Raw genomic sequence first — 42,235 nt, 5'->3', positions numbered from 1 at the left:
AAATCATACTATGCCAGCAGTTCTCGGATCATCTTTGAATTAAATGTAACAGAGTCCACATGGTTCACTTCAATCTGATACAATGCATTTGCGGCAATGTGCTCTGCCGCCTGTTCCAGATCACGGATTCCGCTGGTATTCTTATGTATCAAAAGCACCTCATCCAGAGCACCTTCTGTAAGTACGCATTCTCCTTCCCGCATTCCAATTCTCTTCAGAACTTTTGGAAGCGCATATTTGGAAAATATGACTTTTTTCTCTTCCATTGTATAATCCGGAATTTCGATCACCGCAAAACGTGACATCAGAGGCGCGCTGATCTGATCCTTCTCGTTGGCAGTCGCAATCGGATAGACTCCGACCGTCGGGATCATACATTCGATATAATTATCGGTAAATCCAAGATTATCAAGTAACGTCAGTAATACATCTGCCGGATTGCCATTGCCCTTTCCGGATGCAGCCTTGTCCAGCTCATTGATGATAAATACCAGATTGGATTCCCCTGCCATAGAAAATGCATCCATGATGATTCCCGGCTTTGCATTGGCATAGATACGGGAGCTTCCAGTCAGCTGCTCCGGATCATTGATGGAACTCATATCCAGCGTGGTCCATGGAAGTTTTAAGATACGGGCTACCGCATAAGCAATCTGGGATTTTCCGGTTCCGGCAGGTCCGATCAGAAGCAGACCATACGCCGGCAGGGTATGGGTACGGTTGATCTGAATGATCGTCTCGATGATTCTCTGCTTTACCCGTTCCATACCATACAGTTCCTCATCCAGAATCCGACGGGCTTCCTCCGGATCAATCGCCTCAAAATAGTGATTTTTCCACTGAATATTCATCATCATGGAAAGGGCTCTCTGTGCATGTCGGCGTTCTTCCGGGGATACCTCATTGGAGCGTGCCACTGCCAGGTTCCGCCTCGCCCAGAGCCTGATATTATCCGGCAGCGTTCTTCCTGCACAATTCATGAAGTCCGTAATACTCTGAATGCTGGTAAGCTTCATGCTGTCGCCGGTCTCTTCTGTGTCTTCATCTGAAGTCTCTTCTTCTGCCGGCGCATTGCTGGAGAGCAGACGTTCAATCATAAACTGTAAGAATCCGTCTTCTGCCGAAAGCTTCTCTCCGCCTCCGAAAGCCATCTCACGAATCTTATAGACCGCATATCCATCCTCGCGATTGGCCCCGGAAAGTCTCACATTAATATGGTTCTCTCCCAGCCATTTCAACAAACTGACAAATCTGGCATCCAGCTTAAGAATGTCCGCACTGACCGTTCCGTTCTCTTCCTTGAATTCAAATGCAGTCCGCTTCACCGGATTGGTAAACATTCCGCCGGAGTGATGTTCAAAGTTCTTTCCTTTGTTGTCCAGAACGAGGATCGGCTGTTCCGGAGACGTCATCGACTCATCTGTATAAAAAACAGTATACGTACATTCTGGTTCCTTTTTATTATCGGGTGTACTGTTAAAATCAAAAACTGTCATAATCTGCTCCTCTCCTGACTATTGAATCTCTGCACAGGCTCATGGCCGTGGCTTTAAATATCAGATTTCATTTCTATCCGAATAAAGGATACCACACTCCGGCCGCTAATGGAATTCCTATTATAGTATAAAAGAATGCCCGGAACAGATTTTCATGAATATCATGCAGCACCATCTTCGTGCAGTCACTCTGGTTTACCTACTGTTCCGGCAACTTTGCGTCAATGCCTCTATGTTCCACCGATGTTGAAAAGACAATCAACGTCTTTGTTCTTCCAAACTGTTGTAATTCTCCAATAAACTGATCCAGCTCCATCGTTCCAGGGAACAGCACTTCCAAAACCATCGAATATTCTCCCGTCATTTCATCAAAAAAAAAGAACGCACTTCGCTTCTGGAAATGCGTCTCTGCACTATCATTTCTTTCTTAGATCAATTACTGATGGAATCATAACACTTCATTGTTTCTGCGTCAACGGTACATTCTCCTTAATTATTTTAAGTATTTTGCTTCACTTCTTTATATTATTAGGCGTATTCTATTAAAAAAATAAATTTTCTTGTCTTATTTTCTTCCTCTTGATTTCTTTTTTTTGCCGTCTTACCATTATTCCCAGTTGTTGCGCAACAGCGAAAAATGAGCAAGGAGAACTGAAATGACAAAGGCTTATAATCCCTACATAAATGCAATTGATACCATGACAAAGGCAATGGAACTTGGAAAGCTTCTGAAAGATTATGATGCCCCAGGTGTGAAACATATTACCAATGACGAGGTACTCACCTGCGATTGTGATGTGCTGGTCCCTGCTGCTCTGGAGAATCAGATTACCGAAGAAAATGCTCCAAAATTAAATTGTTCCTATATTATTGAAGCCGCTAATGGTCCGACTTCTGAAGGTGCGGATGAGATTCTGGAAGAACGTGGAATCACACTGATTCCGGATATCTTTGCCAACAGCGGTGGCGTAATCGTATCTTATTTTGAGTGGGTACAGAACATTCAGGAGCTAACCTGGGAAAGAGATCAGGTCAACGATATGAAGGAATTTTTCCATAAGAATATAATATGGCTCAAAAAAAGAATCAGCATGAAACTCGCTCTGGCTAATTAACTGCCTTACGCGTTTTTCTGCTGATTCTTCTGTTAATCTTCTTCGATATGCTCTCTTCCCTGTGCAATGATCGTCCGTACATGATCATCTGCCAGCGAATAAAACACCGACTTTCCTTCTCTTCTGCTCTTGACCAGCTTGCTCTGCTTCAGGATCCGAAGCTGATGTGAGATTGCAGACTGTGTCATGTGAAGCACTTCTGCCAGATCACATACACAGACTTCCGCCTCAAACAGAACAAAAAGTATCCGAATCCTTGTAGAGTCCCCAAACACCTTGAACAGCTCGGCCAGATCATAGAGTTCCGTTTCTTCCGGCATCGTCTCATTCACAATCTCCAGCAGATTCTCATGTACTTCAAAGGTATCACAGCATTCACAGTTTTCTTCACGTTTGGCCATATCGTCACCCCTATTATAATTCTTTTACAAACAACGTCCGGATCGCATTCAGCACTGCAAGGACCATCACTCCGACATCTGCAAAGATGGCTACCCACATATTAGCAATGCCGAGCGCTCCCAAAAGCAGGCAGATCAGTTTAATACCGATCGCAAAATAGATATTCTCATACACAATGCGGATACATTTTCTGGAGATGCGGATCGCTTTAGCTATTTTCTTCGGATCGTCATCCATCAGTACAATATCTGCCGCCTCAATCGCCGCATCAGACCCCATCGCACCCATGGCAATCCCGATGTCTGCTCTGGATAATACCGGTGCGTCATTGATACCATCCCCGACAAAAGCCAGCTTCTCTTTTGCACTCTTCTTCTCCAGAAGCGCTTCTACCTTTTCCACCTTATCTGCTGGCAGCAGCTCACTGTAGACTTCCCGGATTCCCAGTTCTTCGGCTACCCGGTCTGCAACACGCTTGCTGTCACCGGTCAGCATGACCGTTCTTGTAATACCTGCTTTTTTCAGATCCCGAATCGCTTCCTTCGCCGTCGGCTTTAACAGATCTGAGATCAGAATATGTCCTGCATAGCATCCGTCCACCGCGACATGGACGATCGTCCCCGTCTCATGACATTCCTGACATTCTACCCTCAGGCTGTCCATCAGCTTCGCATTACCTGCAGCAACCGGAATTCCATCGACCCTTGCAATGACACCGCGACCACTGATTTCTTCAATCTCCGTCACCCTGCTTCTATCTAATGGTTTCCCGTAGGCCTTCTGCAGACTCTTACTGATCGGATGTGAAGACGAACACTCCGCCAGTGCCGCATACTCCAGAAGCTGTTCTTCCGGAATGGTACTGTGATGGATTCCGCTGACTTCAAATACACCCTGCGTCATCGTTCCCGTCTTGTCAAATACCACATACCGCGTCTGTGCCAGCGCTTCCAGATAGTTGGAGCCCTTGACCAGCACACCTTCCCTGCTTGCCCCGCCGATTCCGGCAAAGAAGCTCAACGGAATACTGATGACCAGCGCACACGGACAGCTGATAACCAGGAAGGTCAGTGCACGGTAGATCCAGTCGCCCCACTGTGCAGGAAGCCCGAAGGCCAGCATACGCACAAGCGGCGGCAGAACTGCCAGCGCCAGCGCTCCGCAACAGACTGCAGGTGTATAATATCTGGCAAATTTTGAGATAAAGTTCTCGGATCTGGACTTCTTGGAACTTGCATTCTCCACCAGATCCAGAATCTTCGATACCGTTGATTCTCCAAATTCCCTGGTCGTCTGAATCTTCAGCACACCGGTCATATTGATGCATCCGCTGATCACTTCATCCCCGGCCCGCACTTCTCTTGGAAGACTTTCTCCGGTCAGTGCACTGGTATTGAGTGTCGTCGTTCCTTCCAGGATCACGCCGTCGATCGGAATCTTTTCTCCCGGCTGAACCACGATCACAGATCCGACCTCTACTTCATCCGGATCTACCTGTTCCAGTGTTCCATCCTGTTCAACATTGGCATAATCCGGGCGAATATCCATCAGATCACTGATATTTCTCCGGCTCTTTCCAACTGCATAGCTTTGAAACAATTCTCCGATCTGATAGAACAGCATAACGGCCACGCCTTCCGCATAGTCTCCAAGGAGTATCGCTCCTACCGTTGCTACCGCCATCAGAAAATTCTCATCAAACACCTGACGGTTCCTTATTCCCTTTCCTGCCTTTTTCAGGATATCATAACCGATCACCAGATACGGGATCATATACAGGCCCCATCTCAGATATCCCGTAACCGGCACCTGTGATAATACGATCAGCAGCACCGCCGCGAGAATGATCCGTATCAGAACCTTTTTCTGCTTCCTGCTCATAGTTATCTCCTCCGGCTCCTACAGGAATATCTCGCAGTCATCTTCCACTTTTCTGCAGTTCTTAAGAACCTCTTTCATGACTGCCTTCGGATCCTGTCCTTCCTCAAATTCCACGATCATCTTAAGTGCCATAAAGTTCACGGTTGCATCCTTGACTCCGGAAGTCTTCTTCGCAGCTTCTTCCATCTTATTGGCACAGTTTGCACAATCCACATCAATCTTATACGTTTTTTTCATAGGTTCATTCCTCCATGACAGTTTTTCATTTTATCATATGAACACTTATTCATATGTTTGTTTTTATTATACCACCACATGTGTTACTGTCAAGAGCATTCACATCATATTTTACATTTCTTTAACATTCAGCTTCGGATTTATTTTACACGAGATCTTTATACTAGGTGTTAAATACTGATTTCTGAAGAAAAGGAGATAACATTATGCCTTCTACCTACGCACATTACAGATTCGGAAGAGATGTATGGAAGCATCTTCCTGAGGAATTCCGTAAGGATCTCTCCGAATATCAGAATCTATATAAGATTGGTCTTCATGGACCGGATATTTTCTTCTATCTTACTGGGGATATGCCGCATCCATTGCCACAATAGCAGTCGCAGTGATCGGACCTGTCTTTGGTACCCTGGCAGACACAAAGAATTTCAAAAAGCCGATTTTTGTCATCTCTCTCCTGGTAGGGGCACTTGGCTGTCTCTGCCTTGGACTTCCTGACTCCTGGCTGGTATTTCTGGTGATATTTATAATTGCGAAAATCGGGTATTCTTCCAGCCTTGTATTCTATGATTCCATGATCCACGACGTCACCACCAGAGAACGTCTGGACAGCGTTTCTTCTCAGGGTTATGCGTGGGGATATATCGGCAGCTGCATTCCATTTGTCGCGTGTCTGGTTATCGTCCTCGGTTCCGGAAAACTGGGAATCACCATGCACACTGCCATGGCAATCGCCTTTGCGCTTGTATCCGTATGGTGGTCGGAAAGCTCTCTTCCCGCTATCCTTCCGAACGACTGATCATGATCTGTATTACTGCATACTTCGGAATCGCCGTATTTGCGTTGTTTATGAGTTCACAGCTTCACTTCTGGATCCTGGCCGTCTGCGTCGGTATGTTTCAGGGTGGTATCCAGGCTCTGTCACGTTCTCATTTTGCCAGACTGATTCCCGCGGAGAAGTCCGGTGAGTACTTTGGAATTCTGGATATCTGTGGAAAAGGAGCTTCTTTTGTGGGAACCACGCTTGTAGGACTCGTCTCCCAGATCAGCGGACAGGCCAATCTGGGCGTCGGAGTCCTGACGCTTGTCTTTCTGGCAGGACTCGGCCTCTTCTACCTGTCAAACAGACAAACAAGCTGTTAAATGCACGAATGTATGACATACACAAAAACAGGGACTGAAGCAAAACATAGATGTACTCCATAAGAGTTCTTTCTATATTTGCTTCAGTCCCTTTCCAGTTCTTATCCTCGCTTATGATTCGCCCAGGAAATATCTTCCATATGCATCTGCTGCCTTAATCGCTGCCGCAACTGTCTCAGGAGTTACCGCAAACGGCATATTGTGCAAGGTATCATTTTCTGCACATGCCGCAGTCGCAACTGCCATGATCTTCTCATCTGTCACCTCTGTCACACCCAGTTCTTTCAGGGTCACCGGAAGTCCCAGTTCAATACACCAGTCGATAATGTCCTCCAGCTCTCCGGCAGATATATTCTCCAGTACCAGCTGCGTGATCGTTCCAAATGCAACTTTTTCGCCGTGATACATATGGTGACATTCTTCCAGTACCGTCAGTCCATTGTGAATCGCATGCGCGCCTGCAAGCCCGGCACTTTCAAAGCCGATTCCGCTCAGAAGCGTATTGGCTTCAATGATCTTTTCCACTGCCGGTGTACATGCACCGGCTTCCAGTGCCAGCTTCGCCTTTACTCCTTCTTCCATCAGAGTGTCAAAACACAGCTTTGCGAGTGCAATTGCTGCAGATGTTGTCTGCCCTCCCGCACAGGAGATTGCTCCGCTTGCCTGACAGGCCCTTGCTTCAAAGTAGGTTGCCAGCGCGTCTCCCATACCGGAGATCGTCAGGCGAACCGGAGACTTTGCGATAATCTCGGTATCCATCAATACCAGATTCGGATTAGACGGGAAGAACAGGTACTCTTCAAAAACTCCGTCATCTGTATAGATCACAGCCAGCGCACTGCACGGCGCATCCGTAGATGCGATCGTCGGACAGATCAGAACGGGAACTTCTTTATAGTAGGCAACCGCTTTTGCCGTATCCAGGATCTTTCCGCCTCCGATACCAATCACCATATCGCAGCCCGTCTGATTCATAATCTCCACCAGACGGTGAATTTCAGTCTTACAGCATTCCCTGTTGAAATACTCATATACTGCTTCCACATCCGTTCCTGCAAAGCTTCCGGATACCGTCTCTCCAATACGCTTATATCCGGATTCTGTAATCAACACGAGTGCCTTCTTTCCGTATTTGGACGCATACGTTCCAAGCTTTTTCATCTCGCCTGCACCCTGCACATATTTGCTGGGGCTGATTAATATATTCGCCATCTCGACTCCTCCTTACGATTTCTTATTATAAAATTAACGTTTCATCATGTCTTTATCATAGCTAAATGAGCTGATATCTACACCACACTGAGTGAATCGATGCGATACTCGCCGCTGCTTTGCTCAAAAATAATATGTAAATCCTGTTGAAAATGAGCAATGATTCTGTCTTTCTCAAAGTCAAAATCGACTTGATTCCACTTCAAAAAACTCTCCACAAAAATCTTATGATGAAGCGGCAGGAATTGTTGTGCACATTCTACCGTCAGATTGATGAACTCATCCATATCCACCGGTGCGAATACTTCTTCCGGAGCATTGTCTACCGCTAAGAAGATTGCACCATCTTTGTGAGGTGCACGATAATAAAAATAGTTTCGATCACTTAATCCACACGCAGCAACAGACATATTATGTCCATTAAATATATCGTTCAACTCAAATTTCGATAATCGAAGCGGATCCAGATTCCATTCTTCTCCTTTATTCAGCATCTCCTTTGGCAAAGCAATCAGATCTTCCGGAAGACGATTCACATTATTCCATCCCCACATCCAGGTATGACTGGTGTTCGACTCAGTTCCGATCAGCTGTATCGGGAACCTGTCCTCCCCGAAAGCAATCGTTCCTGTTGTAAAATCTACATTCCAATTCTGTCCTTTTACAACATACTTGCCTGCATGATTCTGAATAGCCATCATCTTTCCCAGACAAGAAGAAAAAACTTTTAACCAGTCACTTTTGTCGATCACATCCATCCCGGTTATCTCTAGCTGTTTTTTTGATTTCTTCAGTTTATCAAATATTCCCATATCTACCATTTCTCTCTTTCCTGAAAATAGGTCTATTCTCCTCCGCAACAAATTGCCAGCCACTACTATACATATGTGCATCCGCCGGGTCAAAATAATATTTTTTACCGTTAATTGTCTGCCACCCATGGCAAAGATTTCCATTTGAATCACGATAAAACCAGATACCCTCTTCCTGGAACCACCCATTGCCGGCACAGGCATCCATACGGAAAACAGCAAACATACATATCACAAGAAAGACAGCCATCACATATGGGGTATACTTCTTCATACCGATCCCTCCTCCCTGCTATTTTCAGCGTTTTTCCCAACGCTATTTTGCTATTACATTTGATTCATACAAATAACACCCTCCCGTTTCCGGTATCCATACAAATATTACTTCTCCCTGATACTTTGAGTATGCATCTTTTGCAAAAGTCTTTTCCAATTTTCCTCCTTCAACAGTTTTAAATTCTACAGGTTCATCCAGTGGTAACTCCTTCAACACCGCATATTGCGCTTGTCCCGCTTCTACCAATCTCAGGTTCTTCTTCTTTTTACTACACATTCTCAACAGTAATACAGTTCCGATCAATCCTGTTCCAACACCAAATATCAGCATAAATATCCATGCATTCTTTGGATTTCTGAAACTCAAAGCCGCTATAATAAATACACTTGTAACGACATTTCCGGGAATTGCAATCCGCTCCATTTTCTTAGTTTGATTTTGCTGTTCCTGTACAATTTTCTCTGCCTGTGCCATAGGCAACCTCATTAATTCATACATAGTTTTTCCTCCTTCTCATCTTTAATAATAATAACCGGATCTCATTGTTTCCGGAAATAAAACCAATTCCTGCTCTTTGTGGTGTAAAGTCACACGTACTTCATTGTCCTTTCCCTTCTCATCCCGAAAACAGATTCTATACATCTCCCCTTTTATATTCTGAATCCCCGTAATCTCTTCTCGCGAAAAATGCCTTTCCCAGCCATTACTGTAATTTACATGGAATACTCCGTCCTCATAGGTCACACCCCGGCAGCTGCCATAAAATACCATCAGGTACCCAAGTGCATAAATATCCAAGAAAATCATCATACAGAATCCAAGAATGACATTATTTCCCACTCCTGCGATTGCAATAAGTGATATTATCCCAAAACATATTTGACCTGTCATCCATACGATACACCCCTTTTTTTCAATATCATGACCATATATGAAATAGGTTCTCACTAATCTTTGCCGATATTTCTTCCGTTTCCTATAAAACATAGCAAAATTAAAAACGAAAAACCAGAATAGAATTATTAAAAAAAACACTTTAGGAATATACGTGGACTTTCCGGGACAAGTCCATCCTTTTCCATAACCATCTGAAACATCTTTACCATTGACCATTATAATGTTCATTCGTTTTTCCCATACTGATTTTTTATAACATTTCACTACATCTCCCTCTTCAACCGACACTGGAGAATTTGTCCACTTCGACACTTCTATCCCATCTTCTGATTCAAGAATCATATTATAACATTCATAAAAAGAGCTACCACGTTTTCCTGTGTCTTTCCACTCATCTTCCAGGTAAGTAATTTTTCCCGAAACAGTCTCATAATCAAAGTTCAGCATCATAGGCACCTCAGTTGCAACCCAGAAATTCAAAACTACTGTTGCACTGATCACTACCAAAAAAGTTCCATAATTTGATATTGATAACCAATAATAGGATTTTCCTTCTTTAAACATATTCTTGTTATTTCGATAAGTATCCTCTGGAAAAAAGACACAACACCTAATCACCCAAAAATATAAAAAATTTTTTAAATATTCCAATATATACATAAAAGCGCCTTCTATCTCCCGAATTCTTTGGGAATAAAATCATTGAAATATATGTGAAACCACTATTTGTGAAGATATCTCAACCCCTTTTTCATTTACTTTTCCCATCCACTGCATCACACGCCCTCCTACTCTATCTGCTAAAGATAATGAATTAATTAACTCGTTCATCTCTCCTGAAATTCCTGTTGCATTTCCTCCAAATGCAAACATTCCTTGTATAACTCCGCTCATAACTGCATTAATAATATTATTACCGTTATTTTTTTACTTTTTCCCTCTCGACTTGCCAATATGGAATCTTTTACACTTAACGCAGCTCCCGTTAGTCCTGTTACCATCGCTCTTTTCCCTGGTATTACACTTCCTATCACCCCATTTTCAAATCCTCTTTTAAAATCTCCACCAGAAAGGGCTTCTATACTTCCATCCATTGGCCTTGGTTTTTTTGCGATCTTTTTCCCAATCCAGGCACCTGCCACACCGCCTACGATACCACCAATCATTCTCGAAACTGCAATATGTCCGTCTGGATCTTCGTAAGCAATCGGGTTATTCGCACAATATACATACAGATATAGGGTGGCCGGATTCTTATTATCCCCCCGATAGCTGTCTCTGGTTAAAAATCTTACGTTTTCCGGATCATAATATCTTACCCCCAGATAATATACTCCAGTGCTCCTGTCATAGACAGCTTCATTATAACATATTTCACCATAGCAGTCAGTAGCCTCTTCAATATCTCTCACTGTTCAGACACCACATACATTTTATTATCCCAGAATCAGATAGCTCTTTTATAATTCCATTTCCTATCTGCTTAATTTTCACCTTTATCTTGCTTTATATCAGATAGAATCTTCGTTTTTCCTCATCCTATCTGTAAAATTCGCCCCTATATCTCTTTTTTTCTTAGTTTTTTACAGATAGATGCTTCGTTTTTCCCCATCCTATCTGAAAAACCAGTTTCTACGACCTTTCTTTTCTCGATTTTGGGCAGATAGGTTCCCTGTAATTCTTCTTTCTATCCGCCCAATCCACTATGGTGCAGTCAAATGATACTATAGCGCACCACAACAAAAGACCCGACAAATCTTTCTCTCGATTTATCGGGTCTTCTTTCTTCCTTATGTGATATGTGAATGAATCTTGCGGATTCAGTTCTCTTTTTATCTTTTTATCTTTTATCTCTTTTTCTCTTTTGCCAGCAGTGCAGCCCCCAATGCCCCTGCGTATCTTCCGTTTTCTGTCGGTTCTACCGTCTGTCCCAGTTTTTCGGAAAGGATTCTGGTAAAATAAGTGCTGTTGCTTAATCCGCCTGTCAGAATCACCTTATCGGGCAGGTTTTTCTTCTGGGCGAGCTGGGCAACCTTATTCGCCACGGAGTCAACAACCCCGGCAGCGATGTCTTCTCTTTTCTGCCCCTCTCCGATGTAATTGATGACTTCGGATTCTGCAAATACGGTACACAGAGAACTGATCGGCAGGACTTTTCCTGCATCCGCCATATCAAAGAGTTCCTGAAGCGTCACTCCCAGACGGTTTGCCATGATCTCCAGGAACTTCCCGGTTCCCGCAGAGCATTTGTCGTTCATCTGAAAATCCTGAACCATACCGTTTCCCACAAGAATGATCTTGGTATCCTGACCACCCACATCTATGATCGCACAGTCATCTCCGGCCATATCACGTCCACCTCTTGCATGACATGTGATCTCCGTGATTACATGATCCGCAAAATCTACTGCCACACGTCCATATCCCGTAGCCACTACTTTCGAATCCTCGGACAGAACATCCACTCCGCTCTCCAGCAGACGCTCTTTGATCGTCATACAGGTCTCTTTGCTGCTCCATCCCGTCGGCAGAACAAACTGGATATCTGCATCTCCTTTCACAACTACTTTGGATGCAGTGGATCCGATGTCAATTCCTATATAGTTCATCTTTCTTACCTCATTTCATGTTATGACTTACTTCTTTTTGTCTGCATTGCCTCTTTAGCAATACTTATCCCGCCGGGAGTTCACATCCCGCTCAATGGCAGCGAATTTCAGAATCTCGATCTGATGTTCCTCGATACAGGACTTGATCGCATCGATATCCTGTTCCTGCACCAGTAAGGAGATTCCGCAGCACTTGCTGGCAGATCTGGGTGTCGGAGCAATGGTTGCCCGGATTCCCATGGCTTTTAATTCCTGATACAGGCGCATCCCGTTGTCATGATTGGGAAATAGCACATAATGCTGGATCTGTGGCATAAAAACACCTCTTCTGAATACGAATCTGTTACAGCTCACATCCGAGCCCGGTTGCTCAGCATCTCTATCCTAGTTGTTCAGCATCTCTATGAATGCGCTGACTCTGGTACGAAGCTGCTGTGCATCGCTGTCTGTATAATCCGTCTCGATGCCGAGTACCGGGATTCCTGCTTCTTTCATTGCGCGTTCTACGAAGTATCCTTCTGTATCGTACAGATTACAGAACTTCAGGTTCACATCAATGATACCGTCCACCTTGTATTCTTTTGCGAGACGTAAGATATCATCAATACGGCCGCTGTTTGGTGTGAAGCATGCACAGTTGATGTTCATGTATCTCTCTGCGAGTGCCATGTACTGCTCCGGAAGTGTTGTCTTTGTCTCATCCACCAGATTCTCGAAGTATCTGGTTCCGGTACACATCTCTTCACAGACAACTGCGCCGCCGCTGGTCTCTACTATATTATGTAACTTCCAGTTCGGAATTGCAAGTGGTGTTCCGGTCAGCATGATACGTTTGGTTCCTGCAGGAACGACACTCACACCGTCTTTTACGCGCTGATCCAGTTCGTCACACAGCTTGTTGGTCATCTGCGTGAATCTTGCCGGATCATCATAGAATGCGATCTGAGAGATCAGAAGTACATCACGGCCGCTGATCGGAAGATTTTCATTCTTGCGAAGGTCGTACAGACGTGCCAGTGCTTTTCTCTTATTGTTGATCAGCTTAATGCTGTCAGCAAGCTTCTCTGCAGTGACTTCGTTGCCGGTAAATTCTTCCACTACATTCTTGAATGTCTCGATCTCTTCTGCCCATGCTTTCACGTCTTTTGCACGTTTCATCTGCGGAAGATCCATCACATGCACCGGTACGTCCTCTCCCAGAATCTCCCATGCTTTCTTCTTACCGTCACAGGTTGTCTCTCCAATATACATATCTGCGATCCGGAAGAATGGGCAGGTACGATCCAGTCTTGCGCCGACAGACGCTTTGATCAATGGACAGGTGTTGGTTGGAAGCACCTTCTCGCCACCCGGTACCCAGAACTGGGATCCGCCGCACAATCCGGTTGCAATTGCATCTGCCGCAAATACGATCTCATCCGGAACGTATACGCAGAATGTACCGAACACTTTTCCGCCCTTTTTCTGGTGTTCGATCAGCTCCGCCGGCCGGATGCCATGGATATCTGCCACAACCATATTGTAATAGTCCATACTGTCCGGACGATTTTCCTGGGATAAGAACACATCTCCAAATGCCTGCGGAAGTACCTCACACAATTGATCGTGCAGTTCAAGATTCATCCCCAGATCTTCCCACATTTTACGATAATCAGCCATACTATTTTCCTCCTGTTCTGAATGACTTTTTGATAAGTCAACCGTACCATTTTTAGGAGTTAAGAGCAATGCATACTAAACCAATTGTTTATCGTTAATTTTGATATAAATGTTCTATTTATTTGTTTTTTCTATATACCAAGTATCTCCCGGATTCCCTCCATGCAGCATTCAATCTCTTCTCTGGTATTCGCTGCTCCAAACGCAAAACGTACCGTCCCCTGTGGGTACGTATGGAGAGCCTTATGTGCCATCGGTGCACAGTGAAGCCCCACCCGTGTCATGATGCCGTACTGCTGTTCCAGTTCAAATGCCACCACCGCATTGTCTGCTTCTTCAAAGTCCAGCGAGACCACAGCCACACGGTCTCTGATCCCCTGCTTTCCGGCAATCCGGATCCCCGGAAGTTCCTGCACACGTTCCAGAAAATACTGTGTAAGCGCCATCTTCTTCTGATGGATTGTCCGGATCCCGGTCTCTTCCAGATAGGAAAGCGCCGCGTGCAGACCGATGATGCCCGGCAGATTCAGCGTTCCGCTCTCATACTTATCCGGCAGATAATCCGGCATATCCAGAGAATCCGACTGACTTCCGGTGCCGCCTGCGATATAAGGCGTCATCTCTGCGTCCAGAGCTTCCGAGATCAGAAATCCTCCGATTCCCTGGGGTCCAAGCAATCCCTTATGCCCCGTAAATGCAAGAAAATCGATATGACACGCCTGCATGTCCACATCGATCGTGCCGGCACTCTGTGCCGTATCCACAGCAAAGAACAGATGGTGGCGTTCACAGATCTCTCCGATCTCTCGAATCGGTACGATGGTACCACATACATTCGATGCATGCAGCATAATTACCGCCCGGGTCTCCGGCCGGATCGCGCGTTCCACATCCTCCGGCAGTACCGTTCCGTCCCCGGCGGTGCGCACCATGTCATAGCTCACGCCTCTTCCTTCCATCTGCTTTAACGGACGCATGACCGCATTGTGTTCCATGCCGGTGACCAGAACGTGGTCCCCGCTTTTTAAATATCCCTTGATAAAGTAATTCAGCGAATGCGTGATCCCCGGTGTAAAGATCACACGCCTGGAATCCGCAGAATGAAACAGTCTCGCGAGCTGCATCCGTGTCTCCAGTACCAGGCCCTCCACCTCATAGGCGCCTTCATAATTACCCCGATTAATATTGTATGCGCCCTGCTCCAGAAGCCCCGCCATTGCTTCCGCCACTTTTGGCGCTTTCGGCCAGGAAGTACTTCCGTTATCAAAATAGATCCTTTTCCCCATACTGACTCCTCCATATTAACATTACATTTATTGTAACAGATATTTATAAATCTGTGAACGAGGCATCCATACTGTGCTGATATTTCTTATAGATTTCTTTTATAGTTGCATGCATTCATTAATATTTCCTATTACCGTACACACCTAACTGATGGTATGATAATTGATATGAAACAACGCATGATACGGAGGTATAGATATGGAAGTAATTAAAGATTTGCCAGAGGTATTTGAAGAATTTGCAGAGCAGAGAAAGAATTCTTTTCTGGCAGTAAAAACATTAAAGGACAAAGGCGTTCCGGTTGTCGGAGCATACTGCACTTATTTTCCCAAAGAAATTGCCATGGCGATGGGTGCAGCGACCGTAGGATTATGCTCCACTTCCGATGAGACCATCGCTGAGGCCGAAAAAGACCTGCCGAAGAATCTCTGTCCATTGATCAAATCCAGTTATGGTTTTGCCAAAACGGATAAATGTCCTTTTTTCTACTTTTCAGATGTTGTTGTCGGGGAAACTACCTGTGATGGAAAGAAGAAAATGTATGAATATATGCGTGAATTTAAAGATGTGTTTATCATGGAACTCCCGAACACACAGGGAGAAGAAGCATTAAAGCTCTGGAAAAGTGAAATAATCCGCTTTAAAGAATATCTGGAACAGAAATTCAATGTAACCATTACAGAAGATGACATTCGTGCAGCAATCAAGGAAGAAAATAAAGTAAGACGTTCGTTAAAGAATCTGTACTCTGTGATGCAGAATGACCCGGCTCCGATCACCGGTCAGGATCTGTTCAAGGTATTATATGGCAGCGGCTTTAAGTTTGACCGTTCTGCTATCCCGGCAGAAGTAGATGCACTGACCGCAAAGATCAATGCAGAATATGCCGAAGGAAAGATGCTGGAGAAAAAGCCACGTATCCTGATCACCGGATGTCCGATCGGGGGCGCAACGGAAAAAGTCATTCGTGCAGTTGAAGACAACGGCGGTGTCGTTGTAACCTACGAGAACTGCAGCGGTGCCAAATCCATAGATAAACTGGTGGACGAAGACAATCCGGATGTATACGATGCACTCGCAAGACGTTATCTGAACATCGGATGCTCTGTTATGACCCCGAACCCGAACAGACTGGAACTGCTCGGAAGACTGATCGATGAATACAAAGTAGACGGTGTCCTGGAGATGACCTTACAGGCATGCCATACTTATAATGTAGAGACTCTTGCAATTCGCAGATTCGTCAACGAACAGAAAGGACTTCCATACATTAATGTAGAAACTGATTATTCTCAGGCGGATATCGGACAGCTGAATACCCGTATCGCCGCATTCATTGAAATGTTATAGACATCTACTTTCCTATACTCAGAAAACAGCAGCCCGGAAGAATACTCTTCCTCGGACTGCTGTTTTTCGTACTGATAGACATCCCTGCATAGACAGGATTCTCATATCCATACTATTCTTATATCAATAACATTCCAACACATTTTACCAGAAAAGCCGCAATCCACGCTACCACACACTGGCCGACTACAACACCTGCCGCCCACCTGGATCCCAACTCTCTCTTAATTGATGCCACTGCCGCAACACAGGGTGTGTACAGCAGACAGAACACCAGAAGGCTTGCTGCCGCCAGCGGTGTGATTACACCTGCCAGTTGTGCGGTCGTTCCGAACAGTACCGAAAGCGTGGACACTACGCTTTCCTTTGCCATAAATCCGGTAATCAAAGCCGTCGAGATTCTCCAGTCTCCAAATCCAAGCGGAGCAAATACCGGTGCGATCACTCCGGCGATCATTGCCAGAATACTGTTCTGTGAATCCGTTACTACATTCATATGCAGATCAAATGTCTGCAAAAACCAGATTATAATAGTTGCGATAAAGATAACTGTAAATGCTCTCTGCAGAAAATCTTTTGCTTTTTCCCACAACAGCTGTCCGACATTCTTCGCTCCCGGCATCCGGTAATTCGGAAGCTCCATGACAAACGGAACTGCTTCTCCCCGGAACATCGTTCCGCGAAGCAGGATCGCCATCAGGATTCCGGCAAGAATGCCCCCGAAGTACAACGCGATCATGACAACTGCCCCGTTTTCCGGAAAGAATGCCGCTGTGAAAAACGCATAGATCGGAAGCTTGGCAGAACAGCTCATAAATGGGGTCAGAAGGATCGTCATCTTACGGTCCCGCTCAGACGGAAGTGTTCGGCTTGCCATAACGCCCGGAACCGTGCAGCCGAACCCGATCAGCATCGGAACAATACTGCGGCCCGACAGACCAATCTTCCTGAGCAGCTTATCCATCACAAATGCAACTCTTGCCATATATCCACTGTCTTCCAGAATGGATAGAAAGAAGAACAGTGTCACGATGATCGGAAGGAAGCTTAAGACACTTCCCACACCATTAAAAACACCATCAATCACCAGTGAATGTAGCACTTCGTTGACTTTCCATGCCGTCAATGTCGCATCCACCGCATCTGTAAGCGCCGTAACTCCCAGATCCAGAAGATCCGCAAGCGCCGCACCGATCACGTTAAAAGTCAGCCAGAACACGGCTGCCATAATCCCAATAAAGCAGGGGATCGCCGTATATTTTCCCGTCAGGATCTTGTCCATCCGCATACTTCTTAAGTGTTCTCTGCTTTCTCTTGGCTTTACCACCGTCTCTTTACATACTTTTTCAATAAATGTAAAACGCATATCCGCGATCGCAGCCGAACGGTCAAGACCGCGTTCCATCTCCATCTGCTTTACAATATGCTCAAGCAAGTCCTGTTCATTCTGATCCAGATGAAGCTGCTCCAGAATCAGCTGATCTCCCTCTGCCAGCTTACATGCCGCAAACCGGACCGGAATATCCGCTTCCCTTGCATGATCCTCAATCAGATGCATGATTCCGTGCAGGCATCTGTGCACGGCTCCGCCGTTGTCATCCGCATCACAGAAGTCCTGTCTGCTCGGACGCTCCTGATACTTTGCTACATGAAGCGCATGCTGTACCAGCTCATCAATTCCTTCATTCTTCGCCGCAGAGATCGGAATAACCGGAATCCCCAGTTCGTTTTCCATCTCATTGACCAGAATGGAGCCTCCGTTTTCCCACACTTCATCCATCATATTCAACGCAAGAACCATCGGAATATCCAGCTCCATCAGCTGCATCGTCAGATACATATTCCGCTCGATATTTGTCGCATCTACGATATTGATAATTCCCTTTGGATGCTCATTTAACACAAAGTTGCGTGTTACAATCTCCTCACTGGAATACGGAGACATGGAATAGATACCAGGAAGGTCCGTGACCAGTGTATCCGCATGACCTTTGATAACACCATCTTTTCGGTCTACCGTAACACCCGGGAAATTTCCCACATGCTGATTCGATCCGGTCAGCTGATTAAACAGAGTCGTCTTTCCGCAGTTCTGATTGCCTGCCAGAGCAAATGTCAGTGTGGTTCCTTCCGGAAGCGGATTCTCATCTGCTTTCTCATGGTATTTTCCGCCTTCTCCGAGTCCCGGATGCGGTATCATCTTCTTCTCCGTCTTTTCCGGAACTTCGACGGCATCCCTGACATTTTCAATGTCAATCTTCTCTGCATCTGCCAGTCTCAGTGTCAGCTCATAACTATGTACCCGAAGTTCTACCGGGTCTCCCATCGGTGCATACTTGACCATCGTGACATCAGCACCCGGAATGAGACCCATATCAAGAAAATGTTGTCTTAAAGCTCCTTCTCCGCCCACCGTAAGAACGGTTGCACTTTTTCCGATTGGTAATTCCTTTAGCGTCATCTTTTCTGCTCCTTTATACTAACCATTCATTGTTGATAATCCTTCTCAACTTCAAGGTTAGTATAGTCTAATTGAGATTTTTTGTCAATTACTTCCGAGCAATTGAATCCTGCATATTCCATATTTCTTTCCCATCATCGCACTTTTCCAGACATGGGCATTCTCCTTCTACATAGGAATATTCCGTTCTCTCTTCCGGATACTCCAGAATCATGCGGTCCAGTTTTTCAAGCATCCGTTCTCTGTCTTTTGGCAGTTCCCCGCGCACACGGAACTGAATATAATCATGAAATCCCTCATACCTGATCCCCATCGCACCTTCGATGCTCTGTCCTCCCAGAAGCTCCAGAAGTATGCGTTCTTCCTTCAGATTATCCAGTTCATCAGAAGGAAGATAATTTCCTTCCCGAATATCCTGATACAACGGTACTTCCTTATGAAGAAACATCGAAAAATTCACAACATTATATGGATGCGTCCGGTTCAGAAAATCTGCAAGTGCCTTTGCATTCTCCGGTCCGCGCCCTTTTCCCGCAACTCCCGTCATGATATGAGCATCATAGACCATACCGTTCTCATGCAGCCTGCAGATCGCTTCTTCTGCCTGAATCAGATTATTTCCCTTATTCATAAAAGCGAGTACATCATCCAGTCCGCTTTCGATTCCAAGATACAGATGCTGCACCCCATGCTCATGAAGTGCTTTCAGTTCCGCATCCGTCTTTTTCAGTATGGATGTTACGGTTGCATCCATATTCACACACCGACACTCTGGAAAATACCGTTCTATCATCTGCAGTATCTCCAGCAGATGTTCCGTCTTCATCCCAAATGCATTGCCATCTCCCAAAAAGATCTTCTTGGGACTGCCTGAAAGATTTCTGACACGCCGCAGTTCCTCTTCAATCTGTTCCATGGGAAGCTCCCGATATTTCAGATGACGGAACAGATTACAAAACTTACATTGATTGTAAGAACATCCAACCATCACCGGAAGCATGAATGCAGAGCGCTCCATCGGCGCCCGACAGATCTGTCCTTCATAATTCATCTGTGATTCCTCCTGTCTTATCTCTTATCTCTTATCTTTTATCTTTTATTTCTATCATATCTTTTATTTCTATCATAGCATCGTTTTTCCAAATAACAACCAATATTCTCTGCATTTTCCCGTAGCGAAAGAAAATCCCGGCAGCCTGCTACAGGTACTGTACCAAACTGCCGGGATATCTTTATGTAAGGGAAGTCATATCCTGCATAACTTAAGATTATTCAGCTTTCTTAACCATTGCCGGGTTATCCTCAACGGTGATCTTACCTTTCTTCCAGAGGATACGGGATGTAATAATCGCGATTGGAAGCATTGCAATAATAATGAATCCAACTGCTCCGAACAGAGATCCACCGGAAGTGATTCTTACAAACAGAGAAAGAAGTGTTACGATAATCAATACCGGGATCACGCCTCGGATACCGTGTTTTACTACTTTGTTTCCTGCACTGCTGCTTCCGAAAAGTCCCAGTGTCAGTGAACCGAACAGTGCCGGGATGATGTAATTGGATGCAGTCTTAACCTGCGGAATCTCAAAGATAAATCCAATCTGAGAACTTAACAGCGCTGCCAGTGCAAGGATAATAATTGTCATAATAGAAGAAACAGCTACTGCCACAGATGCAACCGCATCGCCTTCCGGTGTATTCTGTTCTTTCTTTGCAAGCTTAATTGCATTAATTGCTACAGGAAGCTTCAGGTTCATGATATTACCTGTAATATTTCTTTCATAGTACTTCTCTCCCTTTCCTTTGTGAAACTTGGTTTATTTGTGTTCTTCCAGCCATCTCATAGCTGTATATGCATAAACAGCACTTCCCGATGCAAGCACAGATTCATCGAATTTTACCATTGGATGATGCTGTGGATATGCGTATCCCTGATCGGGCTGTCCTGCTGCAAGCGCAAGCATAATAGCCGGAACTTCCTGGCTGACATATGCGAAATCCTCTGAGCCTGCGGACTTTGGTGCCTTTCCCGTTCCTGACATTGCAAGCAGCTGTGCCTGAGTAAATGCTTTTGTAGGTCCCAGAAGTTCCTTCAGATAACCGGCCATACATACAGACAGATCATCATCATTCTTCAGAACCGGACATCCCTTTCCATAGATTACCTCTGCCTCGGCCCGGAAGCTTGCTGCGATACCGGTAGAGATCTCCGTGATTCTCTTCTTGATAAATGCTCTTACCTCTTCATCATAGGTACGGATCGTACCACTCATGGTTACTGTATCCGGAATTACATTCGCCGCCTGACCTGCATGAATCGTTCCGATTGTAAGAGCCGCTTCATCCACCAGCGCCAGCTCTCTTGCGTGAATCTCCTGCAATGCTGTCACGATGTGTGCTGCAACAGTGATCGGATCCACTCCGTTATTCGGCATGGACCCATGACATCCTTTACCCTGGATACGGATCTCATAATAATCTGCACCCGGTGCACTGATTCCTCCGTCACTTACGATTACCGATCCTGCCTGGAACGGAACTCCCGCCATCACATGAATCATCAGAGCCGCATCTACATCCGGATTCTTTAATACACCTGCTTCGATCATGTCATGTGCGCCTTCAAAGATCTCTTCAGCCGGCTGGAACATTAATTTTACCGTACCTTCAATCTCGTCCTCGTGCTTTTTCAGTATCTGAGCCGCTCCAAGCATCATCGTCGCGTGCATATCATGTCCACAGGCATGCATATTGTCCGTCTCTGACGCAAACTCCACATCTGCCTGCTCTTTCATCGGAAGCGCATCCATATCTCCTCTGATCAGGAATACTTTTCCGGGCTTTTTCCCGCCTGCGGTAACAACCACACCTGCTTTTCCACAATCCTGCGGTTCATAGCCCATCGCTGTAAGTTCCGCTTTCACATATGCCTTCGTCTCTTTCAAATCAAACCCAATCTCCGCATGTCTGTGCAGATAATGCCTTTTTTCAATCAAATCCTGTTCATAATCCTGAACCTCTTTCATTAATACTTCTGCATTCATCTCAACTCCACCTAACTTTCTTTTTGACATTTAAGGAACATTAAAAGAACACTTCTTTTATTTCATTATACATCACTATTATTTAAAATGCAAATACATTTATAACGTTTTTCTATATTTTGTAAGAATTGAATAATAATTATACTTCTTCCTGATTTTTGGAAGATTATTCTTGATTTTCAGAACATTATGATAGAAAATAACAGTAGATTATTTAACAGCTGGGGGAAAACAACTATGAAATCACATCTTTTGATTATATCATCGGTATATCTGTCACAATATTTGCATGATATGATGTCGGCATATGCTGATCAGATTGAATACCGAATCGTCGAATACCACGCATTTACGGAATTGAAGAACATTTACGACACACACGAGCAATGGGCTGACGGAATCCTGACTACCGGTATTGTCGTGGAGACCATACTCAGGAAATCTATTCCACATATCCCTGTACCGGTCCTGTCACTCGCTACAAATAATGAGAGCTTTTACAGAATCCCATTATCTTTGATGATTGAAAACCGGGATCTCTCACCGGATCGGATTGTATTTGATGTATTTCTGAACACCAAACCATTTGCATCTGTATATGATATACTGGAATATGAAAATATTAATTCCATGTTTCCTGCTTTTATCAAATGGCTTACTTCCGCTTCTCTGCAGGAACTTTATGCTGCCGAAGACCAGGCTTTTGATATCATCCGGCAATTATGGAAAGAGGATAAAATTGATATGGTGATCTGCCGGTACGGGAATCTGGTTCCGCGCCTGAAAGCGCTTGAGATTCCATGTGTATTTGCCACTTCCAGCACTGAATACCTGCAGCAGACGCTGGAACTTCTGATGTCTCAGATTACCGTAGACAAACTGACCGCACACGCTCCTGCAGTAATATCCATCACCCCTTCCCCCGATTCCAAAGAGAACTGGACGGAACTTTTAGATGTCACTTTACAGAAAGAAATTCTCGACTTTGCTCATAAGAACGACATCGAATTTCTGATACAGAAAAAGAAGAGTTCTTATCTGATTCTGACTGAGAAAGCAATCCTTTCCTATCTTACACAGGATTATCAGAAGAGTCTTCTGTCCAATTACCTGAATGATCATCTGGATTTTCCGCTTGTCATCTCCTACGGCATCGGAAACACTCTGGAGGAAGCGATGGAACATGCTGCAATGGCTTTTCGTTCCTCAAAAAACACCGGATATTCCTACCTTGTTAATGACAGCAATCAGCTGATCGGCCCTCTCTACGCTGATCAGCCCGTAATTACCAGCTATATGTTAACACCTCAGATTCAGGAAATTGCCCGGCAGACATCCCTTTCTGCTTCCACGATCCATCGGTTGAACCGAATGATTCTGTTTCTTGGAAGACGTGATGTTACAAGTACAGACCTTGCTGATGCCTTCCATATCACAACACGCGGCGCCAACCGGATCCTTCAGAAGCTTGAGTCTTCCGGGCTTGCACGAACCTCCTTCTATCGGCCACAGCACATGAAAGGAAGACCGACCAAGGTCTATCATATTGATTGGGATATCTGATCTGCATTTTAGGATTGACAAAAAAGAAATGATTGTATATGATATATAGAAATCTCTTTGCACTGAATACATCCAAAAAGGGATGCGGGATTTACAGTACAAACTGATCAGGCGGCAGACATTTTTATCTGCGAAGCCGGGCCGGGTGACACACGGCAGCAGATGATAAGTAACATCTGTGGGACAGTACATGACACGTTCCACAGATGTTTTTTTATATTCTTTTCACTATTATGCGTTATGGGAGGACTCTCTTATGAAAGATCAATCACAGAATATCAATGAAGCAAAGATCATTAATCAGATCTCAACGGTTGGGATTTTTGGAAATATTTTACTGACTTCATTCAAATTATTTGCCGGAATTCTCGGACATTCCGGTGCCATGGTATCCGATGCCATCCATTCCATGTCGGATGTATTTGCAACGTTTATCGCTTTTCTCGGAGTAAAACTTTCTCAGAGGAAGGCAGATAAGAATCATCCTTACGGCCACGAGCGAATGGAGTGCGTCGCCTCTATTATCCTGGGTATGATCCTTTTGATCACCGGTCTTGGAATCGGATTTTCCGGCCTAAAAAAAATAACTGCCGGAAACTATAACGAACTGGCTTCCCCAGAAACCATTGCTCTGGTGGCCGCAATCGCATCTATCCTGATCAAGGAAGCCATGTTCTGGTACACACGTCACTATGCAAAAATACTGGATTCTGCAGCATTCATGGCAGATGCATGGCATCACAGATCCGATGCGTTTTCTTCTATCGGCTCTCTCATCGGTATCGGCGGCGCAATGCTTGGTTTCCCGGTACTGGATCCAATCGCCAGCGTTGTTATCTGCTGCTTCATCCTGAAGGTCGCATATGACATTCTGAAAGATGCACTCGATAAAATGCTCGATACCTCCTGCAGCGAGGAATACGAACAGGAGCTTTCTGACTATATACAGAAGCAGGACGGCGTGGTACGTCTTGATCTTCTTCGTACCAGGATGTTCGGCAATAAGATCTACATTGATACGGAAATCGCTGTGGACGGAAATATGACATTAAAAGATGCGCATGATATCGCGGAACATGTTCACGACAAAGTAGAACAAAAATTCCCCAATACCAAGCACATCATGATTCATGTGAATCCGGCATAACACCAGAATGATTCACAACTATTCAGCACTTACGTGCTTTCTTTTTCATATCCCTGCACGTAGACGAAACGGTCTTCATCGTTTGTGCGGTTCATCTCATAGTCTGCAGAAAGAACCGCGCGAACCAGATCTTTTCCCTCGTTTTCCACTGCAGTCAGGCGCAGGTGCAGTGCTTCTTCCAGCTGCTGCACCGTCATGTCATCCAGGAATATCTCTTCCCCGCTTCGAAGCATGTTGCAGGTAATCAGAAGCGTATCTCCAAGATCGGTACCACTTTCTCGCCGCTCACTCAGCTGCCGCTTTAAGTCCTGTCCTGTAATCAGACCGGATACTGTAACCGTCTCCCCGAAAAAATCATTGCGTATCGCAAACACATGTATATGAAGTCCCGGAAAGGCTTCCATCATCTTTTCCGCAAACGTCCTGATCGTTGGATAAGCCAGTTTCCCGGTTGCAATCGTCAGCGTCCTCTTTACGTTCTCTCTCCATACCGGATATTCTTTCATCCGGAGGATCCGTTCCAGTTCCTCCTGCACTTCCGTCTCCAGAAGCCGCATCATCCCGACTCCGTTCTCCAGCTGAATGTATCCATCGTAACGTTCCTCTTCCGGAAATTCTCTCTCCGCCAGAATATACCACTCATCGCTTGCATGGATAAAATGCAGACCATATTCCTCATAGAATTGCTGCTGATATCCTTCAATCTGATCAATGACTTTTCCTGCATCCTCTTTCGTAAAAAGCTCTAACGGATACAGGCCCTCTCTGTATCTGGTCAGTCCGGCCGGAACTACCGATACACTTCGCATAAACGGAAGATATCGGGACAGATCCCGAACGGAGCGGTCCAGTTCCTCCCCGTCATTCATTCCTTTGCAAAGCACAATCTGTCCATTCATCTCAATATGTGCCTCGTACAGATCGTTCAGAAACTTCAATTTTTCACCGGCAAACCGGTTATGGAGCATCTTGCAGCGAAGTTCCGGGTTGGTCGTCTGTATGGAAATATTAATTGGTGCAAGCTGCATATGAATGATGCGGTCTATGTCTTTCTGCTTCATATTCGTCAGAGTAATATAATTGCCCTGAAGGAATGACAGTCTGGAATCATCATCCTTGAAATACAATGTTTCGCGCATCCCCGGAGGCATCTGATCGATAAAGCAGAAGATACACTGATTGCTGCAGGAACGATACTCGCTCATCAGACCATTTTCAAATTCTACCCCCAGCTCTTCATCATAGTCCTTGTCGATCTCCAAAAGCCATTCCCCGCCATCCTGCTTGCGGATCAGTACTTCCACATACTCATCCTTCATCAGATAACGATAATCAAACACGTCTTCAATTTCTTTATCATTAATCGCAAGAAGAACATCTCCCTGCTCAATTCCCAGTTCTTCGGCAATCGAACCCGGATATATTGTTTTTATCAAATGCCCTGTGTCTTTTTTCATCTGCGGTTACACCTCTCTATCTGTTTATATCCATTCAGATCTGTTCCAATCTATCATCAGTCTTATCCAATTATAAACGTTCTACACAAGAAATGCTACACTTTCTTCTATCTTGCATTATGACGTGACTTAATCAGTTCTTAAGATTTTTTCGATTTCTTTAAGAGAATTAACATACTTTGGACATATTTTTCCCTTATAATGTGAAACAGATAGTTGAAAGACACATTCAACTATCTCCCCCCTCATAAAGTAGGCACCGGTGAAAATACGGTGCGACACTTTACTCTCATTCCTTTAGATAACTATAACAACAACGAAAACCCGTTAGCCGCTCAGCTAACGGGTTTTCGCCGTATCTGTCTTCTTATTCGATTGTTACATCCGGCTCGGATGGAGCAGCTGCATGAACCGCCTTTTCATCCTGTCTTGCAATGTACTGAACCAGGCTGATACATTGATTAGAATATCCCCATTCATTGTCATACCAGGCAATCAGTTTTACAAAAGTTTCATCCAGCATCAGTCCTGCTTTTACATCAAATACACAGGTATTATAATTCGCTCTGATATCCCCGGACACGATCTCATCGTCATTGTATTCAATGCCATTCAACCCAACCGCATGTTGCTCCTCCAAGAATATGGAAACCATTCGGCGCCTCGTACTTGCGGAAAACGGCATTACATTTCTTCCGACCTCATATCTGCCTTGCGGATACCGACTATTCGTTATCGTCATCCTCTCAGAATATGTCATAGAGAAAAAACCAGGGTGTCAAAAGGGAAAATATTTGACACCCTGATCTTCGTTCATTGACATGATAGTCAATCATTCATTTCTTATCTTCTACGTCTCTTAATAACTACAGTGCCTCCTGCAATTACTGCACCTGCAAGAAGAATCAGGTAAAGAGTAATCGGAGCTGTATCGCCGGTCTTTACAGCGCCCTTGGCATTTGCATCAGATGCTGTATTCGAAGAACCTGAATTGTTATCGGTCGTTCCACCGGTGCTTCCATTATCAGAACCGCCTGCATTACCAGAATCACCATTTCCCGAATCTCCTTTTCCCGGATCCTCGGAAGATGATCCTGCTGCTAAAATGGTATATGGAGAGTAACCTCTTGCACGTGGAACGTGATAAGTCACGTCATTCATTGTAATTTCCTGTACCGGATCCCAGAAAACATAACCCAGATAGCCGGTATCATCCCAAACATACCCATCACCATAGCTTTGATCTTCTGTTACCTTCCACATGGTACTGTAATCAAAAGAAATACCAAATACTTCATCCGGAGAAGGAATTAATTCTCCCAGCACATAATAGTTGCCCGGTTCAGATGGAGCGCCATCCAACTCATTTCCTTCACTATCATAATAGGTCAGGACATATTTTCCTTCCATTTCAGATTTCGGTACTTCTTTGCCCAGAATATATGTCTGGAAGTAATCATCCAGTTCAATCGGTGATCCATTTGCAACAAATTCATGTCTATATGCATCACTTACAACAACTGCATAGTCATCACCATACCATGTAAAGTACAGTGCGCTCATAAGTTCATCATGCTGTGCAGCGATCTCCTCTTCTGTAGAAGCTTCATAACCCACCTCATGTCCGGTCATATAATTAAGAAGCTCTCTCGTAACATAATCCATGCTGTCTTCATCCGTTCCACCATAGATTACTCTTCCATCTGCGGTACCCTCTTTTACATTTTCATCATTGACAATAACAATAGCAGATTTGTAACGTGATAACACGCCATAATAAGCCAGATAGTGAGCTGCGTCATAAGAAGTCTCTGCCGGAACAATCTTGCCATTTTCATCATACGTCAACCCAAAATAAGTATCTTTTGCTTCCGTACCGATACCGGACTCATCGGATTCTGCTTCGATTGATGAGAAGTTAAAATAAATCTGTGTTTCTTTGAATGGTTCTGTATTCTGGATATGCTCCATATATTTTTGAGCCAGTTCTTCAAATTTGTCCTGCTCATCTGCAGTAAATCCTTCACCTGTAATTACAATTGTCTTATTATTGTAATATACCGCAGCACCCGGATAGGTTGATGCATCATCATGATTTACCAGTGTTGTCATCTTGTAATTAATATCAAAAGATGCCTTTCCTTTTCCCACAACCTCTGTCGGGTTACTCTTATCGTATGCCAGAATTTCCACATTGTAGCTTCCCGGTTTTGCAGGAGCATCTTCGCTCTCATACTCATTTGTAACTTTCTTTGTATACGGCATAGTACCTGTATATTTTATTGATACGTCATAAGAGCCCTCCGGCAGATCTACCGTGTAGTTCACGTCTGCAGGCTCTCCGTCATATACCTTTGAAGCGACATCAATGGAGATATTATATGGTGGCTCAATGGTATATGTCCCACTCAGGGAACATTTTTCAAAAGTATCGTTTCCTGCAAATTCAGCTTTAAATGAATAATTTCCTTTCTTTACAGGCGCACTGTCCAGTGGGGCTCCGTTTTCATCATAATATGTAATCTGCAAATCTGTACTCAGATCTTCGCCTTCTACTGTATTGTCTGCTTTTCGAAGAATAAAGTAATTTTCAATGTCTGTTTCTCCACCTTCGCAGAATTCTGTTGCATATGGCTGGAAGAAAAGTTTTGTTACATTGGACTTTGCAGAAAATGCTTTACGAAGTTCTTCCTTACACACTTCACAGAACTCAAACTGCTTACCAAGATAACGCATCTTACAGTTTTGAGATGGACGATACCAGCCATCGCCACCTTCGTCATATTCATATACCCCTACGCCATTTTTCCCGACAAACTTCGCCCATGGCACTTTTGCCGGATCAGATTCCGCTGTCATATTGGCATACTCACGCTCATAACCTGCGGAAAAGTACTCATCCGCAAGATCCGGAATGGTATGTCCCAATTCATGAAGCATCATCTCCAATGCTTCTGAATTCAAAGATGCTAAGCAGACCTCTCCGCCACTTCCACCGTAAGTTGTGGAATTGACAATGATAACACTATAGTCAGCTTCCGGAACTGTAACTGCCTTCAATGCATCCAGCTTCTTCATTCCTTCATCCCCAACCGTAACCAGACGCTGCATACCGCCTGACCAGAAAGTTGTGCCAAAATAAGTGTCACGTGTATCTGCATCGGCTGCCTCTTGTGTCTGTGCATTATCAGCACGGGCGCCTGATTCATTCGAAGCAGTTCCAACTGCATAAAACTTTACAGAATCTTTATACTCATCCCACGGAGATGTTTCCATAACATAATTTGCAGTCTTTTCTGCCTCTTCAAAGAACTTATCCTGCTGGTCAGCCGTAAATCCATCCCCGAAAATCAAGAGAACTAACGCATCTTTATCAGCCAGAGCTTTGTCACCATACACGAGTTTCCAGTCAGTGATGTCGTCCTCCACTGAAGCAGTCATAATCCCTTCTTCATCGACTTCTTCCAAAACTGTTGTTTCTTCTGAACTATCCCTTTCTAAAACTTCAGAAGCATCCGGGGTTTCCGGTACAATTACAGGAGTATCTTCTCCTGCGACATCTTCCGTCTCCTTCGCATCTGCATCTTCAACAGATACTACATCTGTATCGCCTTCTGCATGTACAACAGCACTGCTGATTGGTGAAATGCAGAGAGAAAACACCAGAAGCACTGCAAGCAAAGAAGTCATCAGATGTCTGTTCATTTTTTTCTTCATTTTCTTCCTCCTTTAATAATTATAGTTGTTCAGAATCTTTCACTCCAGATTACTATCGTTTAGATTCCGTTAAGCAATTATGCTCTATATTATGTAATATTACTATAAGCCAATAAATTTGTGAAGGATTTTTTGAATACAATTTATTGTTTTTTATTATTATTTTTTTTAATTTCATTCATTATAACCAAAACGAAGGCGCAAATTTACATTCACGCCTTCGTTTCATCTTATTCTTCTATCGTTTCAGCTGCTTTTGACGGATCCCACTTTCCATTTGCATCTACATAGTAAGGTCCGATCCACTGATCTCTTGCCATGACTCCGTCCGCTCCCAGATAGTAATTGCCAACCCACTGACTGACTACTTTCTTTCCATTTGTTCCAAAGTAATAATAATTATCTCCGATCAGAAGCCAGCCAGTTGCCATTGCTCCGCTGTTCTTTACGTAATAGGTATCTCCGATCCACTGATCTATGCACATGATTCCCGTTGCCGGATCCATATAGTACCAGATATTCCTGGACTGAACCCATCCGGTCAGTTTCGCTCCACTGCTCTTCAGATAATACCAGTTTCCGCCAAGCTCCAGCCAGCCGGTTGCCATTGCTCCACTGCCTTTTACATAATAAGTATCTTCGATCCACTGATCTGTGCACATGATTCCCGTTGCCGGATCCATATAATACCAGATATTTTTTGATTTTACCCAGCCGGTTACTCTTGCACCACTGCTGTTCAGGTAATACCATCCTTCATCCAGCTTCAGCCAGCCGGTCGCCATTGCTCCGTTGCTCTTCACATAATAGGTGTCTGTGATCCACTGATCTGCACACATAATTCCTGTTGCAGGATCAAAATAATACCAGACATTCCTGATACTCTTCCATCCAGTCACACGATAGCCTTTTGCATTGAAATAATACCAGTTTCCATCAATTTTTTTCCAGCAGCTGTATGGATAACTTCCATCCGGATTCCGATACCACCATCCTCCGGCACCCTGCACCCAATTGTTGTCTTCCGGTTCTGGATCTGGTTCCTCTTCGATTTCTTTCAGAACAAACCGAACCTCTTTTGTACCGCTTAATGCCTCTCCGTCTATTTCCACAATAATTACATCTGAACTGGTAGACCGAACGGCAAACTCATGCCATGCAGGATCAACTGTGTATTCCTTTTCACCAATGATTATCGTTTCATCCTGCGGTGCAACTGTAATCTTCTGTGTACCATAGTCTGCCGTACTCATTGCATATTCAATCACGCCATTATAACTGTAGTGTGTACGCTTATATCCATCCAGTGCAATGGTAAATGGAATTCGGTCTGTCAACTTATTTCCATCCGAATCTACAACCTGAATCCGGATCGTATACTTATCACACAATGCCGGTTTTTCAATTTCTATCAGTCCTTCTCTTGCTGCCTTCAGATTGTCTGCTGCTTCATTCACCTGTTCCTGCGTTGCATTCTCATCATGATATACACGTCTGGCTTCCGCAAGGGCATTTGAAAATGCTTCATAAGACTCTGCCGTATAATCATCTGCTTTTCCTTCATATGAAGATGCAAAGAATATCTGATCATCCAGTTCCTTCTTATCGACAGCCTCTGGTTCTGATCCTCCTCCGGCTGGATGTATTACATATGTCAGTTTGATGCCATCAACGAACGGCTGATCATCTACCGTCGCAATACTTGCCATATAACTGCTGTTTGTTACCGTAAAACAGTGTACATCTTCTGTCGTGTATCTACTGTCGTCCAGTCGGATATATGTTGTATAACCATACTGCAGCGGTCCATATACATAATATGTAATGACTCCGTTTGCATCAGATGTAAGCGGCACTTCTTCATCCACAGTCTCACCGATCCATGCCTTAAATGCAACTCCGGATACCGGATTCCCTTCTTCGTCTACGATCTTCGCACGGAAACGGCCTGCCTGACATGAGTAATCTACTTCTGCCGGTTTCTTCACCAGTGCGCTGATTGCATTCTCAAGCGCCTCTACCTGTACATCAACCTGATTCTGTGTAGCTGTTTCATCATCATACACAGCCTGTGCTTCTGCAATCACCTGCTGGAGTTCTTCGAACCCGCTCTGATAATCATCTGCATTCAATGCTCTTGCTTCCGTAAGCTTACTCTCTAATGCACTTTTATTGACTTTCACTACAAGTCCGTTTCTTGCCTGAAGCAGCGCTGCACATGCTTCATCAACCTCCTGTTGTGTCGCATTGCCATCCTCGAGAACCTCTTCTGCTTCTGTCAGTCTGCTCTGATATTCTGCCCAGCTTTCTGCAGTATAATTCTCCTGTGAATAACTGTACTGCATGTTGACTTCTTTCTGTAATTCAGATTTGTTTGCAAGCTTTGTAAGTCCTGCTTCTGCCTGTTTGATTGCCGCAGCAGCTGCATTATAGTCATTCTGTGTCGCATTGTCGTCTGCAACAGTATTTTCCGCATCTGAAACAGCAGTTGTCAGTACACTGTAGCTGCCCGGTGTATAACTTCCGCTTTTATACTGTTTTGCAGCTTCTATATATTCTTCCAACACTGTGCTGTCCGGTTTTCTCTCATTCGTTTTGTCCGGCGCACCGTCTGCTCTCAGTTTTACCGTTACTACTTTTTCATAATCAACATCAACAGGAGATCCATCCACTGTCTTGTAATATCTTTTACCATCCTTTACTCCGATTGTCACAAGGAATGGTTCCACATCATATGGTTCTTCATGACAGGCCAGAACTTCCCATGTCTTTCCATCTTCCCAGCCCGGAGAAGCCTGAAGATAAGCAATTCCCGTATATGGATCCGACAACTGGTTCCATGCTTCTGCTCCGGTTTCCGGCACCCGGATCTGGAACTTGAATGGACGGGTAAAGAGATTGCCATTTTCGTCTTTTACAATTAATTTTAATTCCGTCAGAATATCTGTTTTTTCCAGTCCGGACATCGCTTCGTTCAATCCTGAGACAGCTGCATCCACATCTTCTTTTGATGCATCTGCATCTTCATATACCACTCTTGCCCGGTTCACTGCTTCTTCAAAGCTCTGATAGCTGCTGTCCGTATACTTGTATGCTTCCGTTATCTGTTCTGCGCCTTCAAGTAATTCCAGCAGTCCGGATTTATCCACATATTCATCCTTTGGAATCAGAACAAACTTCAGATCCTCCAGACCTGTTGCGAGATTCCCGTTCACAGTCGCTGTCGTATTCCCCCAGTTTACTGAATAGGTAATAGCTGCCGGTTCTGCTACATAGATATCTCCTGCCGGAGCAATCTCAATCTCATCATACATCGCATCCGTTGCAGTATGTGTCAGAGTCAGCTGTCCAAAAGAATCTGTCTTTACGGTTTTGCTGGTCTCAGAAAATGCGTTACGTGATGTCTTGGTAAATTCAGCATCTGCAATCGGAACGCCTTTCTTATCTACCACCTTGATTTCCAGTCGGTTCCATATCGGCTGTCTCTCTCCGTCAATATCGTATTCCGGATAATACTCAGGTTCCCCGCCATTTTCCACCTTCTGCTTGTTAGATCGTGCTGCTTCCACACGATTTTCATCAATATAGGTCTTCTGTTCTGTACTCAGTGCATCGTAAGCATCCAGTGCCTTCTGTACATTGGTAAGATCAGAAGTCTGCATTTTACTGATATTAAACAGGCTGAACAGTTTATTAACCTCGATGGCCGCAAAGAGATCCTCTTTTTTCGACTCATCCGGAAGCACCGTCTTGTCTTTGTCAAGTTTTAACAGTCCGGCGAGCGGCGTGAGATCTGTAATCCCACTGTTTCCTGCCAGATTCAGTTCCTGAAGTTCCGTCATACCCGCAATCGCCGATACATCTGTCAGCTTATTATGAGAAGCATCCAGAAAATACACCTTTTTCAGCTTACTCATATCCGGCAATGAAGCAATCTGATTCTGAGAAATATCAACATATTCCAGATTCTCCAGCTCTGCGATGGCATCCACACTTGTAATCTTATTGTAGGACACATTCATTCTCTTCAGTTTCTTCATGTCCTTTACTGAAGAAATATCTGTAATCTCCCGATTAACTGACAGATCCAGCAATGTCAGATTTGTAAGCGTACTTAATGCCGTTATATCATTGATTCCATCCTGCTTCAGAATCAGCTCCTGAAGCTGTGTCAGTTCCGAAAGAGGAGACAGATCTGCCAGACTCTTTCCTTCTACCGCAGAAGTATATGCAATATCAACCATGGTCGCAGACTTTGCGTACTGAATTCCTTCCAGACTTTCAATCCAGAACTGCTTTCCTTCCCACGCTTCCGTTTCAAAATCCTCCGGATGTGCACATAACTCATAGGAAATATTTTTAACAGACTTATCACCAACCACATCGGCCGTCAATTTGATACTTCCCTGAATCGAATTCATAGCTGCACGAATCGCCCAGTGAAGAATCGGGTCTTTAATGACTTCCTCTTCTGACGGCTCATAGACATCCTCCGGCTCAAGTCCGCCGCAGGTGTCTGCCCTGGCAGTTATCCCCGTGCCTACCATGCCGCTTACCACCATCACTGCCGCCAGTATCGCAGCAATCATGCTTCGCTTTCTTCTCATTTTTTTCATTTTTCTCCTCCTCTGCAATTGAAAAGCATACCTAAGTATAGTAATTTTTATTATAGTATAGGCCCTGTCAATCGTCCAATTGATAGGGCCTATATACTACATATACTTATTACTGTTTTCTATAGCATGGTCTTCTCATGCAAAGGAAAGAGAAGTTCCATCTTCGTCCCTTTTCCAATCTTACTCTCCACCTTAATCCTGGCATCATGGATCATCGCTCCGTGTTTTACAATGGAAAGGCCAAGTCCTGTGCCTCCGGTTTCTTTTGAATGGCTCTTATCCACGCGGTAGAACCGCTCAAAGATCCGCTCTTTCTGATCTTCCGGAATCCCGATTCCCGTATCTGTAACGATCACTTTCTTTCCCTGCAGGGTATTGCCGACCCACACGCTGAGAGATCCGCCTTCCTTGTTATACTTAATTGCATTTTCACAGATATTATAGATCATCTCATCCAGAATATGTCGGATTCCTATACAGGATACCGCTTCTCCTGTCATCTCGATATGCACTTTTTTCTGTGCTGCCTGCGGAGCCAGACGACTGCATATTTCTCTGGTAAGCTGATAAAGATCCACTTCTTCCTTCTCAACATCTATATTACCTTCATCCAGCTTCGAAAGCTTAATGATATCTTCTACCAGCGTAATCAACCGCCTTGCTTCATTATATATGCGTTCGGAAAAGGCTTTCATATCCTCCGGCTTCACAAGTCCATCCTTCATGATCTCCGCATATCCAGAGATGGAGGTAAGCGGCGTCTTCAATTCATGCGAAACATTAGCAGAAAATTCTTTTCTCATATTTGCTACTGCATCTTTTTCTTTGTTCTGTCTGTCAATCCTTTGAAGCAGCGGAGTCAACTCTTCATATACATCATTTTCCAGCGGATACTCCAGATCCAGCTGGTTAATCGGGCGAATCAGTCTCGTCACCTGACATCTTACGAGAATCCAGGCAAATATCAGCATGACCACCGCTATGATACCCATAACCGGAAGCACCCGGAGTGCTGTACGAAATGCGGTATCCACCGACCTTGATACTCTGAGGATATCACCATCTTTCAGGCGAACCGCATAATAAAACATCTCCTGGTTCAGTGTATCAGACTCCCGGATATCCTGCCCGCTTCCATTTTTGATTGCCTTTTGGATCTCCGGCCGGTTTTTGTGATTCTGAAATGTTACCTCATCCTCTTTGGAATCATATCTTACATTGCCTTCCGGATCGATCAGCGTAACACGGGTATTTTTTCTGACCGCATCCATCTGCTCCAGATAGGCTTTACCGGAGATGTCGATCGCCGCACAGATATAGTCTGCCTCCTGCCTGATCTCATCTTCTATAATGCTGATAGTCTGCCTGTATACAACAAACGTGGTGATTGCATATGTAATCAGCAATGTTGTCGTAATCACCAGAATCATACTCTGTTGAATCTTTTTTCTCATACCGCGCTCCCGCCTGCATTCTGCCCTTTCAGCTTTTTGTCTGCTACTTATTCACTCATACGATATCCGACACCACGAACAGTCTCTATCCGTTCTCCTGATTTTCCAAGCTTTTGCCTGAGCGTCCGGACATGCACATCCACTGTTCTGGTCTCGCCGTCAAAATCATACCCCCAGATATCCTCCAGAAGCTGATCTCTTGTCAATACAATATTAGAATTCTTCATCAGCCGTTTCAGAAGTTCATATTCTTTCAGCGTCAGATTGACTACTTCTCCGGCAGCCGTCACTTCATGCTTCTTTGTATTGATCTCTATATCTCCCAATACAATCGTATCCTCACTACGGGCATTCATGGAACTGCTTCTTCTAAGAACTGCCTTGATTCTGGAGACAAGCTCCATCATGCCGAACGGCTTCGTCACATAGTCATCGGCTCCGGAATCCAGTCCTTTCACCTTATCATATTCTGCACCTTTTGCCGTCACCATGATGACTGGAATATCTCTGGTCTTTGGAGAAGCTTTCAACTTTTTAAGCAGTTCCATTCCATCTTCTCCCGGCAGCATGATATCAAGCAGAATAAGCTCTGGCGTTTCCAACGCCAGAGCTTTTAAAAAGGAACTGCCATCCTCATATCCGCGGGCTTTGAATCCTGTACTTTCCAGGGTATACACCACCAGTTCACGTATATTACTGTCATCTTCCACACAAAATATCATTCTTTCAGTCTCCTTACATGTTCAGGATCTCCATTTGCCCGGTTTGACCGGTGATATCCCTTATACTTTACTTTCTTTATGGATGCCTGTGATTGAAAATTCCACCCATTCAGCGATATTTGTTGCGTGATCTCCGATACGCTCCAGATACTTCGCCACCATGATCAGATCAATTGCCTCCCGGCCCTGATCTCCTTTGCGATCTGCAATAAAACGAATCAGGTGATTTTTGTTCTCTTCAAACATTTCATCCACTTCATCATCCGCATCCATGACACGTCTGGATAATTCCAGATCTTTTTCCACATATGCAGTCACACTGTCTCTGACCATCTTGCCTGCCGCCTCGGACATCTTTACGATCAGCGGAATCTCCATTGCTTCCGATTTATTTTCGGAGATAATGATCTCTGCAATGTCCGCCGCCTGGTCTCCGATACGTTCCATGTCCGTAATCATCTTAAGTGCCGCAGAGATCTGACGCAGATCTCTTGCAACCGGCTGCTGCTGGAGAAGGAGCTTCAAACACAGACGTTCAATGTCTTTTTCCATCTGGTCAATCTCTTCGTCTGCCTCTCTTACTTCCTGCGCCTCTTCCATACTTCCCTTTTCCAATGCTTTTGTCGCTCTGTTGATTGCGATCTCACACAGTTCACCCATATGAATGAGCTGCTTATTAAGTGTTTCCAGCTGCATATCAAACTTATTACGCATATCCTAACCAAACCTCCCTGTAATATAATCTTCTGTTCTCTTATCTGCCGGTATAGAGAATAATTTTTCTGTATCGTTATACTCTACAACTTCACCCAACAGGAAAAAGGCTGTATTATCAGATACACGCACCGCCTGCTGCATATTATGTGTTACCATAACGATAGTATAATCTTTTTTTAATTCCATCGCAAGGTCTTCAATCTTAGAAGTGGAGATTGGATCCAGTGCCGATGTCGGTTCATCCATCAATAGCACCTCCGGCTGAACTGCAAGTGCTCTTGCAATGCAAAGTCTCTGCTGCTGTCCTCCGGACATTCCGAGTGCGCTCGACTTCAAACGGTCTTTACACTCATCCCAGATCGCTGCATCCCGCAGTGACTTTTCCACAATATCATCCAATTTTGCCTTCGAATGAATTCCATGTGTTCTCGGACCATATGCGATATTATCATAGATGCTCATTGGAAATGGATTCGGTTTCTGGAATACCATTCCCACTCTCTTTCTCAACAGGTTCACATCAATATCTTTATATATATCTTCTCCATCCAGCAAAAGTTCACCTTCAATACGACAGCCTTCTACCAGATCGTTCATACGATTGATTGATTTCAGCAATGTGGATTTTCCACATCCGGACGGACCGATAAATGCTGTGATCTTATTTGCCTCAATCTCAAGATTGACATTTTTCAATGCATGGAAATCACTGTAATACAGCTCCATATTCTTTATGCTTATTTTACTCATGCTTCTTCCTCTCTATGCTTTTGTTAACTTCTTTGCCAGTACACTGGATAATGTATTGATCCCGACAACCACAACAAGCAGAATGACCGCAGTGGCATAAGCCTGATCCATATACAGACCCTCGCTCGCCAGATTATACATATGAACAGCCAGTGTTCTTCCTGAACTCATCACACTCTTTGGAAAATCTGCAACCGTACCCGCAGTATAGATGAGAGCGGCGGTCTCTCCGACGATTCTTCCGATAGCCAGGATCACTCCTGCCAGAATTCCCGGAATCGCAGAAGGCAGCACGATGCGAAATACCGTACGCAGTTTTCCTGCTCCCAGTCCGAAGCTTCCTTCTCTATAAGAATCCGGCACCGCTTTCAGCGCTTCCTCCGTACTTCTCATAATCAGCGGAAGTACCATGATTGACAGGGTAAATGCACCCGCCAGGAGCGAAAATCCCCATCCACACGTCGTTACGAAGAACAACATACCGAACAATCCATATACAATAGAAGGGATTCCCTGCAGTGTCTCTGTCGTCAAACGAATAATCTCTACAAATTTATTTCCACGAGACGCATATTCCACCAGGAAGATAGCCGAAAATATACCGAGCGGCACTGCAATCAAAAGGGATAACAATGTCATAATAATGGTGTTTATCAGCGCCGGCATCAGAGATGCATTTTCAGAAGAATAGTTCATCGAAAAAAGCGATGGTTTCAGATACGGAACACCATGAATCAATATATATGCGATCAGGAAGATCAGTACCGTGAATGTCAGAATCGCGGACAGCATAACCAAAAGCATCATAAGCAGTGATCCCGGTGTTCTTTTGTATGATTTCATTTTTTGTTTAAATGTAACGCTATTACTACTCATGGTCATTCCTCCTGTTTAAAAGTGCTACGCAGAAATTAATGATCAGAATAAATACAAACAGTACCACACCGGTTGCAATCAGTGCCTCTCTGTGAAGCCCTGCCGCATATCCCATCTCAATTACGATGTTTGCTGTCAGGGTTCTGACGCCTTTAAAGATTCCGGACGGCATTCTTGCCTGGTTTCCGGCTACCATAATCACCGCCATCGTCTCACCGATTGCACGTCCTACACCCAGTACAATCGCTGCAACCACACCAGACTTTGCTGCCGGAAGAATTACCCGGAAAATTGCTCTTTCATGTGTTGCTCCCAGTGCAACCGCGCCCTCATAATATTGTTCCGGAACTGCACGAAGAGAAGACTCTGTCAGTCCTATAATGGTTGGAAGAATCATCATTCCCAGAAGCAGAGATGCCGTAAGAATGCTGCTTCCATTTCCGGCGCTTCTCAATATGCCCATCTCTTTCAGATCACGTCCAATTTCCCGGATCAACGGAACCAGAACGACCAATCCAAAAAATCCATATACAACGGAAGGAATACCTGCAAGCAGCTCTGTAGCTGTTTTCAACGGCTTATAGATCTGCTTCGGACAATAAAATGCCATAAATACCGCCGTCAGAATACCGATTGGAACTCCAAACACAATTGCCCCTGCCGTTACATACAAACTTCCGACAATCATAGGGAGAATTCCATAGATGTCATTATTCGGTTTCCACATTTCACCGCTCAGAAATTTGCCAAATCCTATCTCTTTCATTGCAGGGATACCATTTGCGAATAAAAACACACAAATGAGAGCTACCGCCAACACCGAAGCGCAGGCGGCAATGAAGAACACTCCCTGCATGAATTTTTCAGTCCATGCTTTCGATTTCATTTATTCGATTACCTCATCCCATGTAAGAGTTTCACCAGTGTAGATTGCTTTTACCTGATCACTGCTTAACTCATCCAATGTGTTATTCTTATTAACGATTACAGCAATACCGTCTGTAGCGATTACCTGTGGTACAAGTCCACCACTGAGTTCTTCGTCTTTCAGTTCACGAGATGCCATACCGATGTCGTAACTTCCATCAATTGTAGATGTCATACCTGTTGTGGAATCTGTTGTCTGTAATTCGATCTCTGCATTCGGATTTACTTCCTTATAAGCTTCGATGAGTTTTTCCATAACCGGTGATACAGAAGAAGATCCACCAACAACTGCTTTTCCGGACGGAGCTGAGCCTTCATATGGAGTTACATCATCCAAAGGAATATATCCGTTATCTGCAACGACTGCCTGTCCTTCTTCGCTCATGATAAATGCGATAAAGTCGTTTGCTACTTCATTGTCAAGTCCTTCTTTTGTTGCAATATTGAAAGGTCTTGATACTTTGTACTCTCCGCTCTTGATGTTTTCAGCTGTAGCTTCTGCTCCGTCAATCTTCAGTGCCTTTACGCTGTCATCCAGAGATCCAAGAGATACATAACCAATTGCATAATCATCACCAGCTACTGTTGTAAGCATAACAGATGTACTATTCGTAATCTGTGCTTCTTCAGTTGTCATATCAACTTTCTCACCGGCATCATTTTTTTCTTCGATTCCAAACAGTTCGATGAAAGCTCCTCTTGTTCCGGAACCATCTTCTCTGGATACGATTGTAATATCCATGGAAGAATCCCATTCAGCAGCAGCTTCTTCTGTCTGCTGTGTATCGCCCTCTGCTTCAGTGTCTGCTTCTGAGTTGCTTCCGCATCCTGCTGCCAGACCTGCGATCATCCCAACTGTTGCAAGTACTGCAATAAACTTTTTCAATTTCATAATCAACTTCTCCTTTGATTTTGTTTTTTATTTTCTTCACAGTTGCTATCATAAAGGAGCAATGTAAAATCTGAAATCCGACGAATGTTAAAAGAATGTAAAAAGTCAAAAAGGACGATTGCAAATTACGATTGTACTTTCTGTGAGATACCAGTTCCACAAGAACGCTTCGACGCTCACTCGCTTACCTCAGCTTTTCTTGTGGAACTGGTATCTTCTCAGGATGGCACCTCTACCTTTTGCAATTGCCCTTTTCTTCCGCTTTTCTCCAAAATTTTCTTAATATTATTATTTTAATTCTTCCATGCCTTTTTCTGTATAGAGATCTTTAATCGTCACTGTCTTTGTAACGTCGTTAAACTGTATTTCCAGTGTTTCATCCCCACTCAGATCAATGGTTTCTCCTCCGTTCGGACTTAGAATGGTATCTTCATCGACAAAGGTAATTCCCCAGTAACCGCCTTCACGGGTCGATCGACTGAACGGACTTACAAGTGCCTTTATGATTCGGATACTTTCTTTTTGATCTTCCTGAATACTCAGATCCAGGTCCATGTCTACATCAATATGGATATCTTCTCTCTTTGGATGGAATCCAATTGTCACCACACCACCTGTTTTTTCATAAGAGATTCTAACATCATCATAATCTGCCGTCTGTCCCCGTTCTGAATATTCTGAATAAAATGCAAAGACACCGGACACTACAAAGCAGATAATCGCCGTAATCAGAACTGCAATACCAATCTTTCGCAGATTCACTTTTCGTACTTTTCTCAAAGGCTGGATTTCCTTCTGCCTTTTTTCTCTCTCCTCCTGAGTCAGTTCTTCAGAGGCAATCTCTCTTTGCATTTCTTCCAGATATCGCCTGCATTCTCTGCAGCCCTCCAGATGTTCTTCGATTGCCTGGTTACTTTCTTTGCTTGTCAGTCCGTCTATATAACTCGGAAATAAATCCCTGATAATCTCACACTTCATATATTTTTCACCCTTTCATAATTTTCTGTTTTGCGCGGTAGAATGTTACGCGCGCCCAGTTCTCATTTTTTCCGAACAATTCCCCGATCTCTTTGAACGAGAATGCTCCTGTAATCCGAAGAAATACTATTTCCTTGGATACTTCATCCAGAATGTGCACCTTTCGGAATAATTCCATCTTTTCTTCTCTGAGGCACAGCTTCTCATCCAGCGCAGCCTCCCCGGATGTCATGGCCTCCGGGATCGGAATCGTTCCTTTCTTTTTTCTTCTCTCCAGTTCTCTGTACCAGTGATGCTTCGCGATCTGGCACAGCCAGGTAGAGACCTTACAGCTGCCGTCATACCGGTAGGAAGACTGAACCGCCTGACAGAATGTTTCCTGGGTCAGTTCCTCCGCGGTATCCTCTTCATGACACAGAGACAACAAATATTTATATACAAACTCTGCGTGCTCCTTATATATGAAATCCATATCTAACATTCTCTCACCTCCTTGTACCCATATATCCGAAAAACATAACTTTCGTTACATATTTA

37 protein-coding genes, 2 pseudogenes and 1 riboswitch are annotated in these 42,235 nt (G+C 44.3%); of the genes and pseudogenes, 6 read left to right on the top strand and 33 right to left on the bottom strand.

Going from position 1 to position 42,235, the window contains the following annotated elements; translation table 11 throughout:
• Positions 1–8: 8 nt before the first annotated feature.
• On the bottom strand, positions 9–1,496 hold the full coding sequence (locus JQM82_RS03410; protein WP_235248615.1) for an AAA family ATPase: 1,488 nt from the start codon (positions 1,494–1,496) through the stop codon (positions 9–11).
• Between the two features lie 199 nt (positions 1,497–1,695).
• Positions 1,696–1,860, bottom strand: a pseudogene (locus JQM82_RS03405) (Lrp/AsnC ligand binding domain-containing protein); the annotation flags it as partial.
• Positions 1,861–2,152: 292 nt separating this feature from the next.
• Here JQM82_RS03405 and JQM82_RS03400 point away from each other — a divergent pair.
• A complete protein-coding gene (locus tag JQM82_RS03400) occupies positions 2,153–2,611 on the top strand; it encodes a hypothetical protein (RefSeq protein ID WP_331472757.1) in 459 nt (152 codons plus the stop codon).
• Between the two features lie 32 nt (positions 2,612–2,643).
• Here JQM82_RS03400 and JQM82_RS03395 read toward each other — a convergent pair whose 3' ends face one another.
• The 3 genes from JQM82_RS03395 to JQM82_RS03385 are packed head-to-tail and all read right to left on the bottom strand — an operon-like array spanning position 2,644 to position 5,131.
• Entirely contained in the window at positions 2,644–3,012 is a 369-nt protein-coding gene (locus tag JQM82_RS03395; RefSeq protein WP_235248614.1) for an ArsR/SmtB family transcription factor, read from the bottom strand.
• Between the two features lie 13 nt (positions 3,013–3,025).
• A complete protein-coding gene (locus JQM82_RS03390; RefSeq protein WP_235248612.1) occupies positions 3,026–4,894 on the bottom strand; it encodes a heavy metal translocating P-type ATPase in 1,869 nt (622 codons plus the stop codon).
• Between the two features lie 18 nt (positions 4,895–4,912).
• A complete protein-coding gene (locus JQM82_RS03385) occupies positions 4,913–5,131 on the bottom strand; it encodes a cation transporter (RefSeq protein WP_235248611.1) in 219 nt (72 codons plus the stop codon).
• A gap of 206 nt (positions 5,132–5,337) precedes the next feature.
• On the opposite strand from JQM82_RS03385, the gene JQM82_RS03380 reads away from it, so the two are divergent.
• The gene (locus tag JQM82_RS03380) at positions 5,338–5,508 is read left to right on the top strand and encodes a hypothetical protein (RefSeq protein ID WP_235248610.1); all 171 of its coding nucleotides are present in this window, start codon (positions 5,338–5,340) and stop codon (positions 5,506–5,508) included.
• Positions 5,469–6,274 (top strand): annotated as a pseudogene (locus JQM82_RS16600) (MFS transporter); the annotation flags it as partial. The gene JQM82_RS03380 and the pseudogene JQM82_RS16600, both read left to right, overlap by 40 nt.
• Before the next feature lie 111 nt (positions 6,275–6,385).
• Here JQM82_RS16600 and JQM82_RS03370 read toward each other — a convergent pair.
• From JQM82_RS03370 to JQM82_RS03320, 11 genes are all read right to left on the bottom strand, one after another.
• Complete coding sequence (locus JQM82_RS03370) at positions 6,386–7,486, bottom strand: glycerol dehydrogenase (protein WP_235248609.1); 1,101 nt, start codon at positions 7,484–7,486, stop codon at positions 6,386–6,388.
• Between the two features lie 77 nt (positions 7,487–7,563).
• Positions 7,564–8,307 carry a DUF6882 domain-containing protein gene (locus JQM82_RS03365; RefSeq protein ID WP_235248608.1) on the bottom strand — a complete coding sequence of 248 codons (744 nt, stop codon included), beginning with the start codon at positions 8,305–8,307 and terminating at the stop codon, positions 7,564–7,566.
• Positions 8,285–8,572 (bottom strand): hypothetical protein, encoded by a 288-nt coding sequence (locus tag JQM82_RS03360; protein WP_235248607.1) that lies wholly within the window; start codon positions 8,570–8,572, stop codon positions 8,285–8,287. Before JQM82_RS03360 ends, JQM82_RS03365 begins: the two co-directional genes overlap by 23 nt.
• A 42-nt stretch (positions 8,573–8,614) precedes the next feature.
• On the bottom strand, positions 8,615–9,073 hold the full coding sequence (locus JQM82_RS03355) for a hypothetical protein (protein ID WP_235248606.1): 459 nt from the start codon (positions 9,071–9,073) through the stop codon (positions 8,615–8,617).
• A gap of 21 nt (positions 9,074–9,094) precedes the next feature.
• Positions 9,095–9,979: a hypothetical protein gene (locus JQM82_RS03350; protein ID WP_235248605.1), complete on the bottom strand. Its 885-nt coding sequence runs from the start codon at positions 9,977–9,979 to the stop codon at positions 9,095–9,097.
• A gap of 192 nt (positions 9,980–10,171) precedes the next feature.
• Positions 10,172–10,345 (bottom strand): hypothetical protein, encoded by a 174-nt coding sequence (locus tag JQM82_RS03345; RefSeq protein ID WP_235248603.1) that lies wholly within the window; start codon positions 10,343–10,345, stop codon positions 10,172–10,174.
• A gap of 17 nt (positions 10,346–10,362) precedes the next feature.
• Complete coding sequence (locus JQM82_RS03340; protein WP_235248602.1) at positions 10,363–10,884, bottom strand: RHS repeat-associated core domain-containing protein; 522 nt, start codon at positions 10,882–10,884, stop codon at positions 10,363–10,365.
• Between the two features lie 435 nt (positions 10,885–11,319).
• Positions 11,320–12,081 (bottom strand): acyl-CoA dehydratase activase, encoded by a 762-nt coding sequence (locus JQM82_RS03335; protein WP_235248601.1) that lies wholly within the window; start codon positions 12,079–12,081, stop codon positions 11,320–11,322.
• A gap of 54 nt (positions 12,082–12,135) precedes the next feature.
• Positions 12,136–12,396, bottom strand: a complete 261-nt coding sequence (locus JQM82_RS03330; protein WP_235248600.1) for a DUF3343 domain-containing protein — start codon at positions 12,394–12,396, stop codon at positions 12,136–12,138.
• Between the two features lie 69 nt (positions 12,397–12,465).
• Positions 12,466–13,740, bottom strand: a complete 1,275-nt coding sequence (locus tag JQM82_RS03325; protein ID WP_235248599.1) for a double-cubane-cluster-containing anaerobic reductase — start codon at positions 13,738–13,740, stop codon at positions 12,466–12,468.
• Positions 13,741–13,871: 131 nt separating this feature from the next.
• A complete protein-coding gene (locus JQM82_RS03320) occupies positions 13,872–15,026 on the bottom strand; it encodes an aminotransferase class V-fold PLP-dependent enzyme (RefSeq protein ID WP_235248598.1) in 1,155 nt (384 codons plus the stop codon).
• A gap of 199 nt (positions 15,027–15,225) precedes the next feature.
• On the opposite strand from JQM82_RS03320, the gene JQM82_RS03315 reads away from it, so the two are divergent.
• The gene (locus tag JQM82_RS03315; protein ID WP_235248597.1) at positions 15,226–16,377 is read left to right on the top strand and encodes a double-cubane-cluster-containing anaerobic reductase; all 1,152 of its coding nucleotides are present in this window, start codon (positions 15,226–15,228) and stop codon (positions 16,375–16,377) included.
• A gap of 118 nt (positions 16,378–16,495) precedes the next feature.
• On the opposite strand, the gene feoB is transcribed toward JQM82_RS03315, so the two are convergent.
• The 4 genes from feoB to JQM82_RS03295 all read right to left on the bottom strand — a co-directional run bounded on the left by feoB (position 16,496) and on the right by JQM82_RS03295 (position 21,882).
• Positions 16,496–18,838 carry a ferrous iron transport protein B gene (gene feoB / locus JQM82_RS03310; RefSeq protein ID WP_235248596.1) on the bottom strand — a complete coding sequence of 781 codons (2,343 nt, stop codon included), beginning with the start codon at positions 18,836–18,838 and terminating at the stop codon, positions 16,496–16,498.
• A gap of 88 nt (positions 18,839–18,926) precedes the next feature.
• Entirely contained in the window at positions 18,927–19,889 is a 963-nt protein-coding gene (locus tag JQM82_RS03305) for a radical SAM protein (RefSeq protein ID WP_235248595.1), read from the bottom strand.
• A 217-nt stretch (positions 19,890–20,106) separates the two neighbouring features.
• On the bottom strand, positions 20,107–20,595 hold the full coding sequence (locus JQM82_RS03300; RefSeq protein ID WP_235248594.1) for a hypothetical protein: 489 nt from the start codon (positions 20,593–20,595) through the stop codon (positions 20,107–20,109).
• A gap of 60 nt (positions 20,596–20,655) precedes the next feature.
• The gene (locus tag JQM82_RS03295) at positions 20,656–21,882 is read right to left on the bottom strand and encodes a M20 metallopeptidase family protein (RefSeq protein ID WP_235248593.1); all 1,227 of its coding nucleotides are present in this window, start codon (positions 21,880–21,882) and stop codon (positions 20,656–20,658) included.
• Positions 21,883–22,119: 237 nt separating this feature from the next.
• Between JQM82_RS03295 and JQM82_RS03290 the strand changes: the two genes are divergently transcribed.
• Together JQM82_RS03290 and JQM82_RS03285 are read left to right on the top strand one after the other, a co-directional pair.
• Entirely contained in the window at positions 22,120–23,445 is a 1,326-nt protein-coding gene (locus tag JQM82_RS03290; protein ID WP_235248592.1) for a hypothetical protein, read from the top strand.
• Between the two features lie 93 nt (positions 23,446–23,538).
• A riboswitch (NiCo riboswitch) is annotated at positions 23,539–23,634 on the top strand.
• Positions 23,635–23,701: 67 nt separating this feature from the next.
• Positions 23,702–24,592 carry a cation diffusion facilitator family transporter gene (locus JQM82_RS03285; protein WP_235248591.1) on the top strand — a complete coding sequence of 297 codons (891 nt, stop codon included), beginning with the start codon at positions 23,702–23,704 and terminating at the stop codon, positions 24,590–24,592.
• Positions 24,593–24,621: 29 nt separating this feature from the next.
• Here the strand turns inward: JQM82_RS03285 and JQM82_RS03280 are convergent, their stop codons facing one another.
• The 13 genes from JQM82_RS03280 to JQM82_RS03220 all read right to left on the bottom strand — a co-directional run bounded on the left by JQM82_RS03280 (position 24,622) and on the right by JQM82_RS03220 (position 42,179).
• Entirely contained in the window at positions 24,622–26,049 is a 1,428-nt protein-coding gene (locus JQM82_RS03280) for a DUF512 domain-containing protein (protein WP_235248590.1), read from the bottom strand.
• Between the two features lie 367 nt (positions 26,050–26,416).
• On the bottom strand, positions 26,417–26,704 hold the full coding sequence (locus JQM82_RS03275; protein ID WP_235248589.1) for a hypothetical protein: 288 nt from the start codon (positions 26,702–26,704) through the stop codon (positions 26,417–26,419).
• Positions 26,705–26,892: 188 nt separating this feature from the next.
• Complete coding sequence (locus JQM82_RS03270) at positions 26,893–29,766, bottom strand: M64 family metallopeptidase (RefSeq protein ID WP_235248588.1); 2,874 nt, start codon at positions 29,764–29,766, stop codon at positions 26,893–26,895.
• A gap of 230 nt (positions 29,767–29,996) precedes the next feature.
• Positions 29,997–34,382 carry a leucine-rich repeat domain-containing protein gene (locus JQM82_RS03265; RefSeq protein ID WP_235248586.1) on the bottom strand — a complete coding sequence of 1,462 codons (4,386 nt, stop codon included), beginning with the start codon at positions 34,380–34,382 and terminating at the stop codon, positions 29,997–29,999.
• Positions 34,383–34,501: 119 nt separating this feature from the next.
• Positions 34,502–35,836 (bottom strand): sensor histidine kinase, encoded by a 1,335-nt coding sequence (locus JQM82_RS03260; RefSeq protein WP_235248585.1) that lies wholly within the window; start codon positions 35,834–35,836, stop codon positions 34,502–34,504.
• Between the two features lie 47 nt (positions 35,837–35,883).
• A complete protein-coding gene (locus tag JQM82_RS03255; RefSeq protein ID WP_235248584.1) occupies positions 35,884–36,558 on the bottom strand; it encodes a winged helix-turn-helix domain-containing protein in 675 nt (224 codons plus the stop codon).
• Positions 36,559–36,618: 60 nt separating this feature from the next.
• Positions 36,619–37,272, bottom strand: coding sequence for a phosphate signaling complex protein PhoU (gene phoU / locus JQM82_RS03250; RefSeq protein ID WP_235248583.1), 654 nt, complete (start codon positions 37,270–37,272; stop codon positions 36,619–36,621).
• Positions 37,273–37,275: 3 nt separating this feature from the next.
• Positions 37,276–38,025, bottom strand: a complete 750-nt coding sequence (pstB, locus tag JQM82_RS03245) for a phosphate ABC transporter ATP-binding protein PstB (RefSeq protein ID WP_235248582.1) — start codon at positions 38,023–38,025, stop codon at positions 37,276–37,278.
• A 12-nt stretch (positions 38,026–38,037) separates the two neighbouring features.
• A complete protein-coding gene (gene pstA, locus JQM82_RS03240) occupies positions 38,038–38,901 on the bottom strand; it encodes a phosphate ABC transporter permease PstA (RefSeq protein ID WP_235248581.1) in 864 nt (287 codons plus the stop codon).
• On the bottom strand, positions 38,894–39,787 hold the full coding sequence (gene pstC, locus JQM82_RS03235) for a phosphate ABC transporter permease subunit PstC (protein WP_235248579.1): 894 nt from the start codon (positions 39,785–39,787) through the stop codon (positions 38,894–38,896). Before pstC ends, pstA begins: the two co-directional genes overlap by 8 nt.
• Complete coding sequence (locus JQM82_RS03230; protein WP_235248577.1) at positions 39,788–40,720, bottom strand: substrate-binding domain-containing protein; 933 nt, start codon at positions 40,718–40,720, stop codon at positions 39,788–39,790.
• A 288-nt stretch (positions 40,721–41,008) separates the two neighbouring features.
• Positions 41,009–41,698, bottom strand: coding sequence for a zf-HC2 domain-containing protein (locus JQM82_RS03225; RefSeq protein WP_235248576.1), 690 nt, complete (start codon positions 41,696–41,698; stop codon positions 41,009–41,011).
• A gap of 7 nt (positions 41,699–41,705) precedes the next feature.
• Positions 41,706–42,179: an RNA polymerase sigma factor gene (locus tag JQM82_RS03220; RefSeq protein ID WP_235248575.1), complete on the bottom strand. Its 474-nt coding sequence runs from the start codon at positions 42,177–42,179 to the stop codon at positions 41,706–41,708.
• Positions 42,180–42,235: the final 56 nt, after the last annotated feature.

It is taken from the genome of Faecalicatena contorta (genome assembly GCF_021531995.1).
Lineage (GTDB): Bacteria > Bacillota > Clostridia > Lachnospirales > Lachnospiraceae > Dorea_A > Dorea_A contorta_A.
This window is presented reverse-complemented; position numbering and strand designations above follow the sequence as displayed.

Excerpts from the sequence above, each read along its gene's own strand:
- JQM82_RS03410 (WP_235248615.1), bottom strand. The coding sequence starts at position 1,496 with ATGACAGTTTTTGATTTTAACAGTACACCCGATAATAAAAAGGAACCA.
- JQM82_RS03400 (WP_331472757.1), top strand. The coding sequence starts at position 2,153 with ATGACAAAGGCTTATAATCCCTACATAAATGCAATTGATACCATGACA.
- JQM82_RS03395 (WP_235248614.1), bottom strand. The coding sequence starts at position 3,012 with ATGGCCAAACGTGAAGAAAACTGTGAATGCTGTGATACCTTTGAAGTA.
- JQM82_RS03390 (WP_235248612.1), bottom strand. The coding sequence starts at position 4,894 with ATGAGCAGGAAGCAGAAAAAGGTTCTGATACGGATCATTCTCGCGGCG.
- JQM82_RS03385 (WP_235248611.1), bottom strand. The coding sequence starts at position 5,131 with ATGAAAAAAACGTATAAGATTGATGTGGATTGTGCAAACTGTGCCAAT.
- JQM82_RS03380 (WP_235248610.1), top strand. The coding sequence starts at position 5,338 with ATGCCTTCTACCTACGCACATTACAGATTCGGAAGAGATGTATGGAAG.
- JQM82_RS03370 (WP_235248609.1), bottom strand. The coding sequence starts at position 7,486 with ATGGCGAATATATTAATCAGCCCCAGCAAATATGTGCAGGGTGCAGGC.
- JQM82_RS03365 (WP_235248608.1), bottom strand. The coding sequence starts at position 8,307 with ATGGTAGATATGGGAATATTTGATAAACTGAAGAAATCAAAAAAACAG.
- JQM82_RS03360 (WP_235248607.1), bottom strand. The coding sequence starts at position 8,572 with ATGAAGAAGTATACCCCATATGTGATGGCTGTCTTTCTTGTGATATGT.
- JQM82_RS03355 (WP_235248606.1), bottom strand. The coding sequence starts at position 9,073 with ATGTATGAATTAATGAGGTTGCCTATGGCACAGGCAGAGAAAATTGTA.
- JQM82_RS03345 (WP_235248603.1), bottom strand. The coding sequence starts at position 10,345 with ATGTTTGCATTTGGAGGAAATGCAACAGGAATTTCAGGAGAGATGAAC.
- JQM82_RS03335 (WP_235248601.1), bottom strand. The coding sequence starts at position 12,081 with ATGAACTATATAGGAATTGACATCGGATCCACTGCATCCAAAGTAGTT.
- JQM82_RS03330 (WP_235248600.1), bottom strand. The coding sequence starts at position 12,396 with ATGCCACAGATCCAGCATTATGTGCTATTTCCCAATCATGACAACGGG.
- JQM82_RS03325 (WP_235248599.1), bottom strand. The coding sequence starts at position 13,740 with ATGGCTGATTATCGTAAAATGTGGGAAGATCTGGGGATGAATCTTGAA.
- JQM82_RS03320 (WP_235248598.1), bottom strand. The coding sequence starts at position 15,026 with ATGGGGAAAAGGATCTATTTTGATAACGGAAGTACTTCCTGGCCGAAA.
- JQM82_RS03315 (WP_235248597.1), top strand. The coding sequence starts at position 15,226 with ATGGAAGTAATTAAAGATTTGCCAGAGGTATTTGAAGAATTTGCAGAG.
- feoB (WP_235248596.1), bottom strand. The coding sequence starts at position 18,838 with ATGACGCTAAAGGAATTACCAATCGGAAAAAGTGCAACCGTTCTTACG.
- JQM82_RS03305 (WP_235248595.1), bottom strand. The coding sequence starts at position 19,889 with ATGAATTATGAAGGACAGATCTGTCGGGCGCCGATGGAGCGCTCTGCA.
- JQM82_RS03300 (WP_235248594.1), bottom strand. The coding sequence starts at position 20,595 with ATGAACCTGAAGCTTCCTGTAGCAATTAATGCAATTAAGCTTGCAAAG.
- JQM82_RS03295 (WP_235248593.1), bottom strand. The coding sequence starts at position 21,882 with ATGAATGCAGAAGTATTAATGAAAGAGGTTCAGGATTATGAACAGGAT.
- JQM82_RS03290 (WP_235248592.1), top strand. The coding sequence starts at position 22,120 with ATGAAATCACATCTTTTGATTATATCATCGGTATATCTGTCACAATAT.
- JQM82_RS03285 (WP_235248591.1), top strand. The coding sequence starts at position 23,702 with ATGAAAGATCAATCACAGAATATCAATGAAGCAAAGATCATTAATCAG.
- JQM82_RS03280 (WP_235248590.1), bottom strand. The coding sequence starts at position 26,049 with ATGAAAAAAGACACAGGGCATTTGATAAAAACAATATATCCGGGTTCG.
- JQM82_RS03275 (WP_235248589.1), bottom strand. The coding sequence starts at position 26,704 with ATGGTTTCCATATTCTTGGAGGAGCAACATGCGGTTGGGTTGAATGGC.
- JQM82_RS03270 (WP_235248588.1), bottom strand. The coding sequence starts at position 29,766 with ATGAAGAAAAAAATGAACAGACATCTGATGACTTCTTTGCTTGCAGTG.
- JQM82_RS03265 (WP_235248586.1), bottom strand. The coding sequence starts at position 34,382 with ATGAAAAAAATGAGAAGAAAGCGAAGCATGATTGCTGCGATACTGGCG.
- JQM82_RS03260 (WP_235248585.1), bottom strand. The coding sequence starts at position 35,836 with ATGAGAAAAAAGATTCAACAGAGTATGATTCTGGTGATTACGACAACA.
- JQM82_RS03255 (WP_235248584.1), bottom strand. The coding sequence starts at position 36,558 with ATGATATTTTGTGTGGAAGATGACAGTAATATACGTGAACTGGTGGTG.
- phoU (WP_235248583.1), bottom strand. The coding sequence starts at position 37,272 with ATGCGTAATAAGTTTGATATGCAGCTGGAAACACTTAATAAGCAGCTC.
- pstB (WP_235248582.1), bottom strand. The coding sequence starts at position 38,025 with ATGAGTAAAATAAGCATAAAGAATATGGAGCTGTATTACAGTGATTTC.
- pstA (WP_235248581.1), bottom strand. The coding sequence starts at position 38,901 with ATGAGTAGTAATAGCGTTACATTTAAACAAAAAATGAAATCATACAAA.
- pstC (WP_235248579.1), bottom strand. The coding sequence starts at position 39,787 with ATGAAATCGAAAGCATGGACTGAAAAATTCATGCAGGGAGTGTTCTTC.
- JQM82_RS03230 (WP_235248577.1), bottom strand. The coding sequence starts at position 40,720 with ATGAAATTGAAAAAGTTTATTGCAGTACTTGCAACAGTTGGGATGATC.
- JQM82_RS03225 (WP_235248576.1), bottom strand. The coding sequence starts at position 41,698 with ATGAAGTGTGAGATTATCAGGGATTTATTTCCGAGTTATATAGACGGA.
- JQM82_RS03220 (WP_235248575.1), bottom strand. The coding sequence starts at position 42,179 with ATGTTAGATATGGATTTCATATATAAGGAGCACGCAGAGTTTGTATAT.